At 60.6% G+C, this 54,741-nt stretch carries 62 protein-coding genes (2 of these 62 running past the window's edge); 21 read left to right on the top strand and 41 right to left on the bottom strand.

Going from position 1 to position 54,741, the window contains the following annotated elements; translation table 11 throughout:
- Positions 1 to 115 carry the 5' portion of an amino-acid N-acetyltransferase gene (gene argA / locus CFE428DRAFT_RS11050; RefSeq protein ID WP_006979612.1) on the bottom strand. It extends 1,205 nt beyond the left edge of the window, so the window shows 115 of its 1,320 coding nt (coding positions 1–115); the start codon lies at positions 113 to 115; the stop codon falls past the left edge of the window.
- 151 nt (positions 116 to 266) lie between these two features.
- On the opposite strand from argA, the gene CFE428DRAFT_RS11045 reads away from it, so the two are divergent.
- Positions 267 to 881, top strand: a complete 615-nt coding sequence (locus CFE428DRAFT_RS11045; protein WP_006979611.1) for a response regulator transcription factor — start codon at positions 267 to 269, stop codon at positions 879 to 881.
- 135 nt (positions 882 to 1,016) lie between these two features.
- On the opposite strand, the gene CFE428DRAFT_RS11040 is transcribed toward CFE428DRAFT_RS11045, so the two are convergent.
- Genes CFE428DRAFT_RS11040 through CFE428DRAFT_RS40405 form a run of 3 tightly spaced genes read right to left on the bottom strand, consistent with a single transcriptional unit; the run spans position 1,017 to position 3,447 of the window.
- Entirely contained in the window at positions 1,017 to 2,318 is a 1,302-nt protein-coding gene (locus CFE428DRAFT_RS11040) for a hypothetical protein (RefSeq protein WP_006979610.1), read from the bottom strand.
- The gene (locus CFE428DRAFT_RS11035; protein WP_006979609.1) at positions 2,315 to 3,097 is read right to left on the bottom strand and encodes a zinc ribbon domain-containing protein; all 783 of its coding nucleotides are present in this window, start codon (positions 3,095 to 3,097) and stop codon (positions 2,315 to 2,317) included. The genes CFE428DRAFT_RS11040 and CFE428DRAFT_RS11035 overlap by 4 nt, the downstream gene beginning before the upstream one ends.
- A 14-nt stretch (positions 3,098 to 3,111) precedes the next feature.
- Positions 3,112 to 3,447 carry an FmdB family zinc ribbon protein gene (locus CFE428DRAFT_RS40405; protein WP_006979608.1) on the bottom strand — a complete coding sequence of 112 codons (336 nt, stop codon included), beginning with the start codon at positions 3,445 to 3,447 and terminating at the stop codon, positions 3,112 to 3,114.
- A gap of 257 nt (positions 3,448 to 3,704) precedes the next feature.
- Between CFE428DRAFT_RS40405 and CFE428DRAFT_RS11025 the strand changes: the two genes are divergently transcribed.
- Entirely contained in the window at positions 3,705 to 4,304 is a 600-nt protein-coding gene (locus tag CFE428DRAFT_RS11025; RefSeq protein WP_157447480.1) for a L,D-transpeptidase family protein, read from the top strand.
- A 6-nt stretch (positions 4,305 to 4,310) separates the two neighbouring features.
- Positions 4,311 to 4,640 carry a rhodanese-like domain-containing protein gene (locus CFE428DRAFT_RS11020; protein ID WP_006979606.1) on the top strand — a complete coding sequence of 110 codons (330 nt, stop codon included), beginning with the start codon at positions 4,311 to 4,313 and terminating at the stop codon, positions 4,638 to 4,640.
- Positions 4,641 to 4,753: 113 nt separating this feature from the next.
- Here the strand turns inward: CFE428DRAFT_RS11020 and CFE428DRAFT_RS11015 are convergent, their stop codons facing one another.
- The 12 genes from CFE428DRAFT_RS11015 to CFE428DRAFT_RS10960 form a co-directional block, all read right to left on the bottom strand.
- Positions 4,754 to 5,863 (bottom strand): serine hydrolase domain-containing protein, encoded by a 1,110-nt coding sequence (locus CFE428DRAFT_RS11015; protein WP_006979605.1) that lies wholly within the window; start codon positions 5,861 to 5,863, stop codon positions 4,754 to 4,756.
- A gap of 22 nt (positions 5,864 to 5,885) precedes the next feature.
- Entirely contained in the window at positions 5,886 to 6,599 is a 714-nt protein-coding gene (locus CFE428DRAFT_RS11010) for a prolipoprotein diacylglyceryl transferase (RefSeq protein WP_006979604.1), read from the bottom strand.
- Positions 6,600 to 7,463: a hypothetical protein gene (locus CFE428DRAFT_RS11005; RefSeq protein WP_006979603.1), complete on the bottom strand. Its 864-nt coding sequence runs from the start codon at positions 7,461 to 7,463 to the stop codon at positions 6,600 to 6,602.
- 4 nt (positions 7,464 to 7,467) lie between these two features.
- A complete protein-coding gene (locus tag CFE428DRAFT_RS11000; RefSeq protein WP_006979602.1) occupies positions 7,468 to 7,773 on the bottom strand; it encodes a hypothetical protein in 306 nt (101 codons plus the stop codon).
- The gene (locus CFE428DRAFT_RS10995) at positions 7,770 to 9,254 is read right to left on the bottom strand and encodes a radical SAM protein (RefSeq protein ID WP_006979601.1); all 1,485 of its coding nucleotides are present in this window, start codon (positions 9,252 to 9,254) and stop codon (positions 7,770 to 7,772) included. Before CFE428DRAFT_RS10995 ends, CFE428DRAFT_RS11000 begins: the two co-directional genes overlap by 4 nt.
- A gap of 2 nt (positions 9,255 to 9,256) precedes the next feature.
- The gene (locus CFE428DRAFT_RS10990) at positions 9,257 to 9,553 is read right to left on the bottom strand and encodes a hypothetical protein (RefSeq protein WP_131989261.1); all 297 of its coding nucleotides are present in this window, start codon (positions 9,551 to 9,553) and stop codon (positions 9,257 to 9,259) included.
- 109 nt (positions 9,554 to 9,662) lie between these two features.
- The gene (locus tag CFE428DRAFT_RS10985; protein ID WP_042724772.1) at positions 9,663 to 10,088 is read right to left on the bottom strand and encodes a hypothetical protein; all 426 of its coding nucleotides are present in this window, start codon (positions 10,086 to 10,088) and stop codon (positions 9,663 to 9,665) included.
- Positions 10,088 to 10,291, bottom strand: coding sequence for a hypothetical protein (locus tag CFE428DRAFT_RS10980; protein WP_006979599.1), 204 nt, complete (start codon positions 10,289 to 10,291; stop codon positions 10,088 to 10,090). Before CFE428DRAFT_RS10980 ends, CFE428DRAFT_RS10985 begins: the two co-directional genes overlap by 1 nt.
- Before the next feature lie 340 nt (positions 10,292 to 10,631).
- A complete protein-coding gene (locus tag CFE428DRAFT_RS10975) occupies positions 10,632 to 11,921 on the bottom strand; it encodes an argininosuccinate synthase (protein ID WP_006979598.1) in 1,290 nt (429 codons plus the stop codon).
- A 162-nt stretch (positions 11,922 to 12,083) separates the two neighbouring features.
- Entirely contained in the window at positions 12,084 to 12,716 is a 633-nt protein-coding gene (locus tag CFE428DRAFT_RS10970) for a hypothetical protein (protein ID WP_006979597.1), read from the bottom strand.
- Positions 12,717 to 12,901: 185 nt separating this feature from the next.
- On the bottom strand, positions 12,902 to 13,921 hold the full coding sequence (locus CFE428DRAFT_RS10965; RefSeq protein WP_006979596.1) for an FAD:protein FMN transferase: 1,020 nt from the start codon (positions 13,919 to 13,921) through the stop codon (positions 12,902 to 12,904).
- Positions 13,922 to 13,923: 2 nt separating this feature from the next.
- A complete protein-coding gene (locus CFE428DRAFT_RS10960) occupies positions 13,924 to 14,355 on the bottom strand; it encodes a DUF4864 domain-containing protein (protein ID WP_006979595.1) in 432 nt (143 codons plus the stop codon).
- Positions 14,356 to 14,591: 236 nt separating this feature from the next.
- Between CFE428DRAFT_RS10960 and CFE428DRAFT_RS10955 the strand changes: the two genes are divergently transcribed.
- From CFE428DRAFT_RS10955 to gluQRS, 3 genes are all read left to right on the top strand, one after another.
- A complete protein-coding gene (locus CFE428DRAFT_RS10955) occupies positions 14,592 to 15,971 on the top strand; it encodes a M16 family metallopeptidase (RefSeq protein WP_006979594.1) in 1,380 nt (459 codons plus the stop codon).
- 20 nt (positions 15,972 to 15,991) lie between these two features.
- A complete protein-coding gene (locus tag CFE428DRAFT_RS10950) occupies positions 15,992 to 17,407 on the top strand; it encodes a M16 family metallopeptidase (RefSeq protein WP_006979593.1) in 1,416 nt (471 codons plus the stop codon).
- 146 nt (positions 17,408 to 17,553) lie between these two features.
- Entirely contained in the window at positions 17,554 to 18,390 is an 837-nt protein-coding gene (gene gluQRS / locus CFE428DRAFT_RS10945) for a tRNA glutamyl-Q(34) synthetase GluQRS (RefSeq protein WP_006979592.1), read from the top strand.
- Positions 18,391 to 18,398: 8 nt separating this feature from the next.
- Here the strand turns inward: gluQRS and CFE428DRAFT_RS10940 are convergent, their stop codons facing one another.
- Positions 18,399 to 19,727: an MFS transporter gene (locus CFE428DRAFT_RS10940; protein ID WP_006979591.1), complete on the bottom strand. Its 1,329-nt coding sequence runs from the start codon at positions 19,725 to 19,727 to the stop codon at positions 18,399 to 18,401.
- Between the two features lie 158 nt (positions 19,728 to 19,885).
- On the opposite strand from CFE428DRAFT_RS10940, the gene CFE428DRAFT_RS10935 reads away from it, so the two are divergent.
- Positions 19,886 to 20,302 (top strand): secondary thiamine-phosphate synthase enzyme YjbQ, encoded by a 417-nt coding sequence (locus CFE428DRAFT_RS10935; RefSeq protein WP_042724825.1) that lies wholly within the window; start codon positions 19,886 to 19,888, stop codon positions 20,300 to 20,302.
- 140 nt (positions 20,303 to 20,442) lie between these two features.
- Here CFE428DRAFT_RS10935 and CFE428DRAFT_RS10930 read toward each other — a convergent pair whose 3' ends face one another.
- Positions 20,443 to 21,903, bottom strand: coding sequence for a sulfatase family protein (locus CFE428DRAFT_RS10930; protein ID WP_042724824.1), 1,461 nt, complete (start codon positions 21,901 to 21,903; stop codon positions 20,443 to 20,445).
- A gap of 204 nt (positions 21,904 to 22,107) precedes the next feature.
- Here CFE428DRAFT_RS10930 and CFE428DRAFT_RS10925 point away from each other — a divergent pair, with 204 nt between their 5' ends.
- The gene (locus tag CFE428DRAFT_RS10925; protein ID WP_157447478.1) at positions 22,108 to 22,749 is read left to right on the top strand and encodes a hypothetical protein; all 642 of its coding nucleotides are present in this window, start codon (positions 22,108 to 22,110) and stop codon (positions 22,747 to 22,749) included.
- Positions 22,746 to 23,567: a hypothetical protein gene (locus CFE428DRAFT_RS10920; protein ID WP_006979587.1), complete on the top strand. Its 822-nt coding sequence runs from the start codon at positions 22,746 to 22,748 to the stop codon at positions 23,565 to 23,567. Before CFE428DRAFT_RS10925 ends, CFE428DRAFT_RS10920 begins: the two co-directional genes overlap by 4 nt.
- Before the next feature lie 15 nt (positions 23,568 to 23,582).
- Here the strand turns inward: CFE428DRAFT_RS10920 and CFE428DRAFT_RS10915 are convergent, their stop codons facing one another.
- Positions 23,583 to 24,071: a thioredoxin family protein gene (locus CFE428DRAFT_RS10915; RefSeq protein ID WP_042724823.1), complete on the bottom strand. Its 489-nt coding sequence runs from the start codon at positions 24,069 to 24,071 to the stop codon at positions 23,583 to 23,585.
- A 118-nt stretch (positions 24,072 to 24,189) separates the two neighbouring features.
- Here CFE428DRAFT_RS10915 and CFE428DRAFT_RS40400 point away from each other — a divergent pair, with 118 nt between their 5' ends.
- Complete coding sequence (locus CFE428DRAFT_RS40400) at positions 24,190 to 25,077, top strand: type VI secretion system contractile sheath small subunit (RefSeq protein WP_006979585.1); 888 nt, start codon at positions 24,190 to 24,192, stop codon at positions 25,075 to 25,077.
- On the top strand, positions 25,004 to 25,963 hold the full coding sequence (locus CFE428DRAFT_RS40395; protein WP_042724768.1) for a type VI secretion system contractile sheath domain-containing protein: 960 nt from the start codon (positions 25,004 to 25,006) through the stop codon (positions 25,961 to 25,963). The genes CFE428DRAFT_RS40400 and CFE428DRAFT_RS40395 overlap by 74 nt, the downstream gene beginning before the upstream one ends.
- 55 nt (positions 25,964 to 26,018) lie before the next feature.
- On the opposite strand, the gene CFE428DRAFT_RS10900 is transcribed toward CFE428DRAFT_RS40395, so the two are convergent.
- Entirely contained in the window at positions 26,019 to 27,323 is a 1,305-nt protein-coding gene (locus CFE428DRAFT_RS10900; protein ID WP_006979583.1) for a DUF1501 domain-containing protein, read from the bottom strand.
- Positions 27,324 to 27,435: 112 nt separating this feature from the next.
- Positions 27,436 to 30,744: a PSD1 and planctomycete cytochrome C domain-containing protein gene (locus tag CFE428DRAFT_RS33425; protein ID WP_006979582.1), complete on the bottom strand. Its 3,309-nt coding sequence runs from the start codon at positions 30,742 to 30,744 to the stop codon at positions 27,436 to 27,438.
- 166 nt (positions 30,745 to 30,910) lie between these two features.
- Between CFE428DRAFT_RS33425 and CFE428DRAFT_RS33420 the strand changes: the two genes are divergently transcribed.
- Together CFE428DRAFT_RS33420 and CFE428DRAFT_RS10880 are read left to right on the top strand one after the other, a co-directional pair.
- The gene (locus CFE428DRAFT_RS33420; RefSeq protein WP_083805085.1) at positions 30,911 to 32,938 is read left to right on the top strand and encodes a DUF5010 domain-containing protein; all 2,028 of its coding nucleotides are present in this window, start codon (positions 30,911 to 30,913) and stop codon (positions 32,936 to 32,938) included.
- 376 nt (positions 32,939 to 33,314) lie between these two features.
- Complete coding sequence (locus CFE428DRAFT_RS10880; protein WP_162145261.1) at positions 33,315 to 34,835, top strand: sensor histidine kinase; 1,521 nt, start codon at positions 33,315 to 33,317, stop codon at positions 34,833 to 34,835.
- A gap of 11 nt (positions 34,836 to 34,846) precedes the next feature.
- Here the strand turns inward: CFE428DRAFT_RS10880 and CFE428DRAFT_RS10875 are convergent, their stop codons facing one another.
- The 6 genes from CFE428DRAFT_RS10875 to CFE428DRAFT_RS10850 form a co-directional block, all read right to left on the bottom strand.
- Entirely contained in the window at positions 34,847 to 35,482 is a 636-nt protein-coding gene (locus tag CFE428DRAFT_RS10875; RefSeq protein ID WP_006979579.1) for a response regulator transcription factor, read from the bottom strand.
- A 73-nt stretch (positions 35,483 to 35,555) separates the two neighbouring features.
- Entirely contained in the window at positions 35,556 to 36,662 is a 1,107-nt protein-coding gene (locus CFE428DRAFT_RS10870) for a sensor histidine kinase (RefSeq protein ID WP_237705476.1), read from the bottom strand.
- Positions 36,663 to 36,754: 92 nt separating this feature from the next.
- Positions 36,755 to 37,255 carry a hypothetical protein gene (locus tag CFE428DRAFT_RS10865; RefSeq protein ID WP_006979577.1) on the bottom strand — a complete coding sequence of 167 codons (501 nt, stop codon included), beginning with the start codon at positions 37,253 to 37,255 and terminating at the stop codon, positions 36,755 to 36,757.
- Positions 37,252 to 37,797, bottom strand: a complete 546-nt coding sequence (locus tag CFE428DRAFT_RS10860) for a GNAT family N-acetyltransferase (protein ID WP_006979576.1) — start codon at positions 37,795 to 37,797, stop codon at positions 37,252 to 37,254. The genes CFE428DRAFT_RS10865 and CFE428DRAFT_RS10860 overlap by 4 nt, the downstream gene beginning before the upstream one ends.
- The gene (locus CFE428DRAFT_RS10855) at positions 37,794 to 38,417 is read right to left on the bottom strand and encodes a helix-turn-helix domain-containing protein (protein ID WP_006979575.1); all 624 of its coding nucleotides are present in this window, start codon (positions 38,415 to 38,417) and stop codon (positions 37,794 to 37,796) included. The genes CFE428DRAFT_RS10860 and CFE428DRAFT_RS10855 overlap by 4 nt, the downstream gene beginning before the upstream one ends.
- Entirely contained in the window at positions 38,414 to 38,947 is a 534-nt protein-coding gene (locus tag CFE428DRAFT_RS10850) for a GNAT family N-acetyltransferase (RefSeq protein ID WP_006979574.1), read from the bottom strand. The genes CFE428DRAFT_RS10855 and CFE428DRAFT_RS10850 overlap by 4 nt, the downstream gene beginning before the upstream one ends.
- A 217-nt stretch (positions 38,948 to 39,164) precedes the next feature.
- Here CFE428DRAFT_RS10850 and CFE428DRAFT_RS10845 point away from each other — a divergent pair, with 217 nt between their 5' ends.
- The 8 genes from CFE428DRAFT_RS10845 (at position 39,165) to CFE428DRAFT_RS10805 (ending at position 44,808) form a co-directional block, all read left to right on the top strand.
- Positions 39,165 to 40,238, top strand: a complete 1,074-nt coding sequence (locus tag CFE428DRAFT_RS10845) for an acyl-CoA reductase (RefSeq protein WP_006979573.1) — start codon at positions 39,165 to 39,167, stop codon at positions 40,236 to 40,238.
- 163 nt (positions 40,239 to 40,401) lie between these two features.
- Positions 40,402 to 40,620 (top strand): translation initiation factor IF-1, encoded by a 219-nt coding sequence (gene infA / locus CFE428DRAFT_RS10840; RefSeq protein WP_006979572.1) that lies wholly within the window; start codon positions 40,402 to 40,404, stop codon positions 40,618 to 40,620.
- A 104-nt stretch (positions 40,621 to 40,724) separates the two neighbouring features.
- Positions 40,725 to 41,117, top strand: a complete 393-nt coding sequence (locus CFE428DRAFT_RS10835) for an ElaB/YgaM/YqjD family protein (RefSeq protein ID WP_006979571.1) — start codon at positions 40,725 to 40,727, stop codon at positions 41,115 to 41,117.
- 7 nt (positions 41,118 to 41,124) lie between these two features.
- Positions 41,125 to 41,547, top strand: coding sequence for a phage holin family protein (locus tag CFE428DRAFT_RS10825; protein WP_006979570.1), 423 nt, complete (start codon positions 41,125 to 41,127; stop codon positions 41,545 to 41,547).
- On the top strand, positions 41,517 to 41,906 hold the full coding sequence (locus tag CFE428DRAFT_RS10820) for a hypothetical protein (protein WP_006979569.1): 390 nt from the start codon (positions 41,517 to 41,519) through the stop codon (positions 41,904 to 41,906). The genes CFE428DRAFT_RS10825 and CFE428DRAFT_RS10820 overlap by 31 nt, the downstream gene beginning before the upstream one ends.
- Positions 41,907 to 42,124: 218 nt before the next feature.
- Positions 42,125 to 43,252, top strand: a complete 1,128-nt coding sequence (locus CFE428DRAFT_RS10815; RefSeq protein ID WP_006979568.1) for a type IV pilus twitching motility protein PilT — start codon at positions 42,125 to 42,127, stop codon at positions 43,250 to 43,252.
- A gap of 53 nt (positions 43,253 to 43,305) precedes the next feature.
- A complete protein-coding gene (locus CFE428DRAFT_RS10810; RefSeq protein ID WP_006979567.1) occupies positions 43,306 to 43,662 on the top strand; it encodes a four helix bundle protein in 357 nt (118 codons plus the stop codon).
- A gap of 66 nt (positions 43,663 to 43,728) precedes the next feature.
- Positions 43,729 to 44,808, top strand: coding sequence for a type IV pilus twitching motility protein PilT (locus CFE428DRAFT_RS10805; protein ID WP_006979566.1), 1,080 nt, complete (start codon positions 43,729 to 43,731; stop codon positions 44,806 to 44,808).
- Positions 44,809 to 44,882: 74 nt separating this feature from the next.
- On the opposite strand, the gene CFE428DRAFT_RS10800 is transcribed toward CFE428DRAFT_RS10805, so the two are convergent.
- From CFE428DRAFT_RS10800 to CFE428DRAFT_RS33415, 14 genes are all read right to left on the bottom strand, one after another.
- Positions 44,883 to 45,920, bottom strand: a complete 1,038-nt coding sequence (locus tag CFE428DRAFT_RS10800; protein ID WP_006979565.1) for an aldo/keto reductase — start codon at positions 45,918 to 45,920, stop codon at positions 44,883 to 44,885.
- A gap of 6 nt (positions 45,921 to 45,926) precedes the next feature.
- The gene (locus tag CFE428DRAFT_RS10795; protein ID WP_006979564.1) at positions 45,927 to 46,370 is read right to left on the bottom strand and encodes a DUF420 domain-containing protein; all 444 of its coding nucleotides are present in this window, start codon (positions 46,368 to 46,370) and stop codon (positions 45,927 to 45,929) included.
- Positions 46,371 to 46,376: 6 nt separating this feature from the next.
- Positions 46,377 to 46,991, bottom strand: coding sequence for an SCO family protein (locus tag CFE428DRAFT_RS10790; RefSeq protein WP_006979563.1), 615 nt, complete (start codon positions 46,989 to 46,991; stop codon positions 46,377 to 46,379).
- The gene (gene cyoE / locus CFE428DRAFT_RS10785) at positions 46,988 to 47,902 is read right to left on the bottom strand and encodes a heme o synthase (RefSeq protein WP_006979562.1); all 915 of its coding nucleotides are present in this window, start codon (positions 47,900 to 47,902) and stop codon (positions 46,988 to 46,990) included. Before cyoE ends, CFE428DRAFT_RS10790 begins: the two co-directional genes overlap by 4 nt.
- A complete protein-coding gene (locus CFE428DRAFT_RS10780) occupies positions 47,899 to 48,912 on the bottom strand; it encodes a COX15/CtaA family protein (RefSeq protein WP_006979561.1) in 1,014 nt (337 codons plus the stop codon). The genes cyoE and CFE428DRAFT_RS10780 overlap by 4 nt, the downstream gene beginning before the upstream one ends.
- Before the next feature lie 66 nt (positions 48,913 to 48,978).
- On the bottom strand, positions 48,979 to 49,818 hold the full coding sequence (locus CFE428DRAFT_RS10775) for a cytochrome c oxidase subunit II (RefSeq protein ID WP_006979560.1): 840 nt from the start codon (positions 49,816 to 49,818) through the stop codon (positions 48,979 to 48,981).
- 9 nt (positions 49,819 to 49,827) lie between these two features.
- Positions 49,828 to 50,106 carry an LPXTG cell wall anchor domain-containing protein gene (locus CFE428DRAFT_RS10770; RefSeq protein ID WP_131989257.1) on the bottom strand — a complete coding sequence of 93 codons (279 nt, stop codon included), beginning with the start codon at positions 50,104 to 50,106 and terminating at the stop codon, positions 49,828 to 49,830.
- Positions 50,103 to 50,285 (bottom strand): hypothetical protein, encoded by a 183-nt coding sequence (locus CFE428DRAFT_RS10765; protein WP_006979558.1) that lies wholly within the window; start codon positions 50,283 to 50,285, stop codon positions 50,103 to 50,105. Before CFE428DRAFT_RS10765 ends, CFE428DRAFT_RS10770 begins: the two co-directional genes overlap by 4 nt.
- Positions 50,286 to 50,645, bottom strand: a complete 360-nt coding sequence (locus tag CFE428DRAFT_RS10760; RefSeq protein WP_006979557.1) for a hypothetical protein — start codon at positions 50,643 to 50,645, stop codon at positions 50,286 to 50,288.
- Positions 50,646 to 50,651: 6 nt separating this feature from the next.
- Positions 50,652 to 51,662, bottom strand: a complete 1,011-nt coding sequence (locus tag CFE428DRAFT_RS38860; RefSeq protein ID WP_006979556.1) for a cytochrome c oxidase subunit 3 — start codon at positions 51,660 to 51,662, stop codon at positions 50,652 to 50,654.
- Between the two features lie 9 nt (positions 51,663 to 51,671).
- Positions 51,672 to 53,543, bottom strand: coding sequence for a cytochrome c oxidase subunit I (locus CFE428DRAFT_RS10750; protein ID WP_006979555.1), 1,872 nt, complete (start codon positions 53,541 to 53,543; stop codon positions 51,672 to 51,674).
- Between the two features lie 20 nt (positions 53,544 to 53,563).
- Entirely contained in the window at positions 53,564 to 54,061 is a 498-nt protein-coding gene (locus tag CFE428DRAFT_RS10745; protein ID WP_006979554.1) for a c-type cytochrome, read from the bottom strand.
- 145 nt (positions 54,062 to 54,206) lie between these two features.
- On the bottom strand, positions 54,207 to 54,719 hold the full coding sequence (locus CFE428DRAFT_RS10740) for a c-type cytochrome (RefSeq protein WP_049975609.1): 513 nt from the start codon (positions 54,717 to 54,719) through the stop codon (positions 54,207 to 54,209).
- Positions 54,716 to 54,741 carry the 3' end of a c-type cytochrome gene (locus CFE428DRAFT_RS33415; RefSeq protein ID WP_006979552.1) on the bottom strand. The gene runs 679 nt beyond the window's last position, so 26 of the gene's 705 nt are visible here — the last part of the coding sequence; its start codon lies beyond the right edge, outside the window; it ends in the stop codon at positions 54,716 to 54,718. The genes CFE428DRAFT_RS10740 and CFE428DRAFT_RS33415 overlap by 4 nt, the downstream gene beginning before the upstream one ends.

The raw sequence follows: 54,741 nt of genomic DNA, 5'->3' as shown, positions 1-54,741 counted from the left end.
GGATGTTGGCGAAATTCGGAGACGCGACGATCTCGCCGTCGATCGCGACAACGAAGATGCGCTCCCGGAATCTTGGGACGTATTGCAGGATGCCGCGCAGGTCGGAAACTTTCATCAAATCAGATGATGCGACAAAACGACAATTCGCGCCGGGAGCAAAGCGGAAAACGAGGATTTGCGCTCCACTTTAAGTTCTCTGAAAAAAAATCCGCTCAGTTCCGACATGAAATCCGATGGATGTTGGACGACAGCTCCCCTTGCAGGCAATGAACTCCAGCAGCATCAATCGCATCCTCGTGGCAGAAGACCATTACGTCTCGCGGCATCTCCTCGAGCGCAATTTGCAGAACTGGGGTTTTGAGGTGATCTCGGCGCAGGACGGCGCGGCGGCGGCGGAGATTTTGGAAGGCCCGGAGGCGCCGTCCATCGCGATTCTCGACTGGATGATGCCGCGCATGGATGGCGTGGAAGTGTGTCAGCGCATCCGGAAAAATCACAAGAACCCGTACATCTATCTGCTCATGCTCACGGCCAAGAGCCAGAAGGATGAAATCGCCACGGGCCTGGACGCGGGAGCGGATGATTACGTCATTAAACCTTTCGACCCCGATGAACTTCGCGCCAGGTTGAAAGTCGGCCAACGCGTAGTGGAACTCGAGCGCACCTTGGAAAAGCGGGTCAAGGACCTGGAAGCCGCACTCGCCGACGTGAAGCGATTGAAGACGTTGTTGCCGATCTGCATGTACTGCAAAAGCGTGCGCGATGATCAGGACTACTGGCGGCAGATCGACGAATACATCTACACCGAGACGGGTACGGACTTCTCTCACGGCATCTGCCCGGCGTGCATGGAGAAGATCGCCAAGGGGCAATTGATGTAAGCGGCTACGACGCTGGCGCGTTGTGGAGGGGGTTGCGCCAACCGTCTTTTCCAAAGGCCCAACGCGCTTCCCAAAAATACAGGCGTCTGACGCAGCCGCCTCTACCACTTTGGGTTTCTCGACGATCACGTCGCGCTAAAATTCCGGCTCCAACTGGTCGAGGTACTGGCCAATTGGACCTTTTTGCTTTTTGTCCTCCGCGGACAGCTCGTCAACGGTCTTGAGATAGTTGTCGAACGCGCCGCTCATCGTCTTCATCTGCGTCGCTTCGAACCAGTTGAGATAGTCGGCGATATCGGAAGTCCGTTTCAAAACCAGCGTGCGGTAATCCTCCACCTTCGCCAACCGATCGCGGACGCCTCGGGTCTTGCCGCGGGAAAGCATCGCGAAGATTTGTTCGTAGTCCGTCAGCACCGGTCGCAAGAGCGCATTCGCCCGCGTGCCCAGCGCGATGACTTCCGCATGGCGCGCGGCCAGCGTGGTCTTGCTGGAAGGCAGCTTCATGAACTGCGTGTAATCGCCGACGGCGAAAGTCTTCTTCGTCCCTTTCTTGTCGACCACGAATTCAATCTGCAACAGTGCCGCCAGCGACTTGTCGGTATCGGTCACCGTGAGACCTTCGAAGCGATCCGCCGCAGCGTAGCGCGCGAGATTGACCATCCACCATTTCTGCAGCGTCTCCGGGCTGCTGGCCACTGTGGGAAACTCCTTCGCCAGCAACGCCATCGGGTCGCCATCGCTCTGCGGCCAGGCGCGGATGAAATGGGCGAGGTTCGCATGGCCATCCGGCTGCTCGACCAGCATCTGCAAGAGTCCCATCGCCAGGGCGCGATCCACGGCGAGGGCCGTTGGACTGAGCTCTTCCGGCTTCTCGATCAGAAATTTCTCAATCGGCGGCAAATGATTCGTCTCCACCAGCCGCCGGAAAAGATTCGCATCGATCCCGGCGTCACGCCGCCGTCCCATCTCGATCAATCCCTCGACCACCCACCAGGGCGCTTCGACATAGTGCGTGCCGCCGTACACACGCGCGCCCCGATAGGAATACTCCAGCAGCACCGCCCGGAGCAGCAGCTTCGGCAAATTCACCGCCGCCGGATCGTTGCCGATCTTCACATTGAGCTCGATCTTCTGCCCCGCCGGCGTATCCACCAATCGCAGCACCGGTGCCGGCGCTTGCCCATCGGCCGTGGAGGCGCGTTCCAACGTGACGACAATCGGCGTTCTCCACAGGCCAACGCCGCCGAGGAGTTCCTTCACCTGCGCAGTCAGGTCATCCGCGTAGCTGGCCACGCGCTGTCGCAGGCGGACATCCGGACTATAAACGATAAACTGCTTGGTCTCACTGATGCTCCGCTCATGCCAATCGACCGCGTGCGCCGGCAGGCAAATCGCCACCAGCGCCGCTGCCAGTAATGGCAGGGAGCGACGCCTCATTTCGCGGCGTTGAGACCCTTGGTAACCAGATCGATGCGGCCCTGCTGGATGGAGACACTCAACATCCTGTCCATCTGCTTGCGCTCACGCGAGAGCGAGTCCCAAACGGTGCCGAAAGCCCAGTCCCCGTATTGCATGAGGATCGGGTCCAGATTGAGCTTGCCGAAGGCGCCGCCCACGATGGTCGGGATCAATTTCCCGTCCTTGACCTCGAGCTTGTAGTCGATGCGCGAGTAGGTATCGAAGCCGAAGGAGTTCTGCTGCGAATAAATACGAATCACCCCCGGCACGCACGCGACGTAGACCTGCGACACGTCCACTCCGGGAATCGCCGTCGGCTTCCGGTCCCGGAAGACCCGTTGCTTCATGTAATGGTTGATGTCGTCATCGCTCAACGAAAGGCGCACCGGCGTGGGCGAGTTGACCGCTTCCATCATGTCGCTGCTCACCATGCGGATGTCGTCCGTTTTCTTCAGTTCCGGCAGGTCCCCCGGCTTCTGGATGGCCAGCAAAATGCAAGCAAGCAGGGCGGAGAAGAACGCTACCTTGATGAGCGTCTTGACCTCGCGCCCGAACGACCCGGATTTCGGGTTGGTCATCTTCGCGATGCGTTTTTTGACCTTATCGGGGTGTTCCTGAGCCGTTTCGGCAGCTTTCGGGAGAAGAGAGCGGTCGAGCTTCGAGCCGCAATTGTGGCAATAGACGCGTTCCGGCTCGTTATTGTAACCGCACTGCTCGCAGGGGAGGCTAGGGGTGGGGGCAGAAGGGCTGTTGGGCATGGCTAGTCGTTCTTCTAGTCGTTCTTCTTTTTAGCCGAAGGCTTCTTTTTTTCCGCGGGGGCGGGCTTGGATTCCGTCTTTTTGGTATCGGTATTTTTACTTTCACCCGAGCTGGCTTCGCTCTTGGCGGCCGCGCGGTAACCTTCACTGCGATAATCGGTAATGTAAAAGCCCGAGCCCTTGAAAATCAAGCCGGCGCCGGTCCCTAACTGGCGTTTCACCTTCCCTTTGCCCCATGTCCTCATGCGGCAATGGTCTTTGGGACACGTCGTAAGTGGCTCATCCTTCATCGATTGGAAAATTTCGAAGGACTTTTTACACTTCTCACACTGGTATTCGTAGGTCGGCATGCTGGGGCTGGTCCGCTATGGGTAAAAAAGTCCGGCACCTATAGCAGAGCGATTTTCGGGCCGCAATGGATTGTTCCCGGGGATTCGAAATGCCTCTTAATCTTAAATCTTAATCGTAATCTTAATCCTCAGCCCCACAGAGAGAGTAAGATTACGATTAAGATTAAGATTAAGAAAAAGGGCGGCTGCGCCGCATATTGCACCCTTGACGCTACAAAGGGTAAGGGATTTATTGGCGCGCCTTTATGCCAGCCAAGATGTTTCGTAACCTCGCCCTCGCCCTGCTCACCGCAGCCCTGGCTGTCGGTTGTGGTGGTAATGACACCGCCCGGACGCATCCGGAAACCGCTTACCTCGGAGGATACCATCCGCAGGCCCAGAACCAGCGGGCGAATTTCGACAACGTCTCCTATTGGGATGGCGATAGCGTGAGCGGCGCTCCTTCGATCAAGATCAATCTCGGCGAACAGCGGGCCTATTTCTATAAGGGCGGCGAGCTCGTCGGCATCTCGGTCGTATCGACGGGACGCGAAGGCTTCGGCACGACCTCCGGAAACTTTCACATCATCCAGAAGGACAAGGATCACGTCTCCTCGCGCTTCGGCGACTATCTGAATGCCGATGGCAGCATCCTCAAAAAGGAAATCGATCGCGACAAGGATCCGATGCCCAAGGGCGCGCGCTACGATGGCGCCAAGATGCCTTACTTCATGCGCATCGTCGGCGGCACCGGCATGCACGAGGGCTTCCTGCCGGGTTATCCCGCTTCGCACGGCTGCATCCGTATGCCGGGCTTCATGGCGCAGAAGTTCTTCGAAAACGTCAGCGTCGGCACGCCGGTCCAGGTCATCAACTGATCTCGCGTGGCTGTTCCTGAAATTTCCGTCATCGAGGCGAAAGAGCGACTCTCGGGACCGAATCCGCCGCGTCTCATCGACGTGCGTGAGGACGAAGAATATGCCATCGCCCGCATCGACGGCGCGGAGCTCATGCCGCTTTCGCTATGGCCGGCCATCGTCGCCGAAAGGCTCACCGACCGCACGCAGCCGCTGCTCATCCAGTGCCACCATGGCGGCCGCTCCGCGCGCGCCGCGGAATTCCTGATGCGCAACGGGTTTACGGACGTGACCAACCTGGCGGGCGGGATTGATGCGTGGGCGGTGGAGATTGATCCGTCGGTGGCGAGATACTGAAATTCGGAAGTGGGAATGCGGAGTGCGGAATAAGTTCGTGTCCACCTGCGCTCCGTTCACGCGCTCGCTCCCATCAGACGTCCATTCCGCATTCCGAATTCCCACTTCCGCATTCAGTATTTCCCCAGCACCCGCCGAATGAGCGCAACTACCGCCGCATTACACGCGTCGTCCGCTTCGGCGTGCGCGGCATTGGTGGCGGCGACGAAGGTCGCTTCCCGCTCCGGGGCGACCCACATCACGGCGTAAAACATGGCGTTGGAGCCGGTGTGCCAGAACACGTTGCCGCCGGCCCAATCCCGGTCATCCACCAACCAGCCGCAGGCGTAACCCTGGTTCGGAGGGCTTTGGTGAAGGTGGTTGAATGTTTCTTCAGTCAGCAGGCGCGGCTCAGCGCGTTTCCAATCGGCATGCCAGTCGGCATAGCGCGCGAAATCGGCCAGTGAGGCGTGCACCGTCGCAGCTGGCGCGATCGCCGGCGGATTGTCGGCCATCGGCCCTGGCGGCACCGGGCGCAATTCGCCGACCTCGCCGAGATGTCCCCACGGCTGATCGATCTTGCCCGGCGTGGCCGGTGCACCGAAGCCCGCTGAGGTCATGCCCAATGGTTCGAAAATCCGTTCGCGCATCAAGTCCTCCCACGCCTCGCCGGTGACGCGTTCGATCATCGCGCCGGCAATGGCGTAGCCCTCATTTGAATAGATGAATTTCTTGCCGTGCGGCGCTTCCGGCGGGTTGCAGACGATGCCGCGCAGAATCGCCAGGCGCTGCTCGGTCGGCGTGCCTTTCTGCTCCAGCGCTTCGGCCCACAATTCCACGGGCGGATTCCCCGGCGCACCGCTGCGATGCGTGAGCAGTTGATCCAGCGTTACGTTCCGCCACGACGGCCGCATCGCGCCGTTCAGGTCGGGAAAGACTTCGCCGATCGTCGTGTGCCATGAGAGCTTGCCTTCATCCACCATCATTCCCGCGAGCATCGCGGTCATCGATTTCGTACACGAGCCGAGATGCCATTTGTCGTCCGTCGTCACCAATTCATCCGAGCCCAATTTGCGCACGCCGGTTGCCGCATTAATGACCAATTTACCGTGACGCATCGCTGCCGCGGCCAGCGCGGGCAGACCGCGCTCCCGGCGAATCTCCTCCAGCTTCGTCGTAAAATCCTCGGGCGCCAGATCTTCCGCCGCGCGAGCCACATTGACCAAAATCCCGAGAGCAAACATGCCGACGAGAAAACCGCGTGAGTTAAGAAACCGCCGACACATCTTGCGTAACATTAGGCGCATTACGGCGGCGAACAAAGCCCACTATGCCGAGAGCCGCAACTGCTAAAGCAGCAATTTGGTACCCTGAATAGTTTCCGGCAAGTCGCGGCGTGGCGCGCAGGAATTCGTGGAAGAAGCGGAACAGTCCGTAGCCGATCAGATACAGGTGAAAATGTTGCCCCGGAAACAGCCGCCACCGGCGAAGGCCGATAAATACAAGGATCGCGGCGACATTGAATCCGATCTCCACCGGCACCGACGGCCAGCGCGCAATTCCGTGCGAATCGCGGATGGTGTACCACGCAGGATAGCATTTCCGTCCGACGCAGCATCCGTGAATCAAACACCCGACACGGCCGAGCGCGATACCGAAGGGCGCGATGAGTGCAAACCAATCGCCCGTCACCTGCGTGTAGCCCAAAATCTTTTTCGTCACCTCCACGCCGACATAGCCGCCGAGCAACGCACCGAGAATCGTCTTCCCCGTCGCCCATATGATCCAGCGCTGCGGGTCATCCCAAAACATCCAGCCCTCCGCGGCGAAGTAGACTACCTTCGCGCCGAGAAACGCGCTGAAGAGCGCCACAAAATAAATGATGAGCAACCGCTCATCCCGCTTCGCCAGCCGCGACCACCACAACACGCTGATCAAAATTCCCGCCAGCATGAGCCAGCCGTAGGCGGTGGATCTCATTTAGCGGAAGCTCGTCCCACTGAGCGAAGCGCAGCAGCCGAAGAAAAATCCCATGAACGCGTTCAACAGCAAAAGCAGGATGCCTCCGGCGATCGCGCCGCCGGTGCTCCGTTTGAAGAGCAGGATGGACGCGGTGAAACAGCAGACCACACTCACAGCAGCGCACAGCCACAGAAGTGTTTTACCCGTGTCTTGATCGATATTGAAGCTTTTGGAAAAAGCGATCGTCAACGTAGTGAGGAAGAGCGCCGTGGGCAGAAAACCGATGATCACCGCCAGCCACAAGCGGCGCGGCCGGACGAGCGCGGCTTCCGCCGGGTCCATCGATAGCGGAGGTGGCTGAAGTGACGCTGCCGGCTGCGGTAGCGTTACCGCAATGATCAATCGTGCGATGAAGAGAATGGCCAGCGCAATCGCCATCGCCACGAGAGCGTGGAGGAAGAGCTGAAAATGAAATGCTGCACCCAGGGTGTAGGAAACAACGATCACCGCGGCACTGACCGTCGCCGCGAGGCCGGCACGCAATTCCTGTTGCGCCGAGGACGGCGCCACACAGCAGCACGCCGCGACGCCCAGAAACAAGCCATAGATCACCGATAGGCCATAGGAAATGGGAACCCACAGCCCGACCAGCGCGCGGTTGGTATAGAGCTGCATGAGCAGCGGGTGCAGCACCAGATAGAACAGCGCGGGAGCGATGCCGCAGGCGACCATCAGCCACACGCGCTGAGGATGCCTCACCCACTCCACCGGGAACGGCGCCGGATTCTCCGTCCAGCCTTGCGCGACCCAGATGGCGACCGCCCATACCGCCGCCCACTCACACAGGCCATGGAGGAAGAATTGAATATAGATGGCGGCCATAGGTTCAGTGCACGTTGATATTCGAGAGCAGCGCCGCGCAGCCGAGGCCAGCGGAGATCAAAAGATTCAGCAGGCCGAGAAGAATGCCGACGACGATGGTCGTCGTGGTATTCCGCCGAATGAGCAGGAACGACGCGGCACCGCAGCAGACGATGCTCACCATGGCGGCGATGACGCAACACGCGACCAGCTTTTCCTTGGACGGCTGGATCGCGGCCAGCGACAACGCGAGGACTGACGGGACGAAGGCCAGGATCACCGCCGGCGCGAGTGGCTTTTTCGGAGGCAAGGGAGGAGGCTCGGAGTTCATCGGGAGGAGTAGTAGCGGCAGAAGGAATCGAGCTGCCCATCGGGCCGGATCACGTGCGTGCAGCAGCGATCAATACGGTCCTGGTCCCACGTCCACGCATCCATGAAGGGCTTGATGAAGAGGCGGAAGGTGTGCGTCTCATCGAGCTCGAATTGCTTGAGCAACTCTCCCAGCGGTTCGCTCTCGCAGCCGCATTGCAGCAGGTCCTCGAGACGATAACGGATCTTGTCGCGCAGAAAGCCCTGCACCTGCGCGAAGTCGATGAACTCGCTGATCGACCGCGTCGCGCCGCCTTCGCCGGTCTTCAAGAGATAGCCGATGGTTGCACAATTCGGATCGCCACAGGGCAGCGGGGTGAAGTCGTCGTAGCGCAAGCGGCCACCGGCTTGCTCGACGGCGGCGAGGATGATGTCGGCGGTGTTGAGAATGCGGAGTGATGAATGCGGAGTGCGGAATGATGGCGCGCTCGCGGATTCCGAATTCCGAATTCCGAATTCCGAATTTCCTGGGGTCCGCCCGCTCTCAAACTTCGGCTGGAACGCCACGCCCCGGATGTTCGGATACTGCAACCCGAATTCCACCGCCGCCCAGATGTGCGCAAGATTCTCCGGCGTCACGGTCATCGCCAGGGTGACGGGAATATTCAGCGCGCCGCAGCGTTCGATCGTCTGCCGTCGCACGTCGCGCAGATCGGCGCCGCGCAGAGCACGCTGGCCGGCTTCCTGCGGTCCGTCGAATTGCAGGTAGAGTTGGAATTTACCGTAACGGAAGGTCTTGCCCACGGCATCGAGAAACGCGTCATCGGTCGCGAGCCGGACGCCATTGGTATTGAGCAGCACGTAATCGATCCCAGGATTCGCGTGGCACCAGGCGAGCAGTTCACAGAACTGCGGATGCAACGTCGGCTCTCCCCCGGAGAGTTGCAGGATCTCGATGCCGCCCTTGCGATCGATCACGCCCTGAATGCGCCGCTGCAAATCCATCAAAGGGACCGCATCGACGTGCGACGTCCGCGGTGAGTCCGCAAAACAAGTCGGGCAGGCGAGATTGCAGGAATTGACGATCTCAATGAGCGCCAGGCACGTGCTCAAGCGCTCCACCGGAGCCATTGGATGTTGCGGCGAAGCCGTCCCGAGCTTGTCGAGGGAGATGTTGGATGTTGGACGTTGGATGTTTTCTTCCGTTGCCCCTCCCGCATTTCGCCCCAGCGTCCCCCGCACCGCTCCATCACTCGCCGAACACGCATTCCCTCCACAACACGCATTCTCCGGGCTGCCCTGCGCGAGCCAATAGAAGCGCGCGTCCGATGCGATGCACACTTCCACCTCGCCATGCTCCACGCAGCGTCGGCGCAGCATCACCCGCTGCTGTTTCGCATCGCCGACCTTCCACACTTCAGCCGGGCAATCGGCATGGCACACTGGGCACCGCGAGCGGGTGCGTTTGAGGAGAGTTTCGGAAATGGCGGAGGAAAACGGCATCGTCAGAAGATAACGGCACACCCAGGCACGGTGATCACCAAGTTCAATATCGCCAGCCCAATCCAGGCATTCAGCGCCGCCCACAGATCTCCTCCCCTGGTGAGCCCGATGGCGAGAGGCAAGCTTCCACCAATACAAAGAATCAGGGTGAGCAATCCAGCCGCGGGGGCGATTCCCATCGCCGGATCACCGCGCACTTTGCCTTGCAGTTCGGCGGAATGCAGCCACGCGTCTAACAGGAGCGAAAAGACGGCGGGCGCGATGGAAAAACACCCGAACACCCATTTCGGCGGCATCACTAATTTCATGACTTACCTCCGAATTGAAAAAGTGAATCCCCAGGACACACCGGGTACCGCGAGCGGATGCGATTGAGGAGGGTATCGGAAATGCAAGACAGCGCGGACATTATGGATTGCTTGGTTGGCCGCGCCCAACGTCAGTCGGCGTCTTCCGGGCCGCAGGCGCCACTCGCTTTTGGACCGGGCGGACAGCATGGCTCACCGAACAGCCAATCACCGTCAGGAACCCGTTTCCAAAAAGAAGGCATAGAAAGAAAAAGACCGTATTGACGATTCGCTGCCCTAGCCGCGCGCCATGTGAAAGGACAAGCGCAACGAGGGCACAGGCGGGCACGATTATCTTGAGCGTAACCTCAAGCTCTCGCAGGGCACGAACCAACCCAGGGTCAGCCCGATCATTGCCGCCCTCGAAGTGCAGGATCGGCAACGATGGCATCCACCATTGAGTCGTCTGGCTGGCTACCAGCGCCAGAATTGCGGGCGCAAAGAGCAGCAACCACTGCCAGACATTGCGAGGCTTGTTCCAGATCATTACTTGAAATCCATTCTGCCACCCGCCACGGAGCAACCGGAGATCACGGCGATCACGCCGACGACCATAATGATCACCCCGAAAAGCAGGGTGAGCACGATGCGTCCGCCGACGTTCTTCACGCAGCGACGGGCCAGCCAGTAACCGCCGGGGAAGGAAGCGAGCATCACCACAATCGCGAGGCAGCCGAAGAAGTTCTCCATTTAGCGGGCAAAGGTAGCATGCCGCGGCTGTTTGACGAGCGTTTGGAAAACCGATGACGCGTTTCGCCCCGGCGTCAAGCATGGGACGCACCCTTCCCGGGTGCTGGTTGCTGTGTCCCGCCCAAACGAACTTCCCTCTGGATGGCAGCAGAAAGAGGCCCTCGAAAATTTCAAAAGTTCGCGAAGGCAGGACGCCTTCGCCAGCACCCGGGTGCGCTCCCCGGAGGTCTGTCGCCGCGCTTTCACTGCGACCGAAGCCTTCAAAGGGCTCCAAAAACACAAAAAAGGAACGGTCCTCCGACCGTTCCTTTTTGTGAATTTTGAGCCTTTTGGTAGCTACTTACTTCTGCGCGTGCACGCGGGAAGCGACCTTCAGGCGCAAGGCGTTCAGGGCGATGAAGCCGGTGGCGTCGTTTTGGTTATAGGCCTTCGTCGGGTCGGCCTCCATCGTCGCGATGTCGGGGTTGTAAAGGCTGAGCGGCGACTTGCGGCCGGCGGTGATGATGTTGCCCTTGTAGAGCTTGAGCCGCACGGTGCCGGTGACGTTTTTCTGCGATTCGGTGATGAGCGACTGCAGCGCCTCGCGTTCGGGCGCGAACCAGAAGCCGTTGTAAACCAGCGTGGCGTACTTCGGGATGAGCGAATCGCGCAGGTGCATGACTTCGCGGTCCATGGTGAGCGATTCCACCTGGCGATGGGCGAAGTGCAGGATCGCGCCGCCGGGGGTTTCGTAAACGCCGCGCGACTTCATGCCGACGAAACGATTTTCCACCAGGTCCACGCGGCCGATGCCGTGCTTGCCGCCGAGCTTGTTCAGCACGCGCATGACCTGCAGCGGGTTGAGCTTCGCGTGATTGTCGCTGTCGTAGCTCACGCCGGTGATCTTCAGGTCGGTGAGCAGGGAATCGAGATCGTGGTAGCCGATGGCCACGCAGTTGCCCTTTTCAAAAACCAGCTCCACGTGTTCCGCCTTGTCCGGCGCTTCCTCAGGCGAAACGCTGAGCACATACATCTCGCGCGCTTTTTCCGCGCTGGCGTCGAACCATGGATCCTCCAGGATGCCGGCCTCGAAGCTGATGTGCAGGAGGTTGCGGTCCATGGAGTACGGCTTCTTGGCCGAGGCGAGGACGGGGATGTTGTTCTTCTCCGCATAAGCGATCATCTCGGCGCGGCCGGGGAATTGTTCGCGGAAGCGATCCTGCCGCCACGGAGCGATGACCTGCAGTTCCGGTGCGAGCGCCGCGGCGGTGAGCTCAAAGCGCACCTGATCATTGCCCTTGCCGGTGGCACCGTGGGCCACGGCGTCGGCCTTTTCCGCACGAGCAATTTCGACCATGCGCTTGGCAATGAGCGGACGTGCGATGGAGGTGCCAAGGTAATACTGGCCTTCGTAGATCGCGCCCGCCTGGAACATCGGGAAAATGAAATCGCGCGCGAACTCCTCGCGCAGGTCGTCGATGTAGCACTTGCTCGCGCCAGTGCGGAGCGCCTTGGCCTCGAGGCCATCGAGTTCTTCCTCCTGACCGACGTCCGCGCAAAAGGCGACGATTTCGGCCGAGTAGGTTTCCTTCAGCCAGGTAAGCAGCACGGAGGTATCGAGCCCCCCGGAATAAGCGACGACGATTTTCATAATTTAAGGGGCGGTGTTGTAGCCCCGAAGTCGCCGGGAGGAAACTGGGAATTTTAGGAGAGTGCTCCCGCACGCTCTTTTCTTAATCGTAATCTTAATCCTTCGCCCCCATCAGAAGTGGATCAGGAGTAAGATTACGATTAAGATCAAGATCAGCCGCCCTCACTCCTCCGCCTTCACCACCCCAACGTCCGCGCTGAATTGCCCCACGAGATCCAGCGTCAGCGTCGCCGAGGCATCGCCGGTCTGGCGGCCGGAAAGCTGGATCGGCAAGTCTTGCTTGATCTCGTGCAGCTTGCTGAGCGGCACATGCAGCACCGGGTCGCCGCCTTTGCCATAAATCACGAGTTCGGGTGCGCCCTGCTCGGTCTTGACCACGCCGATGAGAAAGAGCTGCACATCGCGGGTCTTGTCGCCATCCCCGACGGTAATGGTCCGCAGCCTGGTCTTTTCCACCGGCGTGCCGCTCTTCGCGAGGGTCACTTTGTAGGTCCACAATTGCGCGACGGGCGTCACGGTTTTTCCCGCATTGGTCAGCGTGTCGGTGGTCAGGCGCTTGTCGGGCAACACGATCAGCCCCGCCTCGCCACCCTTGAGACCCACAGGCTTGTCGCGATCGACATCGATCGCGAAGGCCTGATCGCTGAACGTGCTCGGCACATCCCCCAGCTTTTGGGCGATTTTCTGCGCCTCATCGAGAGCGATGGTTTCCTGCGCGCGCGCCCCATGGACGAGCCACAGGGCGGCAAATGCGATAGCGAGAGATTGGATCGGGAGGGAGAATCGGAGGTTCATGCAGCAGGTAACGTGAGGGCCTGGCGAGTGGTTACAGTATTTACGATGCGCTGGAATCATCTCTCGAATCGAAACTGGAGGGAAGAGGTCCGTCGTTTCCTGGTTCTGAATGGGGCGTTCCTTTATGCTCCAGCCGCGGCATCGAAGACAATCGCCCGCTGGCTCGGGGGGAATGATCGCCGCGGCTATTTTTCCGCTTTAGGAACGTCCTTCCAGCGCGCGGATTCGTAGAGCTCGACCTTATCGCCTGGCATGCGTTCCACGTGGGCTGCCGCGCCGGGCGTCGCTTCCACCATTTTCAAGCCCCGCTCCGGACCGAGGACGCTAATGGAGGTGGTCAGGCTATTGGCCGTCATGCAGTCCGGCGCGACGACCGTGACGAGACCATGGTCGGTGAGGCCGATGCCGGTGTGCGGATTGACGATGTGCGAATACCGCTTCCCATCGATCTCCACGCGCTGAAACATATCGCCGCTCGTGGCGATACTGTAGTTTTTCAAATAAATGATCTGCGCCGGCGGCGCGCCGGGGGCATCGAGCGGCGCCACTTCAATACGCCATCCCGGCAGCCCGGGCGGAGCATCAGTCGCCGTCATATCCCCGCTGCCGCCGATGAGCGCACAGGTGATGCCACGCTGCTTGAGTACCTTCTGCGCTTCGTCCACGGCGTAGTTCTTGGCGATCGCTCCACAATCCAGGCGCATTTCGGGCACGAGCAATTCCGCGGTGCGGTGTTCCGGATCGAGCTTCAGGTTTTTGTAACCCACGCGCGCCTTCATCTCCGCGATCATCTCGGGGCTCGGCAGTTGATGGTTGCGCCGGGCCCGCCGCCAGAGATTCACCAGCGGACCCACCGTAATGTCGAAAGCGCCATCGCTGCGCGCGGCAAATTCCTGGGCCTTCACCAGGACATTCCACAGGTCGTTGCTTACCGGCACCGCCTTTCCCTGGCCGGAAGTTTGCGACAACCGGCTCAATTCCGAATCGCTGTCGTAATCGCTAAGAATGCTATTGAGCACCGCAATGCGATCGTAGGCCGCCTCCGCCGCGGCTTTCGCCGTGGTCTCATCCTTCGCATACAGCGAGATGCGGAAGGGGAGCCCCATCTCCGCCTTCTCATAGACGAATTTTTGCAACGCTTCGTCGGCCAGCGACGAGGCAACGGTAAGGGAGAGCGCGGCCAGGGCCGCCAGGATACTGCGCACGATCAGACTTCTGTCGTCTGATCCTTGAGCAATGTCACGCCGGTAATGCGCCAGATCTCACCGTCACGGCGCAGGGTGTATTGGTAGTCGACCGGCTCACGTCCGTCGCTAAAGACACGCACATTCACCGTGGCCTCATCGCCATTGTCAAAGGCCAGGCCACACCGGGCCGAAGTGGAATGAGCGATCGCGGGATAGCCGATCCGCACCATGCGTTCGAACCGATCCAGCGGACATTGATGCCGGAACTCCGTATCGGAGAAAACGTAGGCGCCCGCGTAGTCGTCACGCCGGAACGCATTGAGTTGCGCATCGACGACGGCTCGCAAGGCATCTTTGATGCGGACATCACTCGGTTTGAGGTCGTCCGCCCCCCAACTCCACGTCACCGATGACACCAGCAGCATGAGAACTAGCAAAGCGCGCGTTTTCATACCCTGAGATCGCAACCCAGGTGGCATCCGGATTCACGTCCAAAACGAAACACGCGGAAAACTTGCCCGCCGAATCTGAACGCCCCACACTCCCGCCTGTCTACGGAATCCTCTTAATCGTAATCGTTAATCTTTAATCCTTAATCTTGAAGCCCCCAGCGTAGCAGGCGGGGATTAAGGATTAAGGAACAAGGATTAAGATTAAGAACCTCCGCTTTCCCTACCCCAAAACCCGCATGAAGCTCGCCCCATTCGTGGCCATTCTGGCCGCCCTTGCCGTCCCCCTTAGTGCCGTCGCGAAAGATGATCCCGCCGCCCCGCGGCGCATCACGCTCAAGCCCATCCAGTTCGTCGAATACGACCTGGCCAATGGCCTGCACGTCATTCTCCACGAGAACCACACTTCGCCGGTCATCGCCACCTATGTGCTCTATCATGTGGGCAGCAAGAACGAGCGGGCGGATCGCACGGGCTTCGCCCACTTCTTCGAGCACCTCATGTTCGAGGGCAGCGACAACATTCCGCGCGGCAAGATCGACAAATACGTCTCCGGCGCCGGCGGCAACCTCAACGCCAGCACCTCCTTCGACCAGACGGACTATTTCTTCAATCTGCCGAGCAATGAGCTGAAGCTGGCCCTGTGGATCGAGAGCGAGCGCATGATGCACTCGAAGATCGACGAAGTCGGCGTGGAGACGCAGCGCAAGGTGGTGAAGGAAGAGAAGCGCATGCGCTATGACAACCAGCCCTACGGTTCGCTCTTCGAGGAACTGTCCAAGCTCGTCTTCGCCGGCACGCCCTACGCATGGGTGCCGATCGGTTCGGTGCAATACATCGACCAGGCGACCATCCAGGAATTCCGCGATTTCTACAAAACCTACTACCTGCCGAATAACGCGACCCTCGCCATCGCCGGCGACTTCGATCTCGATAAGACGAAGAAGCTGGTCGAGGAATACTTCGGCCCGATTCCCAAAGGCCCGGACATCAAACGGCCCGAGTTTCACCTGACGGATCCCACGTCGCCGGTGACGCACGACGTCGCCAAGCCCAACACGCCGCTCAATGCCACCATGCACGCCTGGCATGCCGTGCCGGAAACCAATCCGGATTCCTATGCGCTGCAATTGCTCGGCGACATCCTCAGCACTGGACGCAGCTCGCGCCTTTACAAGCGGCTCGTGGAAAAGGAACAGGCCGCGTTGAATGTCGAGGCGTTTCCCTTCCTGCTCGAAAATGGCGGCCTGCTCGGCGTCTTCGCCACCGGCCAGCATGGGGTCTCGCTCGATGAACTCGACAAGCTCATCGATGAGGAAGTCGAGAAGCTGAAGGCCGAGGGCGTGACCGCGGAGGAATACCGCAAGGCGCTCAACCAGGAGGAAGCCGAGTTTGCCAGCGGCTTCGGCACCATGGCCACCCGCGCCCGCAACCTCGCGCGCTATCACGTCTTCTACGGCGATACGAACCTCATCAACACGGAGCTCGACCGCTACTTCGCGGTGAAGCGCGAAGATATCCAGCGCGTCGCCAAAGAGTATCTGGGCAAGGAGAAGATGTTCACCTTGCGCTATCCCGCCGCCGGCGCCCCTGCCCCGGAAGCCCCCGCCGCCAAGTAACCTTTTCGCCATAGCTCAAGATGAAAACGAAAACGCTTCTTCCCCTCCTCCTCGCCGGCCTCACGATCCCGGCTTTCGCAGATATCGACCGGACCAAAAAACCCGAACCCGACCCGGCGCCTGCGGCGTCGTTCCCGGATTACCGCACCGAGACCCTGCCCAATGGCCTCAAGGTCTTTGTCATTCACGACGATCGCAAACCGACGGTCACCTTCCGCCTCATCATCCGCAGCGGCTCCATTGCCGATGGCAGCAAAATGGGCGCGGCGAGTTTCACGGCCAGCCTGCTCAATCGCGGCACCGAGCATCGCGATGCCGCGACGTTCGCGCTGGAGACGGATTCTCTTGGCGTGAAGGTCGAAGCCGCCAGCGGGCCGGATTCCATTTCCGTGGCCGCCAGCGGTCTCACGAAATACACCGACAAAATCCTCGATCTCTTCTCCGACGCCGTGCTGCATCCGGCCTTCGCCGACCCGCAGTTCGCGCGCGTGCAGAAGCAGACGTTGTCGTCCCTGGAAGCGGAGAAACAGCAGCCGTCCAGCCTCGCGGAGAAACTCGCGGGCAAGGTCGTGTATGGCAGCTTCCCCTATGGCAATTACCTCACGCCGGAGGACGTCACCGCGCTCAAGCGCGACGACCTCGTGGCGTTTCACCACGCGCAATTCCTGCCGAATAATGCGTCGCTCGCCGTCGTCGGCGACGTGAAGGCCGACGACATTCTGCCACTGATCCAGAAAGCCTTTGGCTCCTGGCAAAAGGGCGAAGTGCCGGAGTTGAAGCTGCCTGAATTGCCGAAGATCAAAGGGCTCACGATCCATCTCGTCGATCGCCCTGGCTCGGTGCAATCGAACATCATCGTCCTGAGCGACGCGCCACCACGCAACAACCCCGACCTACCGGAACTTAACGTGGTCAACGCCACGCTCGGCGGCGGCTTCAGCGGTCGTCTCTTCCAGAACCTGCGCGAGAAGCACGGCTGGACCTATGGCTCGATGTCGGCCTTCGATTACAAGAAGCTCGCCGGCGATTTCGAAGCCACCGCGGAGACGCGCAACGAAGTGACCGGCCCGGCCGTCGCGGAGATCCTGAAGGAAATCGAGCGCATCCGCACGGAGCCCGCGAAAGAAGAAGAAATCGCCCTGCAGCGGCAATACAACGTCGGCAATTACCTGCTGAGCCTGGAGAATACCTCCCGCACCGCGCAGCGCGTGCAGGACATCGACCTCTACGGCCTGCCCGCCGATTTCTACAAGACCTACGCCAAGCGCATGAGCGTGGTGACGCCCGCGCAAGTGGAGGAACTGGCCAAGAAATACCTGACCGCCTCAGACGTCGCCATCGTCGTCGTCGGCGAAGCCAAGGAGATCAAGCCGGAGCTCGAGAAGGTCGGCAAGGTCATCGTCTACGACCAGGAATTGAAGCCGGTGACGAAGTAAGGGCAGAACATCCAACACCCAACATCCAACATCGAACATCCAATGGGTTCCGCTGCGGAACGGGTCCTCGATACAAAACGCCGCGCCGCACCGCGCTTGCGTGATTGGATGTTGGGTGTTGGACGTTGGATGTTGGATGTTCGCTTGTGAATCCTCCCTATCGCGGCCGCCTCGCGCCTTCGCCCACCGGGTATCTGCACCTCGGGCATGCGCGCACGTTTTGGATCGCGCAGCAGCGCGCCCAGGCGGCAGGGGGGACGCTCCTCCTGCGGAACGACGATCTCGACCGCACGCGTTGCCGGCCGGAATTCGTCGCGGCGATGGTTGAGGATCTGCGCTGGTTCGGTTTCGATTGGAGCGAGGGTCCAGACATCGGAGGACCCGACGCGTCTTACAATCAAAGCGAACGCCTGCCGCTGTATATCGCGGCCTTCGAGCACTTGCGCACGGCGGGGTTTCTTTACCCCTGCGTCTGTTCGCGACAGGATGTCCTCCGCGCGCTCTCGGCACCGCATCAAGGCGAGGAGGAGCCGCTCTATCCCGGCACCTGCCGGAATGCTTCACCTGATCACCCACGGCCCGGTGTGAATTGGCGCTTCCGTGTTCCGGAAGGCGAGACCATTTCCTTCACCGATGGCGCGATCGGCCCGCACGCCGAAATCGCCGGGCGCGATTTCGGCGACTTTCTCGTCTGGCGCAAGGACGACCTGCCGAGCTATCAACTCGCCTGCACCGCCGATGACGCCGCGATGCGCATCACCGAAGTCGTCCGCGGCGCGGATCTTCTCACCTCCACGTGCCGGCAGCTCCTGCTTTACCGCGCCCTCGCGGAACCGGAGCCAGCCTTCTATCACGCCCCGCTCATGAACGATGAACACGGCGTCCGCCTCGCCAAGCGCCACGACGCCCTCAGCCTGCGCACCCTGCGCGAGCGCGGCGCCAAGCCCGCGGAGCTACGCGCGGCGTGGAATGCCGTGCTGTAGCACCACCCTCAATGCGACGCGTTATCTGCGGCCGCTGCGGCATCCGCCGATTTCGGTGGATGGAAGGCAAAGGCCAGCAGCAGCATGGCAAACAAGCCCGCGTAGCACGGCAGGAGGAAGAGATGCTTGAAATCCGTATGCCCGTTGTTCGCGAAGGTCTCCTGAATGAGATGCGGGCACACCGTATTGGCCACGAGGACGCCGATGCCGAGCACCATGACGTTGAAGAGCCCTTGCGCGCTGGAGCGCACGTCGCGCGGGAAATAGGCGTCCACGAAAATATAAACCGTGGCGAAGAAGAACGCGTAGCAGATGCCGTGGAGAATCTGCACCCCCACGATCAACTCCCAGCTCTGCGGGAAATAGGCATACACCGCGAAACGCACCACGTGACCGAGCGTGCCGATGATCATCGTCGCGCGCCAGCCAAGCTTCTTCAGCGTCATGCCCAGCACCGCCATGGTGAGGATTTCCGCGATCTGGCCGATACTCATCACCGGCATGATCCAGTTCCCGGGAATACCTACGCCGCCGTCCTTTAACGAGGTACCAAGGAACGAGCCCGTCCAGTTGAAGTAGGCGTTGAGCACGACTGAATCGACAAACGTGACGATCCAGAGCACGAGCACGAAGGGCTGCTTGAGCAGGCGCATCGCCTCGAGCCACGCGAGACTTTCTCCGGCGCCTTCCTTCTTCGTTTTCGGCGGCGTGTGCGGGAGCGTGAGGCTGAAGGCCGCCAGGACCAGCGAGATGATTCCCGAGACAATGTACGTCCAGCGGGTCGCGGATTGCAGCGCCGCCCCTTGCAAACCCGAGGCGAAGACCTTGCCAAACCAATCCACAATTCCGTGCGGATTGGCCGCATGCACCGCATTCCAATCCACGAGGATAAACGTGAACGGCCAGGCCACCGCAATCCATCCGATCGTGCCGCCCATGCGAATGAGACCGAACTCGCGCGTCGGATCCTTCACGTTGGCGAAGGCGATCGAGTTCACGATGGAAATCGTCGGCACATAGAGCAGGCAATGGATCAACATGAGGCTGAAGAACGGCCAGAACGTGGTGACGAAACCGCACCCGAGAATCGCCAGGCCGCCGACCAGGCTGCTGAAAGCCAGCACCCTTTCCGCGGCGAAATTGCGATCGGCAAATTCATTGCTGAAAAACAACCCGATGATGGCCGCGACCGGAAAGGCATTCAAAATCAGGCTCTGCTGTAGGGGCGTGAAACCCAGGCTCGGCAGATAGCTGAAGATCAACGGCAGCCAGGCCCCCCAGATGGCCAACTCGAGCACCATCATGAGGAAGAGGCGGAAACGGGGAGAGCGATTCATAGCGGGCAAGGGTGTAAAGGGCGCGTCGCCGGGCGGCAAGCCTTGTCCATGAAAAATAGTCACTTTCGTTAAAAATGACCAACAGCAGAAAAACTCCGTTTTATCAGAAAAATCCCTTCAATCCCGCGCACCATGAGAACAAGCTGAAGGAAGGCCCCATGAAATCCTTCCGCAAAGAACTCTGGTTCGAGCTGCCCAAGCGGCGGCAATTGGTGAACATCACGCCGCAGGTGGAAGCGGCCTTGCAGGAAAGCAGCGTGCGCGAGGGGCTGTGCCTCGTCAACGCCATGCACATTACTTCCTCCGTCTTCATCAACGACGACGAGAGCGGGTTGCACCACGACTTCGAAGTGTGGCTGGAAAAACTCGCGCCGGAAAAGCCGCACAATCAGTACCACCACAACGGCTCTGAGGACAATGCGGACGCGCATCTCAAGCGCACCATCATGGGCCGCGAGGTGGTCGTCGCCATCACTGCCGGCCGGCTCGATCTCGGGCCTTGGGAGCAGATTTTCTACGGCGAGTTTGACGGCAAGCGCCGCAAGCGGGCGCTGATCAAGATCATTGGTGAATGAGGAAGGCGCCAAAGACACCACCGCCAATTTCAACGCGCAAACCTCCGCCCTCGCCGCCCTCGTCGCATCGCTGCGCGCCTCTTCGGCGCCTCACCCCCCCTGCCACCCCTTCCAACTGAGGGGTTTGACGGCGAGCGGCGCTAGCGCGACAGCTTCCGATCATCGAGCACCTCGCCGGCGGGCGGGGCAATCGTGATGCGGAGGCCACCGGATTTATCCAACTCGTCGAAGAGCTGGCCACGCAACTTCCCTCCCTGCTCGCGGAAGGCGGGCACATCGATCAAATTGTGCCGCTCCACCGGATCGGTCTCGAGGTCGTAAAGTCCGTCGCGGTCCCAGAGGCCGTGTGTGTAAACATACTTCCAGCGGTCGGTGCGGATGGCGAAGGTGGTCGGCGTCGCGGGGAAATTCCGTTCCCAGTAGTATTCGTAAAGAATGTGGTCACGCCACGGGACGTCTCGACCCTGCACGAGCGGCCAGAAAGAATAGCCATCCATCTTCGGTGCATCCGCGGGCACGGTCACTCCCGCGGCTTCGAGCAGCGTGGGGGCAATGTCGATATTCTGCACCATCTTCGTCACCACCGTTCCGGGCTTTACGGCGCCCGGCGCCCGCAACAGCATGGGCACACGCATGCTCGTTTCGAAAGCATCGCGCTTGTCGTAGAAGCCGTGCTCGCCGAGCTCGAAGCCATTGTCGGCCATGTAAACGACGATGGTCGAATCCCGCAGGCCGGTGTTATCGAGATACTTCAGCAGCCGGCCGATGTTTTCATCCATCGAAAACACGGTCTCGCTGTAGCGGTGATAGAGATCCTCGAATGACGGGACAGGATCGTGATCGAAGCGGCCCGTTTCCATGTGGTCCACCCCGTGAATGCCAAACCGCCGTTCGCGCACCCAGCGCGGTTGCGTGAGGTAATTTTCCTCGGTATTCGCCATGGTTTCCGGATAAGGAATCGGCGCTTTCTCGTAGCGCCCCTTGTTCCGCGGCGCGGGTTCAAAAGGATAATGCGGCGCCTTGTAGCAAAGCTCGCAAAAGAACGGCTTGTCCCCGCGATGCTTCAGCCAATCCAGCGCCAGATCGGTGAGCACGTCCGAACTGTAGCCGTCGATCTTCTTGTGCTCGCCATTGATGTTGTAGGTGTCGTCGAAGTAGTGGCCCTGCCCGCGGAAGCCTGCCCAGTAATCGAAGCCTTTGCGGGGATTGTCGCTATCCTCGCCCATGTGCCATTTTCCGAGGAACGCGGTCTCATACCCGGCGGCGCGAAGATACTCCGGAAAATAGCGAATGGCCGCCGGCTCGGGTCGCTGATTATCCACGACGCCATGATGGTGCATGTATTGCCCGGTAAGAATCGAGGCGCGGCTTGGCGAGCAGAGCGACGTACTGCAAAAGGCGTTGCGCAAATGCGCGCCTTCCTTCGCGAGACGATCGAGGTTCGGTGTCTCGAGAAACTTCGGCGCCTCAGGCATGAAGCTCATGAAATCCCAGCGATGGTCGTCGCTCAGGATGAAGAGGATGTTCCGCGGCTTGTCCGCGGCAAAAGTGGCAAGGCCGGCGGACAACCAAAAGCCGGCGACCACAAGGAAACGAGACATGGCGATCATGACGGAAGGAATGATTGGGGAAGGTGTCGGGGGAAGCAGGAACACGACGTAGGTGAGGCGAGCCGCATGCACGTCACGCCATCTTCTATAAACGGAGCCAAAAAGCAGTAAAGCGAAACAGTGCTTAACTACAAATCATTAAACTAATTCGATTATTTTCACTTGCGTCCCTCTGATCTCCCGCTCCTTCTCAGGGTGACCGACGGCTTGTCATTGCGTTCGGTTCAGATCCACTCGACGCTTCCAGAAATGCGACTCCATCGCCTCCCCCTCTGTAGAATACCCTCCGAGTTACTTCGGGGGAGAGCCAGTGAGCAAGGCCCGCACCGCTATCTGAAATCGGCATTGGCCTTTCTTGCCGCACTCTTGTCGGTCGCTTCGATCGCATTTTCCGCCGATGACCAACCGGCTATCGCCGCAGGTCAGATCGATACCGGAGTGGGCAGCGTGGACATCACCCCCACCGAACCGGTCACCCTTGCGGGGTCACCTTCACCAAAAAGGGCAGCCGAAGTGAAAACGCGGCTTTTTGTTCGGGCGCTGGTTTTGTCCGGGAGCGGCAAGAGAGTGGCGATTGTTACGCTCGACACGCTGAAATACCCGGTCGAGTTGGCGGTGCGTGCGCGGGCGAAGATCGAACAGGACACCGGCATCCCGGCCAGCAATGTCATCATCTGCGCCTCGCACACGCACTTCGGTCCGTTGTGGAGTTACTATGAAGATCAACTGGTGACCCGATCGCCGAGGCCGTGGCGCGGGCGGCGCGAGATGTGGCACCGTGCACGGTTGGAACCGCGAAAGGCAAAGCGGAAGGGATCAGCGAATGCCGGCGTGTGATCAAAGACGGGCACGCGTGGAACCGCTGGCAATTGGAAAACCCGGCGGAAGCCGCGCAGTATCCGGCGGAAGGCCCGGCAGATCCCGAGTTCGACGTGCTCGCGCTCCGAAATGGGGACGGGAAACTGAAGGCCGTTGTCTATAATTTTGCCTGCCACGCAGCCAACACGCGCGCGCCGGTGATCTCGGCGGACTATCCGGGCGAAGTGGAGAAATGCGTGCAAAAGCAATTAGGTTACGAGGTCCCGACGCTGTTCCTCACCGGTGCGTGCGGCGATATCAATCCGGTCTACACCGTGAAGCGTGACCTGTTTGCCGAACGGCTTGGGGGCGAACTTGTGCGCTGCGTCGGACAACTCGAACCCATCACCCAGCCTTCGCTCTCCGTCGAATGCCGTGAGTTTCAAATGCCGGGCCGCGAGCATCCGGAATTCAAGGAGGCCGAAGTGGCCCGCAACTGGCCGGGACAACTCGAGCATTATCGCCAGGCTTACGAAACCATGAAGCAGCGGGAGAAGCCGTCTTATGATTACTTCATGACCGGCATCCGCATCGGCAATGACTTCGCCATCGTCACCAATGCCGACGAACTCTTCTGCAGCATCGGCATGAGCATCAAGAGCCACTCGCCTTTCCAGCATACGATGGTCGCCGAGCAAACCAACGGCGCGCACGGGTATGTGCCCACGGCGAAGGCATTCGAGGGCGGCAGCTACGAGACCTGGTTCGGTGAGCATTCGTATCTCAGCACCCAGGCCGGTGAGATCATCGAACGCGAATCGCTCGAGATTCTGAAAGGGCTGAAACATGCGCCCTAGCCGACACTGAGCGAATCAGCGCGCCCCTTCCGCTCGGCGCGCCGCGGCGGACGCAAAGGCCTGCAGTTGCTCCGCGCCCATGGCACCAGCGGTTCGATCGACTTCTTTTCCATTGAAGAACACGACAAAGAGAGGGATCGAGCGCACACCCAGCCGCCCGGCAATGTCGGGATTGGCTTCCGTGTTCACCTTGGCGACGAGCATGGTGCCCGCAACGAGAGCCGCCAATCTGGCGACCTCCGGAGCGACCATCTGACAGGGGCCACACCAGGGCGCCCAGAAATCGACAAGGACGGGCAGCGATGCCCCAGCGATGAGCGCCGAAAATATCGCCAGGGATTCGATTTCCACCGGCAGGGCGGGATGGGCAAGGGGAGCTTTGCAGCTCCCGCATTGCCCGCTCTGATGCAGCCGCGAGAAAGGGATGCGATTGGCACGGTGGCAGCGCGGGCATTGGGTTACCACTCCGCGATCGTCCGCGAGGAGATGAGGTGAAGGATTCATGGCGCTATTTTCGAAGGAGTCCGGCAACTTGATGCGGCGTGCTTCATTGTTCCATATCGCTGTCGAACGATATATTAACCGCAGCGTCGCAAGCGAAACATTCACTATCTGATCGCCCATGCCCTACCAGATCAACTTTGGAAATATCTCGGTCGCTAAATCCGTCCCGACCCCCGTCAAGACCCGCTCGTTCCGCATTGCCGTGCTCGGCGATTTTTCCGGGCGGGCCAACCGCGGTGAATTGGAAACCGGCGAAGCTCTCGCCGCTCGCAAGCCGATCAAAATCGATTGCGATAACTTCGACGAAGTCATCGAGCGGCTGGGGATCAAGATTGCGCTGCCCTTCGGAGACGCTTCGTTGGAAATCGAGATCGCCAGTCTCGACGATCTGCACCCGGACCGGCTCTACGAGAAACTGCCGATTTTCAGCGAGCTGGCCTCTCTCCGGGCGCGCCTCAAAAGTAATTCCACCTTCGCGAAAGCAGCGAACGAGGTTCAGCAATGGATCGGCGAATTCGGCGCCGGCCTCGAACCGAACCAGGATATCGCTCGCGGTCTTTCCGTGCCGGTGGATGGCAAGCTGAGCGACTTCGCTCAACTCATCGGACGTCCATCCGCTCCGGCCACCTCCGAGGATGCGGTCACGAGTCTGATCAAGAAAATCGTCGCGCCGCAGGTGGTGGCGGCCAAGGATCCGCGGCAGGACGCCATGGTCGCCGCTGTCGACAAGGCGCTGACGGTCATGATGCGGGAGGTGCTGCATCATCCCGATTTCCAGGTGACGGAATCGCTCTGGCGTTCCGTCGATTTCCTGGTGCGCCGATTGGAAACCGACACGCAATTGCAGATCGTGCTGCTCGACATCTCTCGCGGAGGAACTCGTCGCGGACGTCAGCCGGGAAGACGGACTGGAAAGCTCCGGGCTTTATCAATTGCTCGTCGAACAACCCGCCCTGGACGCGAAGCAGGGCGCCTACTCGCTGGTGATCGGAAACTACCTCTTTGATCGCACCCCGCCGCATGCGGAAGTGGTCGGGCGACTGGCCAGAATCGCCGCGCAAGCAAACGCGCCCTTTGTCGCGGCAATGGCGCCGGACTGCATCGATGCAAAAGCCGGCCACGTTCACCCGTTGATCTCGGAAGCATGGAACGCGCTGCGAGCAATGCCGGAAGCCGCCTACGCCGGCCTCACGCTGCCTCGCTTCATGCTCCGGTTTCCCTATGGGAAAAAGACGGAGCCGATCGATTCGTTCGCGTTCGAGGAGTTTGCCCCGCACGTCGGACTCCGGGCGATGCTCTGGGGAAACTCGGCGATCCTGGTGGCACTGTTACTGGGCACGAGCTTCACCAAGGGCGGCGCCAAAATGAATACCCGGTCGGCCCTCAGCGTGGATGACTTGCCCTTCTACTACTACACCGACAAGGACGGCGATCAGATCGCGCTGCCCTGCACCGAGCGCCTCGTCAGCATGCGGACGGCCAGCCTGCTCACGGACATGGGGTTCATGCCGGTGCTGGCGATCAAGGGCAGCCCCGAGGTTCGGTTTGTCGGATTCCACTCGCTCGCCGGCAGGGACCTCGTCGGCTGGTGGACTCCAGCCGCCGCAGCCGCGCCCGCGGAAGAAATGGCACCAGCAGAAGAGGGGTCGGAGGAAATGCCGGCCGATTCCGAAGCTGAGAGAGTTTCCGAGGACACTGCCGTCGAAACTTACGGCGAAGCCCCGGTAGAAGAGACTGCGGAGGCGCCTGCCGCAGAAGAGGCGTCGGCAGAGAGCGGAACGGGCGATCTCGATTCGCTCCTCGCCTCCATGTCCACGCCGGAGCCTCCAGCCCAGGAAGGCGAAACCGCCTCGGACCTCGATAAGATGCTCGGCGATCTCGGCTCCAGCTAAGCCGGAACGATTCAGGCAGTCGCGGAGATAGCCGCCGCCCTTCAGAGAAGACGGATCACGCGAGGATGTCGTACACGACGTGGCCGGAGACATCGGTGAGGCGAAAGTCACGGCCGGCGTAGCGGAAGGTGAGTTTCTCGTGGTTGATGCCGGCGAGGTGCAGGACGGTGGCATGCAGGTCGTGAAAATCGGTCACGTTCTCCACGGCGTGGACGCCGAATTCATCGGTGGCCCCGTAAACGGTGCCGCCTTTCACGCCGCCACCAGCGAGGAAAACGGTGAAGCCCTCGGGGTGATGATCGCGGCCATCCGTGCCGGGCGAATGCGGGGTGCGTCCAAACTCGCCGGCCCAGAGAACCAAAGTGCTCTCGAGCAAGCCGCGTTGCTTGAGATCCATGATGAGGGCGGCCACGGCGCGGTCGGTCTGGCGGGCATTTTTCTCGTGCCCGGCTTTCAAATTGCCGTGCTGATCCCAAGTGCCGTTGGACTGCCCGTAGGGACAATTCACCTGGATAAAGCGCACGCCACTCTCGACGAGCCTGCGGGCGCGCAGACATTGCCGCGCGTAGAGATGGGTATTGGCGTCCTCCGCATCGAGCCCGTAGAGCTCGCGCGTAGCCGGGCTTTCCTTTCGTTCGTCGAGCACGTCGGGCAGGAGCGATTGCATGCGCGCGGCGAGTTCATAATTGCGCACGGCACTCTCCACGGCGTCGTTGCCGCCGAGCCGCGCGGAAAACGCTTCATCCTGACGCCGAAGGAAATCGAGCTTGGTACCCTGCAGCGCGGGGGTGTCCACCGGCACAATATTGTCCATCGGCGCCCCATCGGCCCGAATGATGGTGGCTTGATGACGCGCGGGGAGAAACCCACTGCCAAAAACCTCGAGACCGCCGACGGGCACGTGCCCAAAGCTGAGCACGACATAGCCCGGCAGGTTCTCGTTCTCACTGCCGAGCCCGTAGCTCATCCACGACCCGAGGCTGGGGCGTCCCGCCAGATTGTGCCCGGTGTGCAGAAGCGTTACCCCCGTCGAATGAATGGGCAGGTCGGCCTTCATCGAACGAATGACCGCAATGTCGTCCGCGCACTTCGCGATGTTGGGAAACAATTCGCTGATCCACATTCCGCTTTGGCCGTACTGGCCAAAACTCCACGGGCTCTTGAGCCACTTGCGGCCCTTGTCTACGTTACTCGCTTCACCGGCGTGTTCGGCCAGCGCCGGTTTCGGGTCGAACGTATCCACGTGGGAGACGCCGCCATCCATGAAGAGAAAGATGACGTTCTTTGCTTTCGCGGCAAATTGCGGCGCGACCGGGGCGCCATAGGCACGCTGCTGGATGAGAGCGGAAGAGCCATCCATGCAAACCCGTGGCGCTGGGTTTTCAGCATTTCGCGCGGGGTCAACCCCGGCGATAAGCGACCCGGACAATGCCCGCCACGGGCGGCTGAAGAGGGGGACGGGCGATCGCGGTTCATGGCACGAAGATAAATTCCTTGAGGTTGAACATCATGTGCGCCGCGTCCTTCCAGACGTCGCGGTTTGGCAAAATCTCCGCCTCGTTCACCCCGCGCTCAGCCGCCAGGCTGCGCAACGCCGCGAGACAGCTCTCGCGATCCGCCGCACTGGGAGGACGGCCGAGGGCCTGGCGAAACAAAGCGTCCACCCGATCGGCCACGGTGGGGCTTCCGTCGGCCACCAGACGCGAGGCCCAGAAATCCGCCATCGCGAGGACGAAAGGATCGTTCAAGAGTGCCAGGCTCTGCGCCGGAACATTGGAACTGTCGCGCCGGCCTTGCGCCACCTTTCCTCCCGGCAGATTGAAAGCGCTAAGGAATCGCGGCGCTTCCATGAGCTGGAATTTGAGATAGATGCTCCGCCGGCCCTCGCCGTCGAGCGGGCCGACGAAGAGGCGTTTGTCCGGGTCCGCCTTTTCGCGATACGGCAGAATGCTCGGTCCGTAGAGCTTGGGATCCAGCCGCCCGGATACCGCGAGGATGCTATCGCGAATGACCTCCGCATCCACGCGGCGCGCGTTGAAATGGGAAAGCAGCACGTTTTCCGGATCTCGCTGACGGGCTTCCGCACTCGGCGCGCTAGCGGATTGAAACGCCCGGCTCAGCACCAGCTCGCGAACGAGGTGCTTCGTCGACCAGCCATTGGCGATGAAGCGACGGGCCAACTCGTCGAGCAATTCCGGGTGCGAAGGCAAGTCGCCCAAATGCCCGAAATCGTCCGGTGTGCCCACGATTCCTTTGCCAAAAATCCACTGCCATACCCGATTGACCATCACCCGGGCGGTCAATGGGTTGTCGGGGCTGGCGATGAGTTGGGCGATTTCGGCGCGTCCACTGCCCTGCGCGCCCACCCGAAATCCATCCGGCGTCAGGACCTGCACATAGGCGCGTTCGACAACATCGCCGGGCTTGGTGAAATCACCGCGCTGGAGCACCGGTTGCGGAAACCCCGGTCCTTCATCCGCCATCCCCGGCATCATCCGCGGGGGCACGATCTGGCTTTCCACCCGGCGATAACCGGCGATCAGCTCCGCCAGCTTCGGGCTGGCGTCCGCTTTGTTGGACAGGAGCCCATTCCGCAACAACCAGGCGAGCCAGCAGACGTCGTCATCGGTGGCCCGACCGGCAGCGAACGCCTCCACCACCGCGCCGGCAATGGTCGCGTAGCGCGCGGCCGCTTCCTGCGGAGTCCTAGGCGGCGCGCCGGCGAACAATCGGTCCAGGTACGTCAGTTCACCCTTGGGTGTCTCCGGCCGGTCGCTCAGCACAATCCGGCGAATGCCCCACCAGGTCCGTGGATTCTGCGCATACTGGTCCCAAGGGCCGCGCTGGTTCTCCACGTCTTTGCCGAGCGTTCCGAGCGGATCGGGGAACTTCGGATTGTCCCAAAAGGTGAGCAACTCCGCATACGGATGCAGCTCATCGCTGTTTCGTGGGTAGTCGATCGACAGCCATTTCCAATCGTCATCATGGATCGACCGCTGATGATTGTAGTTGAGCTGGCAATTGTTGAAGACGATCCGCGCCAGGCTGAAACGTCCGCCCATCACCTCGAAACTCACCCGGTTGTTGGTTCGCCGCAGGGTTGGCGAACGAAGCGCGGCATTCAGTTTATCCGAGAGGGCAAAGGAATACACACCCGCCGGCAACACCGCCTTCAGCGCCGCATCGCCCTCGGTGGCAACGGCAAAATCGGCGCCCGTCGGGCCCGGATCGCGCAAAGCCATTCCATCGGTATGCCACCCGGCCGGCACTCCACTGCGAAAATCGGCCAAGGTCTTGAATCGGGTCCGATTGAACTCGGCGCGCTCGGCCGTTTCATGGGCCTGCTCAGCGGCCAACTGGGTCCACGCCGCGTCCACGCCGTTCGCGGCCGCTTGGCCGGCGACGGACCACGCGTGCAAGGGATTGCTGATGTCAGGCTCCTTGTCCTTTGCCGCCGCGGCGAGCGCCTGCAATTTCACCTCATCGAGCGACGCGGCTTCCCGCCGCCAGATCGCGGCCAGCTCGGCACGAATGGCCGGTTTGTCGGCTTTCAACGCGGCCGTCGTGTCGCGGTTGACATCCGGGCCGTCCAGCGTGTGCTGCACCAGGCGCGTGCTCCGGAGCACGGCGAGCAGGGCATGATAATCCTTCGTGGAAATCGCATCCAGCTTGTGGTCGTGACAACGCGCGCAAGCCACCGTGGTGGCCTGGAAAGCCTTGGTCAGCGTGTCGAGTTGATCGTCCGCGATGTCGTAGCCGATGGCGCCAAATACCGCGCAGCTATCATGATTCACCTCGCCGAAGCGGTAGAACGCGGTGCCGATGAGCGATTCGTTGAAATCGCCGGCGCGGTTCCAACGCGGATGTTCCAACAGATCACCGGCAATTTGCTCCCGCACGAATTGATCGTACGGGAGGTCGTCGTTGAAGGCGCGGATCACGTAGTCGCGATAACGCCAGGCGTAAGCCACATCGTAGTTCCATTCGTTGCCATGCGTCTCCGTGAAGCGAACGACATCGAGCCAATGACGGGCGAAGCATTCACCAAAATGCGGCGACGCCAGCAGTCGGTCCACCAGCGCGGCATAGGCGCCGACAGGGTCGGTTTGCGAGGCCGCGGCAAAGGCATCCACTTCCGCCGGCGTAGGCGGAAGGCCGGTGAGCAGGAGTGTAACCCGGCGGACGAGCACGGGCGCATTCGCGCGCGGCGAAGGCGCCACATTTTCCGCCCGCATGCGCGCCCGCAGCAGCCGGTCCACCGGATTGCCAGACCATTCGGGGGCACCGCCCTCCGTGGGACTGGCCGCCCGCAGCGGCTGCAGACTCCACCACTGTTTGCGTTTCGCAAAAATCTCCGCCCAACTCTGCTTCACGGGAAGCGCGGCGGCATTCGTCCGCGGGTCATCGGCGCCGTTCTTGATCCAGTTTTCGAGATCGGCAATCTGGGCGTCCGTCAATTTTCCTCCCGCCTTTTCGGGCGGCATCTGCAAATCCTTGTCGGTATAGCGCACCGCCTTCATGAGCAACGAATCCTCCGGCTTGCCCGGAACGATCGGCGTGCCGGAGTCACCGCCTTTCTCCCATCCCGCCTTGGAATCGAGGACCAGCCCTGCTTTCTGCTTTTTGTCCGCGCTATGGCATTCGTAGCAGTGTTCGGCCAGCAACGGGCGGATTTTGCTTTCAAAGAGAGCACTCCCACTATCCGCCCCGACCACCGGCAGTTCCGCCAGCACCACGACGAGTGGCAGGATCAGGGGCAACTGGAGATGGGGGAAACGCATGGTCGGATCGACGGGTCCAAAACGTAAACCTCCGCAGGGCCACTATCTTGGCAGGTTGCACCGCCCTCCTGCAATATTCGGGTCGCTGCGCAAATCCCCTCTCCCCGCTTTAGGGGATAGCGAGGGGTATTAGGGAAAGCCATGCTTTCTCCGCTTCCCTCCCTCTATGAAAACTCCCCTCGGTCATACGGTGAATCGTCCCTGCCGTCGTCTCTCCGCGGTTCTGGCAATGTTAACTCTGTCGTCTGTCGCCAGTTCCTCGATGCGGGCAGCGGTCCCCAGTGCAGACATCACCTTGCAACCAGTCGTCACGGATAATCTGCCCGTCTTCACGAGCCTGACGGCTTATAACTATACCGATAGCGAAGCGGTATCCACCGTCCTCGGCGGGGCCACCGTCCTCTACGACGCACCACTCTTTTATCCGTTCGATTCCAGCACACCCGGCTGGTGGGACAATCTCGTGGCCGATCTCCTGCAGGCCCGCCTGCCGGTGGTGATGTTTGCCACCCGGGGAACCCAAACGACGAGCCCGACCGACTTGAACGGTGGGCTCAATCCGCGGCAATTGAGCCAAATGACGACCGCGCTGCAGCGGGCCGGGGCGACGAACCTCCTCAAGCTCGCCTGTTTCGTGGATAACCCGTCAATGGAAGGCATCTATACCAGCTTCCATGGGCTGCCGGGTGGAACGGTCATGGACCTGTCGGTGTCGAGCGACTGGAACGACGTCTTTTGGTTGCGCGGGGTAAAGCCGTGGTTCGACACGGTACCCTCGCAGTATTGGTACCGGGTCAATAACCGGCCCGTAATTCAGTGGTGGTCCATCGCCCAAAAGTGGTTTTCCAATCAGCAGGGCAACACGAGCAAGTTACTCCAATTCATCTCGGACTCATTCAATACCGCCTATGGGGTGCGGCCGGTTTTTATCATCGACCAGACTTGGGAATCGCTGGACTCAACCGCACTTACTCAGCCGGACGTCATCGGAGTAAACGATTGGTTCGGTCCTCCGACCAAATCTTACACCTACACCGCCCTGGGTTCATTCATCAGCGGCACCGCGGTGGCTGGTTTCATCAATCCGAGCTATTTCGACTCGACGAGCAGTAACTATCACAACGCTAACATGGTCATTCCACGGAACAAGGTGGACGGGACCGGGGTCAACGGAGATACGTTCACTGCCGGATTGGATGCAGCCGTGGCGGCGAACTCCACCTTCACCGTGCTGGAAGGTTTCAATGACGTGCGCGAGTGGGCGGGGCTGTATCGCAGCGCCGCATCCGCCTGGAGTTCTCCCGGACAATACATCAACCTGATCCGGCGATATAGCGATCTGCGGACGGTCACGCTGCGACTGGAAGCCGAGTCGTGCGATGAATACTTGGACACGACCACCGGCAATTCCAGTGGTGAGGTCGATCAGCGTTCGGGGAACCTCGACATCCGCGCGCTGACCGGTTCCGGTTGGGCGGTGACGAATACGGCGGCCGGAGAATGGGTGCAGTTCGACAAGATCGACTTCAGCCCCGGCAACTATCGTTTCGCGATTCGCTATGCCACGACCACCGCCAACTCGCGCATGCGCCTTTATGTGGATGGCGTGGCCTTGCCGGATGTGCCGCTCCCGGCCACAACCAGCATGAATACGTTCGACACGATCAGCCTCGGGCAAAAGACGATCGGCTGGGGAACGCATACCCTGAAGGTGATGTTCGTCGACGGAGGCGTGGACCTGGACTGGCTCTTCGTGAAGAAGGTCGATCCGATGCTCACCATCAAATCGACGCTCAACGGCTTCTACGTCACCGCCGAGCGCGGCGGCAATAATGTGATCATCGCCAACCGAACCGCGATCGGCGGTTGGGAGCAATTCAGCGCGGACGACACCAACGGCGGGACGCTGTCGGCCAACGACGTGATCAACCTGCAAGCACACGACGGGTTGCTCTTGAGCGCGGAAGGTGGCGGTGGCGGCCAACTCTCCGTCAATCGACGTCGCGCGGGCGGTTGGGAGCAATTCACGGTGGTCAAACTCAACGGCAGCGGTGCGCTCGTGAATGGCGACTCCATCGCCTTGCGCACGGTGAATGGGCAATATCTGACCGTGACCTCCACCGGCCAGGTCAATTGCAGCGGCACATCCATCAGCGCCGCGCAGACGTTCTCGGTGACCTTGGGCACCCAGTAGGTCGAGCGAAGCAGCAGCAGCTTGCCGCTGAGATATAAGAAGAATAGGAAAAATAGGAATAATGGGACTCTGATCCCTCCTATTACCGGAGAGAGGGCGCAAAGAAGATTTCACCGGCGCCGGATTGGGGTTATAGGAGAGTCCCCCTTTGAACATGCTCTCCCCCGAGCGTAGACGATCTTTTTTCCGGTCATCGCCCGTCAGTCGGATCCTGCTGGCGTGTCTCGCCTGGTGCGCTGGATGGGCGCTTCACGCTCAAGTCTCTCCGGCCAATGAAGGTTCGGGGATACCGGTGGCGATCGCGATGCTGGTGGATGGCCGGCCGGTCCCGATCGACACGCAGAGACCAATGGAGATCGCTTCGTCGGCTCGGCGGATGCTATTCGCCATCGGCCGCTCGCCCGACACCCACGAGGCCAGCCGTGTTCGCTATCGCCTCGAGGGCGTAGACGATCGCTCGCACGAAGGGCCGGGGGAGATGTTCCTGGCGCTGCGCTTTCTCGATCCGACGCTGGATCAATTGCAACTCGTCACCTTCAAAGCCACCGGCGAAAGCCCCGGCTGGAATCTCACTGTGGAACCCTCGGACGAGGATCCTCCACAAACACCGATCCACTGCGAAGCAACGCTGATCCACCGCCGGGAGATCGTACCAGTGCCATCAGGAGCTTCGTCATTTTGGGTGACGATCTCATCCGCCGGACCACCTGCGACCATGGGTTGCCTAACGATCGAAGGTCTCTCCATCTCCCGACTGCCCGCGAAGGGCGACAAGCCGGAACTGCTGGTGAGACCCGTCTTTTCACACGATGAGCCCGACGCACCGCCAGCGGGTTGGGTGCGCGATGGCCTGCACCGAAGCATGGCCCAAGTCGTTCACTTCGGAGCGAAGCCGGCCTCGGAAGGGTTGGCGGTGATTGACGATGACCCCTTCGCCCACGCGGAATGGCACACGAGTCGCGACGCGGCACCGAAGGTCCAGCACGGCGACCGTTTGCTCGTGGAGTGGAATGAGGCCTTCAGCATCGGTCTGGCGGATCGGGTGGAAATCCCGTATCCGGTGCCCGGGCCGGGCCGCTATCGCTTTGTCGCTACGCGGGTCGATCCGCTCGGCAAGCCTGTGGGAACGGAAACCACGCTCACCCTCATCGTAACCGCGCCGGTTTGGCAACGTCCGTGGTTCTGGGTCGCGGGCGCGGGTTTCGCCGGCCTCGGGGTGGTGATGCTGAATCGCGCGGCGGGACGACGAAAGATTCGCGAGCACTCCCGCCAATTGGAGCAGGAGCGGACGTTGCAAAATGAAAGGCTCCGGATTTCGCGCGACCTGCACGACGACCTCGGAGCGAGGGCCACCCATATCTCGCTCCTGAGTGCCATGGCGGAAGAACACGCCGCCTCGCCGGAAGGGGCGCGGGGCAGCTTCGCGCAAATCTCCGGCCTCAGCCGGGAGCTGATCTTCGCGTTATACCAGACGGTGTGGGCAGTGAATCCGGAAAACGATCACCTGGAAGCGCTGACCAATCACCTGTGCCAATTGGCCACCAAGCAGTGCGACGCCGCCCACGTGCGCTGCCGTCTGGAAGTGGCGAAGCTATCCCACGAGCGCCCCGTGGCCAGTCAACTCCGGCACCACGTGAGCATGGCGTTTTCCGAGGCGATGCACAACGCGATCCGGCATGGCAAGGCGAGCGAGATCACCACGCACATCGGCATCGAAAATGAGCAACTGATCATCTCCGTTCGCAATGATGGGCAAAGCTTCGACCCTCACACCGAAGGCGATGGCAATGGCCTGCGCAACATGCGCCAGCGCATCGAGACGATTCACGGGACGATGACAGTGGAAAGCTCCGCGAGCCAGGGCACGGAAGTGCGCTTCTCCGTGCCGCTGGCGTGAAAGCAGGCCGCTTACAAATGCGTCTGTGAACGATGCCGGGCGACCGCTTCCACGCGACTGCGCACGTGCATTTTCGCGCAAATATTTTTCACGTGGGTGCGCACGGTCTCGAGGCCGATTTGCAAACGGTCGGCGATCTCCTTGTAAATGTAGCCCGCGGCGAGCAATTCGAGCACCTCCGCTTCGCGCGGTGAGAGATGATGCGATTCGCGCGCGAGGCGGCCTTCCTCGTGAAAGTGCTGCACCACCTGTCGCGCAATGTGACTGGAGAGCGGAGCGCCGCCTTCTTGGACATCGCGGATGGCAGCGAAGAGCCGTTGCGGCGGGCTCGATTTCAATAGGTAGCCGCTGGCGCCCGCTCGCAGGGCGCGAAAGATCTGCGTGCTCTCTTCATAGACCGTCAGCATGATGATCTGCAGATGCGGCAGGATTTTTTTGAGTTCCGCGGTGCACTCGATGCCGGACATCTTCGGGAGCTTGATGTCCATGAGGACCGTGTCAGGCGGACGACGGGGAATCACCTGCAGCGCATCCTCGGCGGAACCGACGGCTCCCAGGCAAACGATATCCGGCGCCGTGTTTAGAATGCGGATGAGTTCCTCCCGCAAAGCGCGATCGTCTTCGACGATGACAACGGTCTTCTGCATGCCGGAGGATTACTGGACTCGCCACGACGTTCAAGCCGGGGACGACACAATTACCAACCGTCTCCGCCGTAGCTCAGTGCTGAACGACCAATGGTTCCTGCACGTGGTTGTTACTTCCGGCCAGCACACTCAAGGGGAGCGAGCAGCGGACGAGCGTGCCGCCTGCCTGCGGAGAGGCAATCGAGATCTCCGCGCCGATCAGTTTCGCCCGATATTTCATGGTGCGCCAACCGATCCCGTCCGGGCGCGTCTGCATCGCCGAGCCGCAGCCATCGTCTCCCACCGTGAGCGTCAAGCGCTCGTCGTCGACCACGATCTCGACAAATATCCGGGACGCATTGGCGTGCCGCATGGCGTTTTGCAATGCCTCCTGCGTGACCCGGTAGAGATGGATCGCGTTTTCCGGTTCCAGCGGCAAAACGTCCCCACAATTCCGGAATTCAATCCTGCCCCGGCACAGCGTATTCAGCCTCACGATCAGGCTGCGTACCGCGCTGACCAGTGTCTCGCCTTCCTTCCAGATCGGATAAATTCCGCGGGCCAGGTTGCGCACTTCCACAGTCGCTTCGGAAAGACTTTTTTGAATCTCCGTCGCGATCTTCACCCGCGGAGAAACGTCGGCCTCCAGATCCAACCGCAAACATTCGGCGGCGCAATTCAGCGCGGCCAATGTTTGGCAAACACCATCGTGCAAGTCCTGCCCCAGACGCATTTGTTCCCGTTCACCGGCCCTCACCAAATCCCGTTCCAATTCATTGGCATGCTCGAGCGTCTCCAGGCGGTGCCGCATTTCTTCCCGGAGTTTGCGCAAGGAAATCCCGCAACCCGCGGCGAAGAACATGCCGCAGAGCCGGTTCATGGCCGTCCAGGCGAAGCCGTCCAATCCTCGCACGGAAATGCCGTCCAACTCCCCAACCATCGTCAACACAATCGCCACGGAAGCGAAGGCCATGGTCTGGCGCGACGGGATGTACAGCGCGACGAAAAACACGATCCCGTAGTAGAACCCGAACATGCTGAAGGGCCACGGGATCACCAGATCGACCCCAGCCACCATCACCATCAAGACGAGACCTTCGGTGATTAGCCAACGCCTCGGCTGGCGGCCGATTCGCTCGAAGAAGCCTCCACCCCAAAGACGCACAGTCGCGCGGAGGCTGCGTGCGGGTAGGAGGTTCACCCACGCAGTTCTACGGGCCGTTCATTCTTAATGGATGAATGAAAGATTAAATTTTCCTAACCAAACATTCGCCGCCATTAGCGAACGCGGCGCTATTTACTTCGCGGCAGCGGTGCGAGATCAGGCGGAACGAAATGGTACTTTGCCTCGGGAGAGGAAAAGCGTTCGCGGGAATAGAAGAGACGGAGGAGCTTCTTTTCCGTGAGCTGGGTTTGGGCGGCGAGAAATTCCTGGGACGGTGGAGCGCCTGCGGCCAAAAGAGGCGGGCTGCCTGGAATCACCGCACCCGTGGCGCCGTACTCACCAAGCATCGCGGCTACGATTTGCAACCACGCCACCGTCATGGTCTCGTGATAGCCGCTGGTCGGCGTGTCCACGATATTTTGCGAACGATTGTAAGCCCGAATGCCAGCCGTCACTTTGGAGATGGCCTCGGTCAGTCCATACCTTGTGACATAGCAGTATGCCACCCGCAGATGCGCACGATGCGTCCAATGCACATAAGGCAGCGTGCAGTTCTCGAATTGGCGGAGAAATTCCTCGTCGCTCAGTCCAATGACCTCGGTTTTGGAAACGGCGGAATCGGTGTTCATCGGGACTGGGTCTGGGCGTCGAGGTTACGATAGTACACGGTGGTGCTGCAAAGACCGCCGCGCGGCATCAAGGCATAGCCGGGAATATCGCCGACGCGCACCCAGCCGAGGCGTTCATAAAGACGCGCGGCATCGCCACCGGTCACGGCATCGAGCACGAGCAGGGTCTTGCCACATTCGCGAGCGGCGGATTCGGCAGCGCGCATTAACGCCGCGCCCAAGCCCTGGCGGCGTGCTCGTCGATGCACGAGCATCTTCGAGAGATCGGCGCGGTGTGGTTGATTTTCCGGCACATCGAACGCCAACTGCACGACGCCGCACAAACCTTCTGCATCCTCAGCAATGACCAGTGCGCGCTCTCCCGCGGCGACACCTTGGGCCACACCTCGCCAAAACGCCGTCGCACGCCCGCGCGAGAGCGGGTGCATGAAGCTGACCGACGCACCGCCTTCGACGCAGTCGATCAACACATCTACCAGTCCCCTGAGGATGGCCTCATCCACGATCTGCACTCGACGCAGGGACCAGGATGGAGCGCTCATCGCCTGGATGGAGTTTCGGAAGCGATCACCACCGCATAACGCGCCGGTTTTCGTGTGGGATTGTGGAAGGTGATCGGGCGATCGAGTTGCATGGCGAGACAGTCGCCGGCGCGGAGGCGATGCCGCTCCTTGCCGAGAGAGATTTCGATCGCACCCTCCAGCAGCCAGATCTGCTGGTGCACGCGTCCTCCATGCAAATGGTTATCGAAAGCCACGCTGGCGCCGGCGGGAAAATGCACTTCGACAATCTGCATCGGCTGCGACAGGCCGACCGGAGAGATGTTGCGCCGAATGTAGCCCGACGCAGGATCCCTCCACTCCGGTTGATCCTCGCGTCGCGAGACTGGACTGGTAGGCCCGGATGCTTTGGCGCTCAGTCCATCGAATAACGACGGCAGCGTCGCCCCGAGGCCCGAGGCGAGTTTTTCCAACACCACCGCGGTGGGGCTGCTTTCACCGCGCTCGATGAGCGAGATCATCGAACGACTGACCCCGCTTCGGTTCGCCAGGGTATCCAGCGACAATCCCTGTGCGGCGCGTAACTCACGCACCCGACCGGCGATACGCTGATTCAAGTCGGACGCAGAATCCGCAGCCGCAGTGGCGGGCTTCGGCTTCATCCGTCAATCGGGTGCAAAGGGGTGCTCAGCATCAATTGGTAGAACGCCAGATCCAGCCAGCGGCCAAACTTGAAACCCGCCTGCCGGATCGTGCCGCAATGGGCAAAACCCAGCTTCTCATGCAGGACAATGCTCGCGTGGTTCGTGGAGTCGATACCACCGACGAGCGCGTGATAGTCCTGGCCTCGTGCCGCCTCGATTACCTGCTCCAGCAAAACGCGTCCTACGCCCCGGCGGCGAAACCGAGTGTCCACATAAATGGAATGCTCGACCGTGTATTTGTAAGCCGGGAATGCTCGAAACGGACCATAGCTGGCAAAGCCCAACAATTCCCCCTCTTCTTCCAACCCAATGACCGGGTAATTGCCACGCACCTTCGCTTCGAACCAACTCTCCATCATCTCCTTCGTGCGCGGTTTGTAATCGTAGAGCGCAGTCGAATTGACGATGGCCTCGTTGAAGATGGCGAGGATCGGCTCGGCATGGCGCTCGGATTGGCAGCGGATGATTTTCACGGATCTTTTGTCCATTATAATGGACAAATATGTCCAATTACAAGTCCACAATCAAACACCGTCTTTGGATCAACCTCACCCCTCCAAAAACCCGCGCCGGAATCTGGATTCATCCATCCAGACCGTGTTAAGCTTGCATCCCCCCATGATGCTGCCGATTTCGTAATTGGCGGGCCTCTCGTGGAGCGATATTTCCCTGAGCTAATTAATGCACGCCCCGCTTCACCAGCGAATGACGACCCGTGAGATCGCCGCGCACCTTGCCGCGGCGGCGGCGCATTTCCCTGTGCTCGGCGGCATCACCCATCACGACCTGCTCGCGCTCATTCACGCGGAACTCGGCAACGCGGAAGCCCTCGACGACTTTCACCCCTACGGTGCGCATTACGCCAAGGCGGTGGGGCCGAAGCAGATCCTCCATATCGTCAGCGGCGATACACCCGCCGCAGCGCTTCGGAGCCTGATCCTCGGCCTGCTCCTCGGCGCTCACAACCTCTGCAAGGTTCCTCATGCCGGCCTGCCGGAGCTTGCGCAATTCCAGAGCTGGCTGCCGGCCGCACTTGCCGCGCGAATCGAGATCGACCGCGAACTCACCTCGGATTGGATCGAGGAATCCGACGCGGTGATCGTCTTCGGCACCGACAGCATCGCCGATAAGATCCGGCCGTACATTCGGCCCGGGCAGATCTTTCTCACTCACGACCCCAAACTCAGTTTCGGCGTGATCTTCGACGACCCGAACTTCGCCTCCGCCGCTGACGCAGCGCGCGACGCCTCGATCTTCGATTCGCACGGTTGCCTGTCACCACACGTCTTCTTCGTGGCAAATGATCCCCTCGCCTACGCCGCCAAGCTGGCCGCGGAAATGGAGCGCGTGCACGAGCGCGAACCGCGCGGCGCACTCTCGCTCTCGGATGCCAATGCCATTCGCAACCTGCGCACTGAGCTCTCCTCCCGTCTCGCGCACGACGAACCGGTGGCCCTTTTCCAAAGCATGGACTCGACCGCATGGACAGTCGCCTTCGACGCCCTGCCTGGCTTTCCCCACCCACGTCTGAACCGCTTCGTTTTCGTGAAGCCCTTCCCGGAGGATTTCGCCGAGGCGCTGGCGGATGTGCGCCCGCATCTGAGTTGCGCCGGCATCTGGCCTCCGACATTGGAAAACGCCCGGGTATTGGCTGAAGTCGGAGTTTCCCGTATTTGCCCCGTCGGCCGCATGGACCTTCCTCCCATCACGTGGCACCACGACGGCCAACCCGTCCTGGCCCCGCTGGTCCGCTGGATCGACTGCGAGTCGGGCGGCTAACGCCGCAATGGTCGGGTGGAGGGGTGGCCACGAAAAGGCGCAAAAGACACAAAAAAGGAATCGGTAGCGATGCGTTCCTCCTTTGTGCCTTTTCGTGGCTCCCCTTGTGGTAATTCCACTGTAGGATTGCATTCGGACGGCGGCCCGGCATCCTAGGTGCCGCATGGCCAAAGAAGACGCGATCAAGACCGAAGGCGTCGTCACGGATGTGCTTCCCGGAACGATGTTTCGGGTGCAGCTTCCCAACGGCGCGCTTGTACTCGCCCACATTTCGGGCAAGATGCGCAAACACTTCATTCGCATCGTCCCCGGCGACAAAGTCGAGGTGGAGCTTTCGCCCTATGATTTAGGCAAAGCTCGCATTATTTTCCGTGAACAATAGCGCCCGGGCGCGCACTCTACCCTTTCCCTGCGAATAAGATGAAACCGCGACGCACCCGTCCGTCTGTTTCGTCCGAAGAAAACTCCACCAATCCCACACGCGTTATGTCCGACGAAAAGTCCAGCAACCCGAATCTCGAAAGCGCCAAGTCCCATGCGAAAGACGCGGCCCAGGCGGCGAAGAGCCATCTCAAGGAAGCCGTCGACTCCTCCAAGGAACACCTGAAACATGCCGCGGACGATCTCCGCGCCGCCGCGGAAGCCAAGGCCCGCGAATTGCGCGAAACCGCCGAAGCGAAAGCCCGCGAGTTTCGCGACACCGCCGAATCCAAGGCGCGTGAATTCCGCGGACGCGCCGAGCAGCAATACGGAGACACCGCCGAGCGCGTGCGCACTTTCCAGGAAGACACCGAAGCTTATATCCGCGCGAACCCGCTGAAGGCTGTGCTCACCGGCGTCGCCGCAGGTTTCGTCCTCGGCGCATTGTTCCGCCGCTAGCTCACGCATGCCCGACGCAACCACGGAAGAAGTTCGTCCTGCGAAAGAAGCCGGGCTGTTCGGACATCTCTCCGCACTGCTGGCCGCCAAATTGGCGTATCTGCACGCGCGCCTCGAACTGGCTGGGATCGAAAGCAAGGAAGCCGCGATCCATCTCGGCATCATCCTCGGGCTGGCCATCGTCGCCCTCGTGCTGCTGATCTTCGGCTATTTCTTTCTCGTCATCGCCGTGGCCTTTCTCATCGGCCTGGCCTTTGGCGGGCACGCGTGGGTGTGGGTGCTCTTTGGCGCGGCCGTGCTCCATCTTCTCGGTGCGGGATTACTCCTGCTCATTGCCAGGACACGACTCGGCGTGCCGCTTTTCCCGATCACCCTCGCTGAACTTAAAAAGGACCAGGAATGGCTGAAGACGAACGCAAAGCCGAACTGACCGCCCAACTCGCGAGTTCGCGAAAGCAGATCACGACCAACGTGCGCGCGTTGGGGCGCGACCTGGACTTCGCCGCGCGCGCGCGCCGGGCCTTCAAGACCCATCCCGCGATGTGGATTGGCGCCGCGATCCTGATCGGTCTCTTCGTCTCCCGACTGCCGTTTGGCCGGAAGAAGGTCGTGGTCAAAGAAGGGAAAAAAGCCGCGCCGACCGTCGAGAAAGTCGAAAAGGCCGGGCTGCTCATGGCCGCTCTGAAGATCGCTTTCGACATCGCAAAGCCGACATTGATCGGCTGGGCCACGCGCTGGATGGCCGATTATTTCGAAAAGGGCAATCGCTACGGCAGCGATTCGCGCTGACCGGCAGCGTTTCTTTTTTCCCGACGAAGCTCCTCCCCCCATCCGCCTCATTTCCACCGCGGTCTCGCCGTGCCGGCACGTAGGCAATATTTTCCGCGACTTCCCGAGTCCCAAACCGTTCTCTTCAAACCTTCCAACTACGCCACTTCGTCGATTTACAAACCTCGGCAAGTTTTGGTTGCAAACCCCCACCTGCTGAGACCATTTTCCGCCCGCGCATGGCAGACACAACCCCCACCCCGAACCAGCCCACCGTAGAGGTCTCACAGGAAGCCGTCCACACCCTCGCCCACGTCGACCAATATCTGCAGATCGCTCAGGAGTCGGGCGCCTCGGATATTCACCTCGGGGTGAACGCCCAACCGATCTGGCGGCGCAACGGCATCCTCGAGCCCGTCTGGCTGCAAGCCGACAAACTCTCCGCCGCCGACACCGAATCGCTGGCCATGGGCTTCCTCGACGACCATCAAAAGCATCTGCTCGCCGAGCGGGGCGACGTCGACTTCGCCTATGCCAATCCCATCGGCCGTTTCCGCGCGAGCGTCGTGCGCCAGCGCATCGGCATCGATCTCGTTTTCCGCGTCATCAGCACGAACCTGCGCACCATGGATGAACTCGGCCTGCCCGAGTCGCTCAAGCTCCTCACGCAGTATCACAACGGCCTCGTGCTCGTCACCGGCTCGGTGGGTTCCGGCAAATCGACCACCCTCGCCTCGCTGATCGAGGAAGTGAATCGCAACCGGCACGATCACATCATCACCCTCGAGGACCCGATCGAATACATCATCAATTCGAAAAACTGCCACGTCACCCAGCGCGAAGTGCACACCCACACCCGCTCCTTCGCCGCCGCGCTCCGCGGTTCTCTCCGTGAAGATCCGGACGTGATCATGGTCGGTGAAATGCGCGACCTGGAAACCATCCAGCTCGCCATCACCGCCTCGGAAACCGGACACCTTGTGATGGGCACGCTGCACACCGGCAACGCCGCCCGAACTCTCGACCGCGTCCTCGACGTTTTCCCCGTCGATCAACGCGAACAGATTCGCGTCATGGTCAGCGAATCCCTGCGCGGCATCATCTCGCAGCAACTCGTCCCGCGCAAAGACGGCCGCGGCCGCGCGCTCGCCATGGAGATTCTCGTCAACACGCCCGCCGTCGGCGCGCTCATCCGCGACGCCCGAACCTTCATGCTCCCCGGCGTCATGCAAACCGGCAAGAAGCAAGGCATGAAGCTGATGGACGATTCCCTCGTGGAGCTCTACGACGCCGGCATCATCTCGCAGGAAGAAGCCTACGCCCGCGCGGAGCAGAAAGCGCTCATGAAGCAACATTTCGCCGCGTGAAGAAAAGTTGATGGTTTATAGTTGATAGTTGATAGCCGCGCCTTCCGAGACCCATGTTTAATTTTGAAAAACTGGACGTCTGGCATAGAGCGATCGCCTTTGCCGATTCGGTGTATGCGACGACACGCCATTTCCCTTCCGAAGAGCGATTTGGCCTGACGAATCAGATGCGTCGGGCCGCGGTTTCAATCTCCTCGAATATCGCGGAAGGCACATCGCGAGTATCGAAAAACGATTTCGCGCGCTTCATCGAAATCGCCACTGGATCCCTTTTCGAAGTGATCTCCCAATCCTTCATCGCGAAAAATCAGGGCTTTTTGACCGAAGAGCAATTTCAACAACTTTACACTTCCGCCGAGGAGCAGGGCCGCATGCTCAGCGGCCTCCGGAAATCGCTGATTCCAGATTAAGCCGTCGCTTTCACGAAAGACGGCTATCAACCATCAACTCTCAACTATTCACTTTTCCCCTCCCCCATGCCTTACATCGATCAGTTTTTCGAAGTCCTCGTAAACGCCGGTGCGTCCGATTTGCATCTTGCCGAAGGACAACCGCCGAAGATTCGCCGACATGGCGAGGTGATGCCGATTCGCAACGAAGAGCTCACCAACGAAGAGATGGCTTACATGATGAGCGAGATCGCCGGGCCGGATCGCTGGGCGCGCTATCTCGAGGTCGGCGACCTCGACTTCGCCTACGAGATGGATGAGCACTCGCGCTTCCGCTGCAACTATCTCAAGCAGACCCGCGGCTTCGGTTGCGTGTTTCGTCTCATCCCGACGAAAATTCTCACGCTCGATCAACTCGGCATCCCGCCCGTCGTGAAAGAGTTCGGCCACCTGCGCGGTGGTCTCGTGCTCGTCACGGGCCCGACCGGCTCGGGTAAATCGACGACGCTCGCGGCGCTGATTGACTACATCAACGTTAACTTCACCCGGCACATCATCACCGTCGAAGAGCCGATCGAATTCGTGCACAAAAACAAGAAGTCGATCATCACCCAGCGCGAAGTGCCGGAGAATACCCCGAGCTTCCCGCAGGGCCTGAAAGCGGCTTTGCGCGAAGACGCGGACATCGTGCTCGTGGGCGAAATGCGCGACTTGGAAACCATTCAGCTCGCGCTCACCGCGGCGGAAACCGGTCTGCTCGTCTTCGGCACCCTGCACACGAACAACGCGCGCAAAACCGTCGATCGTATGATCGACGTGTTTCCGAGCGATCAGCAGGCCCAGGTGCGCACCATGCTCGCCGCGTCGCTGCGTGGCGTCGTCGCCCAGTTGCTCTTGAAAAAGACGGCGGAAGTCGGCGGCGGCCGTCTCGCGGTGAACGAAATTCTCGTGGTCAACAGCGCGGCCTCGGCCATCATCCGCGAAGGTGCCACCCAGAAATTGCAGGACGTGATCGTGGCCGGTGGCGGTTCGGGCATGCAATTCATGGACGACGCCATCTGGAAGGTCATGCAGCAGGGCATTGTCAGCCCGCACGAGGCCTACATGAAGGCGATCGACAAGAATCGCTTCCGCGTCTTCCTCCCACCGGAGGACGAAGGGCTGTAAGGTTCATCGATCCACTTCCCAAAGGCGCCAGAGGTCAGGCGCACTCCAAAACGCTGGCGCGCCAAATCGCCGGCCTACGACGTCGGAAACGGGTTCCGCTCCGCGAAGCCGGCTTGGTGCCAGTACGGATAAGCCCGTGGCACGGCGCTGGCCTCGTCAAGTTTGGCGACTTGTTCCGGCGTGAGGTTCCAACCGACCGCACCCAAGTTCGCCCGCAGTTGCTCTTCATTCCGCGCACCAATGATGATCGTGGAAACCGTCGGCCGCTGCAGCACCCAGTTCAGCGCAATTTGCGGGACGGTCTTGCCGGTTTCGGCGGCAATGGCATCGATGGCGTCGACCACTTTGTAGAGATACTCCTCGGACACCTGCGGCCCCTTTTCGAGATTCAGTGGATCCTTCAACCGCGAGACTTCCGGCGCCGGGTGTCCACGGCGGATTTTCCCCGTGAGCCGGGCCCAACCGAGCGGACTCCACACCACCGCACCGACCTTCTGGTCCAGGCCCAGCGGCATAAGCTCCCATTCGTAATCGCGCCCCACCAGCGAATAGTAGGCCTGATGCGCCACATACCGAGGCAGCCCGTATTTCTCGGACACCGCCAGGGCTTTCATGAGATGCCAACCGGAGAAATTCGAGACGCCGACATAGCGGATCTTCCCCGCGCGAACGAGATCGTCCAGGGTACCGAGCACTTCCTCGTGTGGAGTTTGCGCGTCGTAAGCGTGGAGTTGAAAGAGATCGATGTAATCTGTCCCCAAGCGCCGCAGGCTGCCCTCGACGGCCCGGGTGAGATGGTGCCGCGAAGAGCCGACATCATTCGGTCCTTCTCCGCTACGGAAAGTCGCCTTGGTCGAAATCAGCACCTGGTCGCGCCGGCCAGCGATCGCCTGCCCGAGCACTGTCTCAGAATTTCCTTCGGAATAAACATCCGCGCTGTCGAACATGTTGACACCGGCCTCGAGCGCGATGTCCACGAGGCGCGTCGCTTCCTGGCCTTCCGTGTGGCCCCAGGCGTTGAACATCACATGCCCCTTTCCGCCAAAGGTGCCGGTGCCGAGAGTGAGAACCGGGACCTTCAGTCCTGAACCGCCAAGTAGTCTGTATTCCATGATTTTTTACCGCACGATCTCCGACGACGGAAACCAGACGTAGAGCATGAGATACACGAGCACGCCGGTGACGGAGACGTAGAGCCAGATGGGAAAGGTCCACTTGGCGATCCGGCGGTGCTTTTCGTAGATCGCCTTGAAGGCCGGGATGATCGTCATCAGGACGAGCGGGACCGTAAGAGCGGCCAGGGGCGTGTGCGTCCCGAGGATGAAGAAGTAGAGCGCCTTCGGCCAACCCGGATAGGTGAAGTGGGTGACCACGCCATGCTTGAGATAATGATACGTCAGATAGCAGCCGAGAAAGACCGTCGAGGTCACGAGCGCACAAATCATCGAAAGGATGTGCGCCTGTTTCATGTCGTTCTTGATGAACGCAATGCCACCTAGAATAAAAACCGTGCTCAACGCATTGAGGCTGGCGTTGATCAGCGGCAGATCGGAGGCATGCATGAGGCGTTACTTCTCGTCGAGCAGGCGATGGATGTCGCCGACAATATCATCCACACCTTCCTTGGAAGCTCCCTCGTAGAAACCGCGCACCATGCCGGAACGATCGACGAGAACGAGGCGCGTGGTGTGCGTCACCGGACCGTCCAAGGGCGTGCCGCCGGCGATGGGCAGCTTGAATCCATCGTGGGCGAGCTTGACGATGGCGTCCCGATCTCCCGTGCAAAAGAACCACATCGGGCTGGCCTTGAAGCGCTTCGCATATACATCCAGCACCTCCGGCGTGTCTTTCAGCGGGTCGACGGTGATGGACAGGAAACGGACATCGGGCAACGGCCCCAATGCCTTCTGCACCTCGGTGAAACGGCTCTGCAAGGCCGGGCATGGCCCGGGGCAGGTCGTGTAGAAGAAGTCGGCGACCCACACCTTGCCGGTGAGATCCGCGAGCCCGAGCGACTTGCCGCTGCGCTCCGTGAGCGAGAAATCCGGGACCGGCCAATACTTTTGCAATGTGGCGGCCTTTGGCTGCGGCTGCAGGATCACCACGGCATCCGATGGTTTGCCGCAGCCGGCGAGAAACAGGGCTGCACCGAGCAGCGCAAAGGTCAGCGGTCGCACGCTCACGCCTTGGTAAAGACCATGAGACCGAGGATCAACGGGAGGAAAAGAATCGACGCGAAGAACAAGCGGCGCGCGCTGGCCCGCTCACGCTCGATGAGGAACTGCACGGCGAAGAGGAGCATCACGCCATCGAGCAAGAGCGCCCCACCGAGGTAGATATCGCCGTTCATCCCCATGTGATAAGGGATGAGCGTAATGACGATCAGCGCAAAGGTATAGAGCAGGCTGTCCATCGCTGTCTTGCTGCCAGTCACATCGTCGCGCCGCAGCATGACGAAGCCCGCCCCTGCGTAGTCATCGCGATACATCCAGGCGATGGCGAGGAAGTGCGGCATCTGCCAAGTGAAGAGAATGCCGAAGAGCACCCACGCGCCGAGGCTGAGCGAAGGCTTCACCGCCACCCAACCAATGACCGGCGGAATCGCCCCGGAAATGGCCCCCACGATGGTGCAAAGCGCCGTGCGGCGCTTGAGCGGAGTGTAGGCGGCGATGTAAATCAGGATGGTCGCTGCCGCGAGAAGGGCGCTCAGCGAATTGACCGTCACCACCAGCCAGGCAACACCGACCACACCCATGACAATACCCAGGGCCAGCGCGTGCGACGGCTTCACCCGACCGGCCGGCAGCGGGCGATAACGGGTCCGCTCCATGAGCCGGTCCACGTTGCACTCGATGAATTGGTTCAACACCGCAGCTGACCCTGCGGCCAGGGTCGTACCCAACACGGCATTCATCAGGAGCAGCCAATCAAGGCGTCCATCCGTGGCGGCACAGAAGCCGACGAAAGTGGTGATGATGACCAGCAGGCTCAAGCGCGCCTTGGTGAGAACCATCAGGTCGCTCCAAATCCCCGGCTCGGCTTCTTCGCGTGCAACCTCCAGCGGGATAGTCAGTTCCGAGGTATTACGGTTCACGCTTGGGGCTCCGGGAGGGGATGAGTTGAAGCTGATTCGTTTGTAGCATCGGCATTGGGCGCATGGCTGGCACGGACCGCGATGAAGACAGTGGCCGCGAACAGCGCCGCGCCATTGACAACATGCAAGGTGGTCAGCACCGGCGGACGCAGATGCCAGATGACGAACATACCCAAAAGCACCTGCGCTACAAGCAGCACCAGCAACAACACCGCCGGCCGGGCCAACCGGGCTTCACCGGAAACGATCGCCCGCCGGGCGAGCAGGATGACGTGAATCGCCACGAGCAACGCCAGAAAGCGGGTATGGGTAAAGTTCATGTCCACGTAGGCGTTGTGGGTCTTCGGCATGAATCCGCCGCCTGGGGCCAAGGGAAACGTCGGAATCGCCAGGCCGGCGCCCAGATGACGCATCGTCGCGCCAACGATCAATTGGACAAAAATGAATCCAGCGGTGAGCCAGCCCAGCCGCGCGACCTTCCGAAAGGAGGGCTTCACCACGATCTGCGACCACATCGGCGAAAGCACCGCCGCGAGGGAAACCACGAGGCAAACCTCAATTTGGGCAAAGCAGCCGTGGAGGATCCGGAAGGTGGTGGCGATCGTGGTCGTCGTCGCTTCGATCCCCTGTGGATCGAGAATCACCCGAAGTCCGCCAAGGACAGCCTGTGAAAGAACTCCGACGAGCGCCCAGGAAGCCAGCGGCATGGCCGCACGAGGAAGCTGGCGACGCCGCGACAGCACCCAGAAGAACAGAATCAGCACCAGCGTCATGACCAACCCGGCCGTGAGGCGGTGACCATGCTCCAACCGCATCATGAAATTCTCCCACCAGCCGGCGGGATTCAGCGAGCCATTGCTTAACGGCCAGTCGGCAAAAGCCATCCCGGCGCCGGAGGTCGTAGTATACCCGCCGATGAAGACGAGGACGAACGTCACACAAACGACCAGCTTGGCGAAACGGGCGAGCCAAGCGTTGGAAGTGGTCGTTTGAGGATCGGCGGAATTCACGAACAAGAGGAGCGGGAACGTCGCCGACCGCGCCGCGCAGTCAACACCACAGATACCCGCAAAAACTTACTTGGCCGGAGCCGGAGCGGTCGGTGCAGTGGCAGCAGGAGCGGCCGGGGCAGCAGCGCCCGGAGCCGGAGCGGCCGCGGCGGCCGCCGGATGAGCGAGTTCGGATTGCTGCTTCGACCACTCATCAAATTCCTTCTGCGACTCGACGATGAGCTGACCGCGCATGCCGAAGTGACCGGCGCCACAGAGCTGGCCGCAGATAATATCGAACTGGCCGTCGCGGATCGGTCGGAACCAAATCGGGATACGGGAACCGGGGATCGCGTCCTGAGCCACGCGCATGTGTGGCACGGCGAAGCTGTGGATGACGTCACGCGAGGTGATGTCGACCACGGTCGGCGTCCCCTTCACGGTGTGGACTTCAAACTTGGAAGCAAAGTCGTCCTTGCCATCCGGATCGTTCGGGTCGATGCCCAGCGGATTGCTCGCGCTGATGAAAGCGGGATCAGTGCGACCGAAACGACCATCCGGCCCCGGATAGTGGAAGTTCCAGGAGAACTGCTCGGCGATGCAGTGAATGCGCACGGCCTTGGAGTTGTCGAGGTAGTTGTCGCCGTTCACGCGCATGGCCCAGATGGGCACCGCAAACCCGAGGAGCAAGCAGGCCTCGATGATGACCACCGAAAGCTCGAGGTGCGTGGAAACCTTGCTCTGCACGCCGTGATAGTCGGCCTTCGGATTGCGGGAGCGATGGAAGCGCCAGATCGTATAGAGGAAGAAGATCGACCAACCGACAAATAGAATGGCCATGAACCAATGGCAAATCTCGAGCAGCATATCGACCTGCGCACCATGCTCCGAGGCGTTGGGTACTATTCCGAGAAGTTTATTGAGCATATAACTGAATTATTTGATGTCCTCCTGGACGGTCGTAAGAGGCGAAAACTCAGCGTGCGGAGGCAGAGGAGACCGGGCACGTTTCGCGAGGTTGTAGATGAAGGCCCCGATCCCGCCGAGAATGGCGAAGATGAAACCCAGCATCAGAAAAATTGCGCCGTTGATGGCTTCACCGGTCTTGGGAGTGGCGCCCATGCACACGCTGCAAGCGGAGGCAGCAGCCGGCCAAAGGGCCGACAAGGCAAGGCTCCAAAGAGCCGGGGTGAGGATTCCACGGGAACGCTTCATAGAATGAGCGTCCGCGATTTGCGCACGAAATAGATGCCGTAGATGAAAAGGGCTACGGCCGCCAGCGCGCTGGCCACACCGAACAGAGTGATGTCGCTGGCAAAGCCCCACCATGCACAAACGCCCGCGAGGATGTCGCTGATGGCGATGAAGATGATATGGAAGGCTTTGATCGACATTTAGTGATGGTTGTGGAGCGTCTGGGTAATCACATCCGTGCGCGCCAGGTAGGTCAGGAAGAAGAGGATGAAGAAGAAGATCGCGGTGAAGATCAGGAACTTCCAGATCGTCTGCTTTTCTTCCTTCAAGTGCATGAGGATGAGGGCGATGACCAGGCCATTGACGCACGTGACCAGCAAGGTGGCCAGGACCTGGAGCGACGCGCTCACGTTCACCGCTACGGTGACAGCGATCAGTACCATGATGGCCTGCACTCCACCGATCAGCACATACTTCTTCATGTGCTTCTCGACCTCGCGGACTTGCTGCTCCGAGACGGGCGCGGGTTCCGACGACTCGGAATGTTTCGATTCACTCATAGGGCTTTACAGGAGGTAGAAGACAGGGAACACGAAGATCCACACGAGGTCGACGAAGTGCCAATAGAGGCCGACGACTTCGATCCGGTTGGCCATGTGCTCGGGATTGCGCAGGTAAAGGGCGCGGTCGAAGAACAGGAAGTAGATGAACATGACCAGGCCACCGAGGATGTGCAGGCCGTGGAGGCCGGTGATGGCGTAGTAGATGGCGAGGAAAGAGCTGTGCTTGGGCACGAACGCGCTCCAGGAATCGAGATCGTCGGCGTGAATCGTTGCTACCTGTTCCGACAGGTGACGCTTCCAGAAACCAGGCCGGTCGTACTTCGGATTGGTCGGGTCGGTGTAGATCTCATCGAGCGCCATTTCAAAGGCCTCGATCTTAACGCCGGGTTCGTTCCGCAGCGCTTCGGCATCACTCGGTGCCTTCACTTTGATCGACAGGGTCTTGCCGCCCTCTTCCGACTTGGAAATTTCCAAGCCACGTTTCTGGATCAGCGCGTCGAGTTGGGCCTTATTTTCCGGGGCGACTTCGACTTCCACTTCGTGGAGGTGGCCGGTGATTTCCGGACGAGGGGCGAGGCCCTTCTTGGCGAGGTAATCGTTACCCAGATACTTGTCGTACTCCGCCCACTTATCCTTCTTAATGAAGGTGCCGAAGTGGTGGAACTTGTCGTTCCATTCGTAGGAGAGCTTGATGACGAGGAAGACGGTGCCCAGGACCACAGCGGCCCCGAGGAACGCTTGATACTGCTTCCAGCGACGCATCTTGAGCGACGCCCAGGCGAGCACCACGCAGACGGAAGAGATGATCAGCAGGATCGTGTTGAGCGTTCCCACCGGCACGTCGAGCAGACCATGCGGCCAGTAGCCGTCGTCCGCACCCATGCGCAGGAAGGCATAGGCGGAGAAGAGGCCACCGAAGAGCATGACTTCGGAAGCGAGGAACAGCCAGATGGCCAGCTTGGCGTTATAGAGACCTGTATCCGGCCGGGGTGTTACTGTATGCGGAATTTCCATGTCGACAGATTAGTGAGCGAGCGCGGGCGTCGGGGCGGCAGCGGGTTTGTCGGACTTCGGCGGTTCGCTTTGCGGGGTGAAATCCTTGTCCGCGCCAGGCACGCTGTATTCGTAGGGACCACGATAGACCGTGATCGGCTTGGTGAAGTTGCCATGGCCGGGAGGCGTCGGCGTATCCCACTCGAGAGTGGTCGCATCCCACGGGTTGTCATTCGGTACCTTGCGGCCGCGGAAGATGCTATAGAAGAAATTGAAGATGAAGATCAACTGGGTCGCGCCAAGCAGGAAGGCGGAGGCGGACATGAAGTTGTTCCAGTGCAGGACCGGCTTGATGATCTGTTCGTAGCTGACGCCACCATCGTACCAGCGGCGGTGCACCCCCGCGATACCCTGGATGAACATCGGGAAGAAGATGCCGTTGATGAAGACGATCGAGAACCAGAAGTGGAGCTTGCCGAGCGTGTCATTCATCATCCGACCACAGGCCTTCGGGTACCAGTAGTAGACACCCGCAAAGAGGGCGAAGATCGTGCCCGGAGCGACGACGTAGTGGAAGTGACCGATAACGTAGTAGGTGTCGTGCAGGTAGAGGTCGGTCGAATTGAACGCCAGCGGGATGCCGGTGAGACCACCGATGCCGAACATCGGGAGGAAGGTCGTGGCGAAAAGCATTGGCACGGTGAAGCGGATGGCTCCTCCCCAAAGCGAGAGCAACAGGGCCGTCACCAGAATGACCGACGGGATGGAGATCATGACCGTGGTCGTCTGGAAGAAGCTGGAAACCTTGGCACCCATGCCGGTCATATACATGTGGTGCGCCCACACGACGAAGGAGAGGAAGCCGAGCACGAAGATCGCACCGACCATCGCCTTGTAGCCGTAAAGCGGCTTGCGAGTGTTGTTGGCGATGACCTCACCCACGATGCCGATGGCCGGCAGGATGAGCACGTACACCTCGGGGTGGGCAAGGAACCAGAAGAGATGCTGCCAGAGCAGCGGGCTGCCGCCCCCACTCCAGTGAGTGAGATGACCGCCGACCATCAACCCGGTCGGGATGAAGAAGCTGGTGCCAAAGGCGCGATCCATGAGCTGCATGAAGCCGGCGGCTTCGAGCGGCGGGAAGGCGAGGAGGAGCAGGAAGGCGGTGACGAGTTGCGTCCAGCAGAAGAAGGGCAGACGCATCCAGGTCATCCCCGGGGCACGCAACTGAATGCACGTGGCGATCGTATTGATCGAACCGAGGAGTGAACCGGTAATGTTGAAGACCATACCGAGCAGCCAGATGGTCTGACCGTTGAAGAACGGGTGCACATTGGGACCGGAATCCGAAATGACCGAGAGCGGCGGATACGAGGTCCAGCCGGACTTGGCCGGGCCGCCCGCGACGAAGAAGCTCGAGAGCATGATCACGCAGCTCACGAAGAAGGTCCAGTAGCTGGCCATGTTCAGCTTCGGGAACGCCATATCGGGCGCACCGACCTGCAACGGCATCACATAGTTGCCGAACGCGGCGACCGCCACCGGCACCACGCCGAAGAACACCATGATCGTGCCGTGCATGGCGCCGAGGATGTTGTAACCATCGGCGGTGAGCATGCCAGGGTGGCCATTCTGGTCATTGGCGAAAATCGCGGGGAAAACCTTTTGCAGCATCGGACCGAGGAACGACGGCACCGGCAGGCCCGGGTGAGCGAGCTGCCAGCGCATGAGCATCATGAGGCAGAAGCCGAGGAAGAGAAACGCCAGGCCGGTAATGCCATACTGGATACCGATGACCTTGTGATCCTGGGAAAAGACGTACTTTTGCCAGAACCCAAGGTCATGATGGTCGTCGTGACCGTGACCGTGGTCGGGTGAATGCGTGGTTGCTGCGGTAGCCATAAGTGCTTGGGCGACGTGAACTACTTCTTGGCCTCAGGGAACTTTTGCAGTTCCGGCTCGGTCCACGGCGCGGGGCGGTTTTCAAATTCTTTGCGGACGTCGGAAATCATCGCCGGGGTGACACCCTTTTCGTCCTTGTTGCCGAAGGAATTGCGCACGTAATTGATCACGTCCGCGAGTTTGTTGTCGTCCTTCAGGATCGGGAATTGGGTCGGGAGCGGCGGCATCGGCACCGCGTAGAGCATGTCCTTGACCTTGAGCGGAGGGTTCACTCCCTTGAGGGTCATCGCAATCATGCGGCGCGAATCGCCCTGCGTGTATTCGGTCCCGGCGAGCGGAGGAAAGGCACCAGGGATGCCAAGGCCGGTCGGCTGATGGCAGGCAATGCACGTCTGCATATACACCGCCTTGCCGCGTTCGATGGACGCCTTGAGGTCGAAGGCTTCCTCCGACTTGGCGAGCGCAGTGAGCACGGTGAGCACGGTGAGCGAGGCGAGAGCGGTGAAAATCGTTTTCATCTTGATTGCGGGGTCGTTAGCTTACTGACGACTGAGGATCCTTCAACTGACCGGTGACCGGTGAGAAAGAAAAGTGCGGCAGCGGATTTGGATGTTACTGAGTAGGCGACTAAAGCGGGGATCGAGGTTTCTGGATGCGAAGAGATTATTTCCAAGCGTCGAGTTCCGGCTGGGTCCAGCTGGTCTTGCGATCGGCAAATTTCTTGCGGGCGGCCGTGACGACGTCGGGAGCCACCGGGCCGCTGGTGTTGCCAAAGTTCGAGCGGACAAAGGTCATCACTGCGGCGATATCCTCGTCCCGGAGGACGGCTTCCTGAGGCGGCATCACGTTGTTGAACGGCTTTCCGTCCACGGTGAAGGCACCGATGTTGCCCTTGAGGATGATCGCGGCGAAGCGGTCGGTCGGACCGTTGACGTAAGGCGACTTGACGAGCGACGGGAAGACCATCGGCAGACCCATGCCGGTCGGCTGGTGACAGGCGATACAAATGGTCATGTAACGCATCTTGCCTTTGGCCAGGACATCCGGACTGGCCGCGCCGGAGGCAGCGGCGGCCCGGAGCAGCCGTTCCAGGAGCAGGTGCGGCGGCCGGGGCAGCTCCGGGAGCCGGGGCGGTGGCCGGTTGGGCGCCGTTCGGAGCGGGGGCTGCGGCTTCACCCGGGTAATTGGCATCGGCCGG

Origin of the sequence: Chthoniobacter flavus Ellin428, from assembly GCF_000173075.1 — a bacterium.
Classification (GTDB): Bacteria; Verrucomicrobiota; Verrucomicrobiia; order Chthoniobacterales; family Chthoniobacteraceae; genus Chthoniobacter; species Chthoniobacter flavus.
The sequence above is the reverse complement of the archived record's forward strand: the minus strand, read 5'-3'. Positions and strand labels throughout refer to the sequence as shown.

Coding starts and splice junctions, on each gene's coding strand:
- CFE428DRAFT_RS10940 (WP_006979591.1), bottom strand. CDS start 19,727: ATGAATCGCTCTCCCCGTTTCCGCCTCTTCCTCATGATGGTGCTCGAG.
- CFE428DRAFT_RS10860 (WP_006979576.1), bottom strand. CDS start 37,797: ATGAGCGCTCCATCCTGGTCCCTGCGTCGAGTGCAGATCGTGGATGAG.
- CFE428DRAFT_RS10955 (WP_006979594.1), top strand. CDS start 14,592: ATGAAGCTCGCCCCATTCGTGGCCATTCTGGCCGCCCTTGCCGTCCCC.
- CFE428DRAFT_RS10930 (WP_042724824.1), bottom strand. CDS start 21,903: ATGTCTCGTTTCCTTGTGGTCGCCGGCTTTTGGTTGTCCGCCGGCCTT.
- CFE428DRAFT_RS11040 (WP_006979610.1), bottom strand. CDS start 2,318: ATGAGGCGTCGCTCCCTGCCATTACTGGCAGCGGCGCTGGTGGCGATT.
- CFE428DRAFT_RS10845 (WP_006979573.1), top strand. CDS start 39,165: ATGACGACCCGTGAGATCGCCGCGCACCTTGCCGCGGCGGCGGCGCAT.
- CFE428DRAFT_RS10800 (WP_006979565.1), bottom strand. CDS start 45,920: ATGGAATACAGACTACTTGGCGGTTCAGGACTGAAGGTCCCGGTTCTC.
- CFE428DRAFT_RS10770 (WP_131989257.1), bottom strand. CDS start 50,106: ATGAAGCGTTCCCGTGGAATCCTCACCCCGGCTCTTTGGAGCCTTGCC.
- CFE428DRAFT_RS10935 (WP_042724825.1), top strand. CDS start 19,886: ATGAAATCCTTCCGCAAAGAACTCTGGTTCGAGCTGCCCAAGCGGCGG.
- CFE428DRAFT_RS11000 (WP_006979602.1), bottom strand. CDS start 7,773: ATGAACTCCGAGCCTCCTCCCTTGCCTCCGAAAAAGCCACTCGCGCCG.
- CFE428DRAFT_RS38860 (WP_006979556.1), bottom strand. CDS start 51,662: ATGGAAATTCCGCATACAGTAACACCCCGGCCGGATACAGGTCTCTAT.
- CFE428DRAFT_RS10855 (WP_006979575.1), bottom strand. CDS start 38,417: ATGAAGCCGAAGCCCGCCACTGCGGCTGCGGATTCTGCGTCCGACTTG.
- CFE428DRAFT_RS11045 (WP_006979611.1), top strand. CDS start 267: ATGAACTCCAGCAGCATCAATCGCATCCTCGTGGCAGAAGACCATTAC.
- CFE428DRAFT_RS10810 (WP_006979567.1), top strand. CDS start 43,306: ATGTTTAATTTTGAAAAACTGGACGTCTGGCATAGAGCGATCGCCTTT.
- CFE428DRAFT_RS11005 (WP_006979603.1), bottom strand. CDS start 7,463: ATGGCCGCCATCTATATTCAATTCTTCCTCCATGGCCTGTGTGAGTGG.
- CFE428DRAFT_RS10880 (WP_162145261.1), top strand. CDS start 33,315: ATGCTATTCGCCATCGGCCGCTCGCCCGACACCCACGAGGCCAGCCGT.
- CFE428DRAFT_RS10805 (WP_006979566.1), top strand. CDS start 43,729: ATGCCTTACATCGATCAGTTTTTCGAAGTCCTCGTAAACGCCGGTGCG.
- CFE428DRAFT_RS10995 (WP_006979601.1), bottom strand. CDS start 9,254: ATGCCGTTTTCCTCCGCCATTTCCGAAACTCTCCTCAAACGCACCCGC.
- CFE428DRAFT_RS10760 (WP_006979557.1), bottom strand. CDS start 50,645: ATGAGTGAATCGAAACATTCCGAGTCGTCGGAACCCGCGCCCGTCTCG.
- CFE428DRAFT_RS10815 (WP_006979568.1), top strand. CDS start 42,125: ATGGCAGACACAACCCCCACCCCGAACCAGCCCACCGTAGAGGTCTCA.
- CFE428DRAFT_RS10825 (WP_006979570.1), top strand. CDS start 41,125: ATGCCCGACGCAACCACGGAAGAAGTTCGTCCTGCGAAAGAAGCCGGG.
- CFE428DRAFT_RS10775 (WP_006979560.1), bottom strand. CDS start 49,818: ATGCTCAATAAACTTCTCGGAATAGTACCCAACGCCTCGGAGCATGGT.
- CFE428DRAFT_RS10745 (WP_006979554.1), bottom strand. CDS start 54,061: ATGAAAACGATTTTCACCGCTCTCGCCTCGCTCACCGTGCTCACCGTG.
- CFE428DRAFT_RS10765 (WP_006979558.1), bottom strand. CDS start 50,285: ATGTCGATCAAAGCCTTCCATATCATCTTCATCGCCATCAGCGACATC.
- CFE428DRAFT_RS10750 (WP_006979555.1), bottom strand. CDS start 53,543: ATGGCTACCGCAGCAACCACGCATTCACCCGACCACGGTCACGGTCAC.
- CFE428DRAFT_RS33420 (WP_083805085.1), top strand. CDS start 30,911: ATGAAAACTCCCCTCGGTCATACGGTGAATCGTCCCTGCCGTCGTCTC.
- CFE428DRAFT_RS10980 (WP_006979599.1), bottom strand. CDS start 10,291: ATGGAGAACTTCTTCGGCTGCCTCGCGATTGTGGTGATGCTCGCTTCC.
- CFE428DRAFT_RS11015 (WP_006979605.1), bottom strand. CDS start 5,863: ATGTTTGCTCTCGGGATTTTGGTCAATGTGGCTCGCGCGGCGGAAGAT.
- CFE428DRAFT_RS11010 (WP_006979604.1), bottom strand. CDS start 6,599: ATGAGATCCACCGCCTACGGCTGGCTCATGCTGGCGGGAATTTTGATC.
- CFE428DRAFT_RS10975 (WP_006979598.1), bottom strand. CDS start 11,921: ATGAAAATCGTCGTCGCTTATTCCGGGGGGCTCGATACCTCCGTGCTG.
- CFE428DRAFT_RS10950 (WP_006979593.1), top strand. CDS start 15,992: ATGAAAACGAAAACGCTTCTTCCCCTCCTCCTCGCCGGCCTCACGATC.
- CFE428DRAFT_RS10900 (WP_006979583.1), bottom strand. CDS start 27,323: ATGGATGGCTCTTCCGCTCTCATCCAGCAGCGTGCCTATGGCGCCCCG.
- infA (WP_006979572.1), top strand. CDS start 40,402: ATGGCCAAAGAAGACGCGATCAAGACCGAAGGCGTCGTCACGGATGTG.
- CFE428DRAFT_RS33425 (WP_006979582.1), bottom strand. CDS start 30,744: ATGCGTTTCCCCCATCTCCAGTTGCCCCTGATCCTGCCACTCGTCGTG.
- CFE428DRAFT_RS10820 (WP_006979569.1), top strand. CDS start 41,517: ATGGCTGAAGACGAACGCAAAGCCGAACTGACCGCCCAACTCGCGAGT.
- CFE428DRAFT_RS11025 (WP_157447480.1), top strand. CDS start 3,705: ATGTTTCGTAACCTCGCCCTCGCCCTGCTCACCGCAGCCCTGGCTGTC.
- CFE428DRAFT_RS10795 (WP_006979564.1), bottom strand. CDS start 46,370: ATGCATGCCTCCGATCTGCCGCTGATCAACGCCAGCCTCAATGCGTTG.
- CFE428DRAFT_RS10985 (WP_042724772.1), bottom strand. CDS start 10,088: ATGATCTGGAACAAGCCTCGCAATGTCTGGCAGTGGTTGCTGCTCTTT.
- CFE428DRAFT_RS10915 (WP_042724823.1), bottom strand. CDS start 24,071: ATGAATCCTTCACCTCATCTCCTCGCGGACGATCGCGGAGTGGTAACC.
- CFE428DRAFT_RS10960 (WP_006979595.1), bottom strand. CDS start 14,355: ATGAAAACGCGCGCTTTGCTAGTTCTCATGCTGCTGGTGTCATCGGTG.
- CFE428DRAFT_RS10875 (WP_006979579.1), bottom strand. CDS start 35,482: ATGCAGAAGACCGTTGTCATCGTCGAAGACGATCGCGCTTTGCGGGAG.
- CFE428DRAFT_RS10835 (WP_006979571.1), top strand. CDS start 40,725: ATGTCCGACGAAAAGTCCAGCAACCCGAATCTCGAAAGCGCCAAGTCC.
- CFE428DRAFT_RS11035 (WP_006979609.1), bottom strand. CDS start 3,097: ATGCCCAACAGCCCTTCTGCCCCCACCCCTAGCCTCCCCTGCGAGCAG.
- CFE428DRAFT_RS40400 (WP_006979585.1), top strand. CDS start 24,190: ATGCCCTACCAGATCAACTTTGGAAATATCTCGGTCGCTAAATCCGTC.
- CFE428DRAFT_RS10865 (WP_006979577.1), bottom strand. CDS start 37,255: ATGAACACCGATTCCGCCGTTTCCAAAACCGAGGTCATTGGACTGAGC.
- CFE428DRAFT_RS40405 (WP_006979608.1), bottom strand. CDS start 3,447: ATGCCGACCTACGAATACCAGTGTGAGAAGTGTAAAAAGTCCTTCGAA.
- CFE428DRAFT_RS10850 (WP_006979574.1), bottom strand. CDS start 38,947: ATGGACAAAAGATCCGTGAAAATCATCCGCTGCCAATCCGAGCGCCAT.
- CFE428DRAFT_RS10970 (WP_006979597.1), bottom strand. CDS start 12,716: ATGAACCTCCGATTCTCCCTCCCGATCCAATCTCTCGCTATCGCATTT.